Consider the following 57,671-nt stretch of genomic DNA (forward strand, 5'->3'; position numbering starts at 1 on the left):
CTCTCCCGCAAGGGAGGTGTTCACGGCCGCGCTGTCCGCCGCCGCCCGAGGGGAGGCGGCGGCGGTCGCGCGGGTCACCGACGGACCGGCCGAGCTCATGGGCCGAGCGCTTCTCGTACGGACCGAGGGGCCGTACGAGGGAAGCCTCGGCGGCCACCCGGAGCTGGACCGCGCGGTCGCCGACGAGGCCCGCGCGATGCTGGACGCCGGGCAGACCGCGCCCCTGGAGATCGGCGCCGACGGCAGACTGTGCGGCCGGCCGCTGACCCTGCTGGTCGAGTCGAGCGTGCCCGCCCCGCGCATGATCGTCTTCGGCGCCATCGACTTCGCCGCCGCGCTGGTGCGGGTCGGCAAGTTCCTGAACTACCACGTGACCGTGTGCGACGCCCGGCCCGTGTTCGCCACCGAGGCGCGCTTCCCGGAGGCCGACGAGATCGTCGTCGACTGGCCGCACCGCTACCTGGAGTCGACCGCCACCGACGGCCGCACCGTGCTGTGCGTACTCACCCACGACGCCAAGTTCGACGTCCCGCTCCTCGAACTGGCCCTCAAGCTTCCCGTCGCCTACATCGGCGCTATGGGCTCCCGCCGCACCCACCAGGACCGCAACAAGCGGCTGCGCGAGGTCGGCGTCACCGAGCTCGAACTGACCCGCCTGCGCTCGCCGATCGGCCTCGACCTCGGCGCCCGTACGCCGGAGGAGACCGCCCTGTCCATCGCGGCGGAGATCGTCGCAGCCCGGCGCGGCGGCACCGGAGTCTCCCTGACCGGCGCGCACACCCCCATCCACCACGAGGGCCCGCAGGAGCCGGCGGGGCGGATAGGGTCCGTCGCCTGACGGCCGACGCGGACGGGCCCCACGCCGATGGACCTCACGCGGACGGGCCTCACGCGGACGGGCCCCACGCCGACGGACTCCACGCCGACGGATCCCAGGCGTCGGCCCGCTGGTCCGGATGTGACGGGGGCACAGGCCCTAAAGTGACGGCTGTGACCGCCGTGCCCCCGAGAGCGCCATGACCGATCGCCGCTGCACTCGCCGCACCCGCCTCGCCGCAGACGGGGCCGCCGCGGTGACGCTCTGCGCCGGGCTCGGCATCAGGGCGGTCGCGGACGGAGACGTCGCCAAGTACGCGGGGGACGCGCTCTACACCCTCCTCCTGTGCACACTCGTCGTCCTGATCGCGCCGGCGGCCGTGACGCGGCGGACTGCCGCCGGTATCGGACTCGGCCTCAGCTGGGCCATCGAGCTCAGCCAACTCACGGGTGTTCCAGCCGAGTTGTCGCAGCACAGCGTCATTGCCCGGCTGATTCTCGGCTCGACCTTCAACGCGCCGGACCTGCTTTGGTACGCGGTCGGCGCGGGCCTCTTCCTTCTCATACGCACCGTGGTGCCTCGCCCGAGCGGCCTGCGCCACGCGCCCTGATGGGGATACGCGGGCCGTGGGAGCGCTGCCAACTCTCCCCCGCGACCACGGAGCGACCGCGTGCGCAGCACATCGACGAACACATCGGCCATCACATCGGCCACCACATCGACGAACACATCGACGAACGCATCGAACCGTGGGTGGATCTTCAGCAGGGTCCTTCCGGTGGGCCTCCCGCTCGCCCTCACCTCGACGCTGCTCCTCGGCTCTCCCGCCACGGCTGCGGCCACCGCCCCCGCCACGGTCCGGGACCCGGTCACCACCCCCGCCGCCACCGAGCTCTACATCCCGGCGGCCAATCCCGCGGCGTACCGCCAGGCTCTGGCACTGGTCCGCGCCGAGCAGCTGCGCGAAGCCGCCGGCATCCTGACCATGGTCCGCACCCCGCAGGCGGTCTGGCTGCCCGGCGGCGACCCCGCGTCGGCCGAGCGCGAGACGCGCCGGGTCGTCCGGGACGCCGTTCGGCGCCGCGCGCTGCCCACCCTGGTGCTCTACAACGTCCCGGGCCGTGACTGCGCCCAGTACTCGGCGGGCGGTGCGCGCGACAGTGCCCGGTACCGGCAGTGGATCGCCGCCGTTGCCCGGGGCATCGGCGGCGCCCCGGCGCTCGTCGTCCTCGAACCCGACGCGCTCGCCCTGCTGCCCGCCGACTGCCCGAAGGCCGTCGCCGCAGCCAGGACCACCGCGCGGTACGCCGACCTCGGCCACGCCGTCACCGCTCTCGGGCGCCTGGCGCACACCAAGGTCTACCTCGATGCGGGTCACCCAGCCTGGCACGCGGTGAGCAGCATCGTGCCCCGGCTGGTCAAGGGCGGCATCAAGGGGGCCACGGGCTTCACCATCAACGTGTCCAACTACAGCACCGACAGCGCCAACTCCTGGTACGGCAGGCTCATCTCGGCCTGCCTCGCCCATGTCGCGCGAGGCGGCGAGGTCACGGCCTGCGCCGAGCAGCGCTGGCCGCGCGCCCGCGCTCGGACCTGGCTCGACAAGCAACCGCGCACCGCCCCCGGCCGTATGAAGCACTTCGTCACCGACAGCAGCCGCAACGGGCGCGGCCCGTGGACCCCGCCGGCGGGCAAGTACCGCGACGCGCAGGACTGGTGCAACCCGCCGGGGCGTGGCCTCGGCGCCCGCCCCACCACGGTGACCAAGGACCCGCTGAACGACGCCAGGTTGTGGATCAAAACACCGGGGGAGTCGGACGGCCTGTGCCTGCGCGGTACGAGCGGCCCCAAGGACCCCGAGCGCCGCACGGTCGACCCCAGGGCGGGCGACTGGTTTACCCAGCAGGCCATCGAACTGGTGAGGCTCGCCCGCCCGTCGATCCTGCCGCCCGACGTGACGGCCTCGCCGGAATAACCGGTTGCCGAGGCATCGGCGCACCCGCTTTCATTGAGTTGTCCTGACCGGAAGAAAACAGCCTGACCGGAAGAAGACAGGTGGTGTTGTATGACACGGGCCCCGCGGAACCGTTCTCGCGATCGAGGAAGGTCATCCGCACCGGCGATGCCCTGACGGCTTTGCCGAACCGGTACGAACTCCCTTGGTGCGAGACGGCGTTCAGCTACGGCCACGTTCCTCCGCGCATCACTTCAGGAGTCGTTCTCACGATGTCCCGCAACACCGCCGCTCGTAATGCCGCCACCCGCGACACCGCTACCCGTAACCCGGCCACCCGCGACACCTCCGCCCGCAATACCTCCAGGAGGGCGCGCAGCGAGGCGCGCGCAGAGTCCTTCCGCTGTCTCAACTGCGGTCTCGACGTATCGATGGCCGCCGCAGGCACCACCCACCGCAATCACTGCCCGAACTGCCTGTGGAGCCGTCACCTCGACGACACCCCGGGCGACCGGGCGGCCGACTGCGGGGCCAGGATGGAGCCCCTCGCCATCTCCGTGCGCGGTGACGGCGAATGGATACTCGTCCACCGCTGCGCCGGCTGCGGCGTGCTCCATGCCAACCGCACGGCGGGCGATGACAACGTCCTGCCGCTGACCAGGCTCGCGGTCGGTCCGCTGGCCCGCCCGCCGTTCCCGCTGGAGCGGCTCGGCCTCATTTAGCGGGTGTTCGGCCGATCAGTCGACTGCCGCCCCGCATCCCGTCGTTGAACGGATGCGGGGGGCAGGCCACCGCTTACGCCGTCGACTGCCACCGACCCCTATCGCCATTGACCCGCGTGCTCCACCGGCAGCCCCGCCTTGAGCGGTTGCCCGCCCCGGCCCGCCGCCGCCTCGGCCGCGGCCCGCAGCGAGTGCAGTGCCAGGAGCAGTACGCCGATGTCGTCCAGGAGGATGGGATCGGGCAGCAGGTCGACCGGGCTGATCGTGTAGAGCAGCGCACCCCAGAAGGCGAGCTTGTTCCCCACCGGCACGCCCGCCTGCCGCAAGTGCCGCTTCGCCCGGACCAGCCGGACCAGCAGCACCGCGGTGAACACCAGCGTCGCGACCACCACTACGGTCACGGCAGCCAGAATCAGTTTGGCCTCGGTACTCATCGTCGCCTCCCCTGGGACGGCGGTCCCGTCCCAGGACGTCTACCCCGCTGCGGCGCGGCGACGCGGAGTGTGACCCGGTCGGCCCAGCGCGACACGCGTCCGTACGCCGCACGGGTCTCCCGAGGCGCCCTCGCCTCAGGGTTCCCGGGACACGTCCTCGGCGACGGCGTCCCAGATGTGGTCGGGAGGCGGGACGAGCGGCAACGAAGGGGACGCGGCGCGCGCGGCGTCCACGACCCGCCGCAGTGCGTCGAGTTCTCCCCGGCAGTGCGCGCACCTCAGCAGGTGCGCGGTCTCGGCGCACGACTCCTCGGGGTCGTTGCGGGCCAGTGCCAGCTCGGCCAGTTGGGTGTGATCAAGGTGAACTTCCACCGCCGTCCGCCTTGGATCTCGGCCGGGCCATCAGGTCGTCCTGCGACTACCACTTCCGTTCGGGGGCCCCTGCTGGATGCGGTCCGGGGCGGCTGTCACCGGTGTGTCGGACCCCGGGTGCAGGGCGGGTGCGCCAGCAGGCCGGGCGCGGCGCGCGGAATCCTCGCGCGCGGCCCGGTCGGGGTGGCGACGACGCCAGTACGGGTTGTCGTGGGGGAGGCCGCCGGTGACCCGGCCGTACATGCCGAACGTCATGATCAACAGGCCCATGACGAAGCTGAAGACGACGTTGGACATGCTGAAGTCGAGGATGTTCGCCGGTCGGTCGAGGATGAAGAGGTGGACGAATCCACTCAGCACGAACAACGCGCCCACCGCCATGTTCACGGTCGACGCGGTATTGCCGCCGACGACGGCGCCGCCGATGAGTACGAGACCTACAACGATCGAGATCAGGCTCAGCAGGCCGTTGGTGGACAGGCCTGCGACCTGGGAGCCGGTGGTGTCGAAGAAGCTGAGCCGGTCGGCGAAACCCAGGCTCCCGAAGACGATCAGGATGGCCCCGCACAGCGCGGCGCCCGCCCGGTAGACCGTAGCCAGCCGATGGTCGACCGGCAGTTCGTCCTTGAGCCGCATGACTGCCTCCTCGGTGGTGCCCGTGGGTGCCATGTGGTGCCTGGTGGTGCCTGGTGGTGCCCGGTGGGCGTGTGGGCGATACACCGCACCTTCCACAGTCGACCCGCAGTCCCATTTTCGCAGATTGCGCCGATTGCGCATCGTTCGGCTCTCGGCCCGCCCGTCGGCACTCGCGGCGGCGGCCAGGGGCGCGACCCTCCCGGTCGGGCCCGGCCGAGGCGGCTATGCCGGTACGTCGGCCTGCCCGTCGGCCCGTATGTCCGCCTGTACGTCGGCCTGCCCGTCGAGGCAGCGCCGCAGCCGGTGCAGACCTCGTCTCACATGGCTCTTGACCGTGCCCAGCGGGACACCGGTCCGCTCGGCGATCTGGGCGTGCGTGAGATCGGCGTAGAACGCGAGGCACAGCATGTGCCGCTGGATATCGGGCAGTTCCCGCATCGCCTGGGTCACAAGCACCCGGTCCAGGGCGGCCTCCGGGCCGGGACCGCGGAACGCCGGTGCGCTGTGCCCAGCGGCCGACGCCGCGGCGGTGAGTTCGCCGCGCCGGGTGCGGGCCGAGAGGGCGTCGGCCGTCTTGCGCCGGGTGATGCCCACCAGCCAGCCGACGAGCGGCCCCCGCTCGGGCCGGTAGCCGAGACGCCCGCGCCAGGCGGCGAGGAAGACCTGCTGGGTCACGTCCTCGGCCTCGCGCGGGTCCCGTAGGGCGCGCAGAGCCAGCGTGTGGACCAGCGGGCTCCACAGGCGGTAGGCGGCGGCGAAGCTGCGCTCGTCCCCGCGCACCAGGCCCGCGGCCAACTCCTCGGCCCCCAGGGTCTCTTCGGACGGCGCTCGCTCGGGGACGCGGGAAGCGGCCGGGCTTTGTGCGGTGGTTGACACCATGAGCGTCGCTCCTCCTGCCGGCCGGGGCGCGGCCGGTTGCGCTGCGGTTGGCTCAGCGTTTCCGAACCGCCACAACCGGGGCAACATGCATCGGTTGTGCGTCGTATGGTGAAGAAGTGAGTGACTCGCGGGGCCCCTCGGCCGTATCCCCACCGGTCGTCCTCGCCACGGGCCTGAGCACCGGTGCCGTGGCCAGGGGACTGGGCATCTCGCCCATGACCCTGCGCTCCTGGGACCGGCGGTACGGGATCGGACCCGCCGCCCGCGAAGGCGGCAGGCACCGGCGCTGGACGCCCCAGAACATCGCCGTCCTGGAGCGGATGTGCAGGCTCACCAGCTCCGGAGTGCCCCCTGCCGAGGCGGCCCGCGCGGCTCTCGCGGGCGCCGATGCCGCGGAGCCCGTCCGGGCCGCGGAGCGGGAGGCCACGCAGCCACGTACGGATCAGCCGCTCGGTACGGATCAGCCGCCACGTACGGATCAGCCGCCGGGTGGGGACACGCCGCCGAGTGAGGATCGGCCGCCGAGGCGCGGCCCCGGCTCACGCACCGGACTGCCGCTGGGCAACGTCCGGCAGGAGTGCCGGGGCCTGGCCCGCGCGGCCGTCCGGCTCGACGCGGACTCGATCGACGAGCTGCTGGCCGCCGCGATCGCGGAGCACGGCCTCGTCACCGCCTGGGACTCCGTCATCATGCCCGCGCTGCGGGCGGTGGGACGTAAGTGGGAGACCTCGGGCGAGCGGTACATCGAGGTCGAGCACCTGATGTCCTGGCACATCTCGACCGCACTGCGCAGGCTGGCCGCCTCGCCCGCCGGGCGCCCCGCCCGTGTCGCGCCCGCGCTCCTGGCCTGCGTACCGGGGGAGATGCATACCCTGCCGCTCGAAGCGCTCGCCGCGGGTCTGGGCGAACGCGGCGTCCTGGTGCGGATGTTCGGGGCGGCGGTGCCGGCCGAGGCGCTGGAGGAAGCGGTACGCCGTACCGGACCCGCGGCCGTGGTGCTGTGGGCCCAGTCCCGCGCAACGGCCAGCCGCCCGCTCGCCCAGCAGATCGGCTCCATCGGCTGGGGCGTACGCGGCGCACGCACGCGTCCGGCGATGATCGTCGCGGGACCGGGCTGGTCGGGCCTGCACCTCCCCGGCACGGTCCGGCCCCGCGGCCTCGAAGAGGCCATCAACACGGTGGCGGACCTCTGCGTACCGTGATGGACCGCCGCGCCCCCGGCAGCCGACGCCCCGCGCCGAAGTAGCCTGCATGGGCCCGCGCCGAAATGGCCCACGCGGGCCCGAGGCGAAGCAGTCCGCGAGGACCCGAGCAGGGCCGCACGTTCGCCCGGTCGGCGGCACCTCCTGGGACATCCGCGTGAGATCGGGCAAACGCTGGTGCATCCGTAAATGCGTTCCGGGGGGAATCAAGGGCGACCCGACGACCGTAGAGACGCGAGAAGAGGACAAGCGATGCCCCCCACCAGGGCGATGCGGCCCTTCCCCGCCGGCCACCGCACGGGGCACGGCGAACCGGGCACGGGCGGCCGTGAGCAGGCGTCCGAGCACGAAGCGCAGCGGGGTCACGCGTGCGGGGCCGCGGACCGCCAGGGCCGTGCACCGCTCTCCCGGGCGGACGCGGACATCGCCGGAGCCGTCGAGGAGGTACTCGGCGCGTACCTGGACACCCGGCTCGCGGAGGCCACCGAGGTCGACGCCGTCTTCGCGGACGATGTCGCCGAACGGGTGAAACACTTCGCCCTGCGCGGCGGCAAGCGCTGGCGGGCCGCCTTCGCCTGGTGGGGCTGGCGGGCGGGCGGCGGCGCCGACGGCGGCCCGCAGGCCGCGGCGGCCCTCAATGTGGCCGCCGCTCTCGAACTCATCCAGACCTGCGCGCTGATCCACGACGACGTCATGGACGGTTCGGCGCTGCGCCGCGGCGCCCCCGCCGTGCACATCGACTTCGCGCGGCAGCACGGGCGCCGCTCGATGCGCGGCTCCGGCGGCTCGTTCGGCCGGTCCGCCGCGATCCTCGCCGGGGACCTCGCGCTGGCCTGGGCCGACGACCTGGTGGCCGATTCGGAGCTCGACACCGACGCCCGCAGGCGCGTGCGCCACCACTGGCAGGCCATGCGTACCGAGATGGTCGCGGGCCAGTACCTCGATCTGCACGCCCAGGCCACCGGGTCGGCGTCGCTGAGCCGGGCCGTGCGCATCGCCTGCCTCAAGAGCGCGCTGTACACGGTGGAACGCCCGCTGGCCCTCGGCGCGGCGCTGGCGGGAGCCGACGACCGGACGACCGCAGCCCTGTGCTCCGCCGGGCGCTGTGCGGGCATCGCCTTCCAGCTGCGCGATGACCTGATGGGCGTGTTCGGTGACCCGGCGCTGACCGGGAAGCCGGCGGGCGACGACATCCGCGAGGGCAAGCTGACATACCTGGTGGCGGTGGCCCGCTCCAGGGCCGACGCCTCGGGGGACACGGCGGCGCTCGACGTGCTGGCCGCGGGTCTCGGCGCGGTGGACCTGACCGACGTACAACTGGGCCGTGTGCGCGCGGTGTTGGAGGAGACCGGGGCGCGAGCCGTCGTCGAGTCGAAGATCGAACGGCTGGTGCTGCACAGCCGACGCCATCTCAGGAGCGCTCCCATGGATCCGCGTGCCCACAGTCGACTGTCCGAACTCCTTGCGGTGGCCGCGGGCGTGGACGGTATCGCCGTCCCGATCTCTCCGAACTCCCTGGTGTCTGCGACGCCTTCGGACTCCCCGCTCACGGCGAACTCCCCGGAGCCGGGGAATAGGCTGATCGCGCTCGGGGCCGCCCCCGTCGCCCCCGCAGCCCGCCGCGTCGGCGCCGAGAACATGGGGCGTGGCCGATGAGGACCGTCCCCGGCCCCACGGGCCATGTCGTCGTCGTCGGCGCGGGCCTGTCGGGGCTCGCCGCCACCCTGCATCTGCTCGGCGCCGGGCGGCGGGTGACCGTCGTCGAGCGCGCGGACCTGCCCGGCGGCCGGGCGGGCCGCCTCGACCTCGGCGGGTTCACGGCGGACACCGGACCCACCGTCCTGACCATGCCGCACCTGGTCGACGAGGCATTGGCTGCAGTCGGGGACTCGCTGGCCGACCGGCTGGACCTCATCGAGCTGCACCCCGCCTACCGCGCCAGGTTCGCCGACGGCTCCGGCCTCGACGTGCACACCGGCGCCGAGGCGATGGAGGAGGAGATCCGCCGGTTCGCCGGAGCGCGCGAGGCCGCGGGCTACCGCAGGCTGCGCCGCTGGCTGCAGGACCTGTACGCCGCCCAGATGCGCCGCTTCATCGACACCAACTTCGACTCACCCCTCCAGCTCCTGCACCCCGACCTGGCCCGTCTCGCGGCGCTGCGTGGATTCAGCACCCTCGACGCCCAGATCGGCCGCTTCCTGTCCGACGAACGGCTGCGCCGCGTCTTCTCCTTCCAGGCCCTGTACGCCGGAGTGCCGCCCGCCCGCGCCCTCGCCGCGTACGCGGTGATCGCGTACATGGACACCGTGGCCGGCGTCTACTTCCCGCGCGGCGGGATGCACGCCCTGCCCCGCGCGCTGGCCGACTCCGCGCGGGACGCGGGCGCCGAGTTCCACTGGAGCAGCGAAGTCACCCGCCTTGAGCGGTCCGCGGGGCGGGTCATCGCCGTACACACCTCCACCGGCGAGCGGATCCCCTGCGACGCGGTCGTCCTCACCCCGGACCTGCCGGTCGCCCACCGGCTGCTCGGACGCGCCCCGCGCCGCCCGATCGCCCTGCGGCACTCGCCGTCCGCCGTCATCCTGCACGCCGGAACCAACCGCACCTGGGACGACCTGGCGCACCACACCATCTCCTTCGGCGGTGCCTGGAAGCAGACCTTCGACGAGATCACCCGTACCGGCCGCCTCATGAGCGACCCCTCGCTGCTCATCACCCGGCCCACGACGCACGACCCCTCGCTCGCCCCCGACGGCAAGCATCTGCACTACGTCCTCGCGCCCTGCCCCAACACCGACACCGGACCCGACGTCCGCGCCTGGCACGACCTCGCCCCGCGCTATCGCGACAGCCTGGTGGCCGAGCTGGAGCGGCGCGGCCTTGACGGGTTCGGCGACTCCATCGAGCAGGAGCACGTGGTGACCCCGGTGCACTGGACGGCCGAAGGACACGCCGCGGGTACGCCGTTCTCGGTGGCCCACACCTTCGCGCAGACCGGCCCGTTCCGGCCGCGCAACCTCGTACGGGGTGTCGACAACGTGGTGCTGGCCGGCTGCGGCACCACCCCCGGAGTCGGCGTGCCGACCGTCCTGATCTCCGGGAAGCTCGCCGCGGCCCGCATCACAGGACCCCGCACCCGCCCCCGCTCCGCCGTCTCCCGGCTGCGGTCGGCCGCGCCGCCGCCGCCCCGTCCCGCCCCCGCGAAAGGCACCCCGCGATGACCCGACGTGAACTCGACGCCGCGCGGATCACCGACCCGGCGCTGCGCGCGGCCTACACGCACTGCCGGCTGCTCAACGCGCGGCACGGCAAGACGTACTTCCTGGCCACCCGCCTGCTGCCGCCGGACCGGCGCCCCGCCGTGCACGCCCTGTACGGCTTCGCCCGCTGGGCCGACGACATCGTCGACGACCTGGACGGGGAGGTCGGCAAGGCGGAGCGTGACACCGCGCTACGGGTGCTCCAGGAGGACCTCGACGCGGCGCTGCGGGGCGGTGCGACCCACGAGCCCGTCGTCATGGCGGTCGCCGACACCGCCACGCGTTACGGCATCGATCCACGGCACTTCGGCGACTTCATGTGGTCGATGCGCAGCGATCTGGACGTCACCGACTATCCGACGTACGACGACCTCGCCCGCTACATGCACGGCTCGGCAGCGGTGATCGGCCTCCAGATGCTGCCCGTCCTGGGCACGGTGGTCCCGACCGGGGAAGCGGCCCCGCACGCCGCCGCGCTCGGTGTCGCCTTCCAGCTCACCAACTTCCTGCGCGACGTGGGGGAGGACCTCGACCGCGGCCGGATCTATCTGCCCACGGACCTGCTCGCCGCGCACGGCGTCGACCGGCAGCTGCTGCGCTGGAGCCGCGACACGGGCTGCACCGACCCGCGCATCCGGGCCGCCCTGACCGACGCGGCCGAGCTGGCCCGGGGTGTGTACCGCGAGGCCGCGCCCGGCCTGGACATGCTCGACCCGGTGGTACGGCCCTGCATCCGGACGGCGTACACGCTCTACGGCGGCATCCTGGACGCCGTCGCCGACGACGGCTACGCCTCGTTGCACCGGCGCTCGGTGGTGCCCCGCAGACGGCGGGCGGCGGTGGCGCTCGGCGGCGTGGGACAGATCGCGGCGGCCCGGCTGTGGGACGCGTGCGTACGGCGCCCGCGTCGCCCGGTGGCCGACACCCCGGCCGTGCGGCAGCCCGGGGCGGCGCGGCAACGGGCGGACACCGGACAGCCTTTGCGCTCCGCGCAGCCTGTGCAGCCGCTTCACCCGCTTCACCCGCTCCAGCCGCTCGGCGAAGGAGACCCGGCATGACCCCCGGCATGACCCCCGGTACGCCCTCCGGACCGGGCCGGCGCGGGGCCCGCTTCCCGCTGCGGCTGCGACGGCCCGTGCCCTGGACGAGCCAGCGGCCCACCTGGCGGGACGCGAAGCCCGCGCTGATCTCGGACGCGCTCAAGCGGGCCTGCGCCCGTCCGTCGGGCAACTGGTACGTGCTCGGCGCGAGCCGCGACATCGGCCGGGGCGAACAGCCGTTCGGCCGTAACGTCGGCGGAACCGAGGTCATCGCGTGGCGGGACGCGTCCGGTCGCCTCACGGCGGGCTCCGGCATCTGCCCCCACCTGGGCGCCCCTCTGCGGGAGAGCCGGGTGCACTGCGGCACCGTCGTCTGCCACTGGCACGGACTCGCCCTGAACGGTGCGCCGTTCGCCGGCTGGGAGCCCTATCCCGCCCACGACGACGGGGTGCTGGCCTGGGTCAGACTGGACGCGCTCGGTGGCGAGGAACCGACCCCGAAGCCCATCGTCCCCGAGCGGCCGGCCGCCGGCGCGGTGGACGCGGTGTACTCCGCGGTGGGCATCTGCGAGCCCGAGGACATCGTGGCGAACCGGCTTGATCCGTGGCACGGCTCCTGGTTCCACCCGTACTCCTTCGTGGATCTGACGGTGGTCAGCACACCCGCGGACGGGGACCCCGACCAGGACGACGGCTTCGCCGTGGACGTCTCCTTCAAGCTGGCGGGCCGGGTCGTCGTGCCGGTGCGCGCGGTGTTCAGCGCGCCGGAGCCGCGCACCGTCGTCATGCACATCACCGAGGGCGAGGGCCGTACCTCGGTCGTCGAGACGCACGCCACGCCGCTCGCCCCGGACCCGCAGGGCCGCCCGCGCACCGCGGTGGTCGAAGCCGTCATCGCCATGTCGGGGCGCCCCGGATTCGCCGCGGCCCGCGCGGCGGCGCCCGCCCTGCGCCCGCTGATGCGGCTCGCGGCGGGCCGATTGTGGCGGGACGACCTCGCCTACGCGCAACGCCGCTGGCAGTTGCGCACCACAGGCCGCTTCCCCGGCTGATACCCGGCGGAATCGAAGGAGGAGCGGGGTCGGGGGCCCGGGAGTTCAGGGCCCGGGCCCCAGGGGGCTCGTACGGGAGGGGACGGTACGTACGCCGTCTCCGGTACGAGGCCCGTGCCCCGCTCCCGCAGTCGGTCAGCCCCGCCCCCGCATCACACCTCAGCCCCGCCCGCCCCCCACTCCCGCGATCGCCCGCAGCAGTCCCGAGCGCCCCTTGCGGGGTACAGTCCACAGCGTCTGGCCGCGCACGCCCCAGCGCTCCAGCAGGGCGTTGGACGCGAGGAATCCGCTGGTCGCCGCGCGCTCCATGAGCGCCACCGGGAGGCCGGTCCGCACCAGGTCCCCGGCCACCGTCACGGCCGGGTCCGGGGTGCGGACCGTGGGCCGGTCCTGGTAGCCGCCCACCGGGAACAGCGGGCAGTCCGCGCGCCACTCGTGCCGCGCGTCCACGATCTTCGCGTCCCGCGTCTCCGGATACACCCGGTACAACTCGGCCAGCAGCCGCCCCTGTTCGGCGTCACGGTCGGCCGCCGGGTCCACGGCGTAGGCGTGCAGTTCGAGCACGGAGCCACCGGTGCGCGCCGCCCACCTGGCGGCCTCGCCCTCCCAGCGCTCCAGCACGCTGACGTTGTCCAGCGGCCCGTAGCCGCTGGTCCCCAGGAACCCGGCGCGCTCCGCCCGCACGGGGCGGTCCAGCCACAGCCGTGAGACGAGGAAGGGCGGCGCGTTCCGCAGCCCGCCGATCCGGGCGCGCCACGACGCGTCGCACAACCGGGGCGACCGCTCGACGACGCCGCGCAGCCCGCCGGTGTCCAGGGCCAGGACCACCGCGTCGTAGCGCTCGGGCGGCGCCCCGTCCGTCCTCACCTCCAGGTCACCGCCGGGCAGCGGCTCGACCCGGCCGACGGGCGTACCGGTCAGCAACCGGGCGCCGTGGCCGGTCAGATAGCGCCCCAGCGGTTCCCACAGGGCCTGCGGGAACGGCTCGTCGGGGACATCGAAGAGCAGCCCCTCCGACGACCCCAGGAAGTAGATGTGGAACATCAGCGCCAGCTCCGCCGCGGACAGCTCACGCGGATCGGCGAAGAAGCTCCGGGAGAACACCTCGAACGCCAGGTGGTGGGCCGCCTCCGGGAAGCGGATGGCGGCCAGGAAGTCCCAGGCGCTGGTCGAGTCGAGCCGCTCGTACACCTCGGGCACCCGCACATCGAGCAGCGGCAGCGCGGCGACGGGGTCCATCCGGGCCAGGTCCCGCCACCCGAAGGTGGGACTGAGCGCGACAAATCCCAGCGCGCTCCACGGCGGTGTGCGCGGCACCCTGGCAAAGCTGTCGCTCAGCCCGCTGCTGTGCCGAAGCGGGTAGTCGGGCAGGCCGGTGAGCGAGGTCAGGCCGCTGTCGGCCCGGCGCAACAGGCCGCGCAGGTTGTAGTACTGGCGGAAGAAGGCGTGGAAGCCGCGGCTCATGGTGGCGGTCGAGCCGTCGGCCAGCTCCACGGGCCAGCCCGCCAGTCGGCCGCCGAGTGCGGACTCCTTCTCGTACAGGGTGATGTGTACGCCGCGTTCGGCGAGCCCCGTGGCCGCGGCGAGCCCGGCGATGCCGCCGCCGACCACCGCGACGCGCGGCGCCGTGCTCGGGTCGGTGAACCGGTCCCGGCCTGGCGTGGGCAGCAGGACCTGCGCCCGGCGGTCCCGGCCCCGGCGCGCGGCCCCTGCGGGGGCACGGCCCGTGCTCATGCCCCACCCCGTCCGGAGGTGGCGGTGTCGTCCGCGACACCGACGAAGGTGTGCACAATCCCGGTCTGCCAGCCGGGCATCGGTGCGTACCTGACATGCCGGAAACCGGCCCCGGCCATCCGCTGCCGGAACGCGGGCGCCCGGTCGAAGGCCAGGACGCTGCGCCACAGGTGGTGGTAGAGCGCCCGGTCGCCGGTCAGGGTGCCCGCAGGCAACACCACTCCCCGGCACACCGCCGTCCACAGGGCCCGCGACACCCACGCGTTGCTCAGCGTGTACTCGTGCACGGCCAGCCGCCCGTCGGGCACCAGCAGATCGCGCACGGAGGCCAGGACCGAGTCGGGGTCGGAGACATTGCGGAACAGGTAGGCGGCGAACGCCGCGTCGTAGGGGCCGCCGGCGTCGATGTCGGACAGCCCCTCCACCGGGGCGTGCACAAAACGCACCTGGGACGGCCACGACTTGGCCGTCGCCCGCTCCAGCATGCCCGCGGACGCGTCGACCGCCGTGATCTGTGCGTACGGCGCCGCCTTGAGCAGCGCCCTGGTGGACGCGCCCGTGCCGCAGCCCAGGTCAAGGAGACGCATGCCCGCGCCGCCGAAGGGCAGCGCGAGCCGGCGGGCGGAGCGCCGCAGGTGGGAGTGGTAGCCGGGGTTCGCCGCGACCAGCCGGTCGTAGGTGTGCGCGGCGTGATCGAAGGCGGTGGCGAGGTCTTCGTCGCGCAGGAGACTCATGAATATGTTCCTCGGGGTGTCGGGTCCGTGGTGGGCGAGGGGGCGGGGCAGGACAGCTGTGGGGTCAGGGGCGTTGCTCCCGGCGGGGGAGCAGCGGAAGCTCGGCGACGGTGCGCAGCATGGGGCCGACGGGGGTCCGCAGCCCGATCGCGATGTCCTCCCACACCCGGGTGCGGCCGTCGAGGAAGCGCAGCATCCGTTCCATTGGCGTCCGGCCGAAGAGCCCGGTGAAGAAGTCGGCGCCGTCGACCCTCCCGGTGTCCAGGGCGCGCAGCATGACCGCGTCCATGGCGCGTGCGCGGGCCGGATGCGCGGGCGGCGGCACCGGCACCCGGCCGCGCCGGTGGGCGGCGGCGATCGCCCTGCTCTGCCGCTGCACCGCCGCGAAGGTGTACCCGGTCGCCGGGCGGGTGGCGCCGCCCGCCGTACCGATACGGAACACGGAAGCGCCGACGCGCCGGGGGAAGACCGCGTCGGTCATCGGGATCGCCCCCTGCTCGGTGGAGACGATCCGCAACGCGCCGAGCCCCAGGACGTCGCGGGTGTAGTGCCGCAGCGCCTGTTCGTACATCGGTCCGGTCAGCGGGGCGGCGGAGAACTCGGTGTACTCCACGAGCGCATCCTGTGGGCCGAGCGGCAGTACGTACCCGAACGACAGGCCGTGGGCGGGCTGTTCGGTACGAAAGTCCATCAGGTCGGCGACACTCGGGGTGAATTCGGGCCGCTCCGTGTGGACGAACCACCCCCGGAAGTGCTGCACCAGAGTGCTCCGCGCGGGCGGCAGCCGGCGCAGCGGACGCGAGTCGAAGACCCAGCGGCCGCGCAGGGTGAGCCGCTCGCCGCCCGCCGTGGTGCACAGCACTTCGGCGCCCGCCGCCACATCGCGCACCACATCGACGGTGGCCCGCACGCGGCGCACCTCGGGACAGGCCGCCAGCCGCTTGTCGACCAGCCGCTCGAAGCCGCCGGAGCGGATCATCTTGTACCGCAGCGGGCCCGCTTCGCCCTCCACCGCCCGCCCGTCGGCCGCCCGCACGCGCAGCCTGCTCCAGGAGGCGACGACGGCCTCCTTGTAGGCGCCGTCCCCCTCCTCCCAGAAGCACCAGGTGCGTTCGGGTGGCCGCAGCGGCCCGTCCGGGGCCTCCACGACGACCATGGTGGGTGTGGTCCCGCCCCGGCCGCCCGCCGCGGCGAGGTGATGGGCGAGGGACAGACCGGCGGCCCCCGCGCCGACGATGATGACGTCCGCGCCGCTCGCGCCGCTCGCACTGGTCACGAAAAGCTCCTTCACATCCAGTCATACGGCCCCCGGCCGGTCGGCGGATGCACACGGCCGGGGCGAGTCCGGGCCGATACCGCCAACCGACTGTGCCGCGCCGGTTGGCGGACCAGAATGTGCGGGGAACAACCCTCGCGGGGGGAACGACCAGATGAGCAATGAGCTACGGGAAGCGGCCCGGCGGCTGCACGAACGGATGCTTTCGGCGCCGCCACCCCGGTCGGCCGATGGCCACGTCGGCCGGTGGTCGGATCAGTCGGTGGCCAGGTCAGCCGGTGGCCTCGTCAGCCGGTGGCCACCGGCTCCTGGGTGCGGGCGAGTTCGCGTCGTACCCGCATGAAGGGACGTGGGCGGTTCACGGCGAGTACGCCGGTGACCGCGCCTTCGCGCTCGTAGAGGGTGAGGAAACTGTGCTCCGCCACGGACCCCTCGGTGATCCGCGTGGTGGCGCCGGGCAGCGACCGGCCGGCGAACTGGATGCGTACGCCGTACTGGTCGGACCAGAAGTACGGCAGCGGGCGCGCGCGGTGCACGGTGTGCCCGGCGAGCAGATTCCGCACGGCGACGGCGGGTTGCAGGGTGGCGCTGGTCCAGTGCTCGTCGCGGACGCCGCCCACCCGCGCCACATCGCCCACCGCCACCACCCGGGGCAGCGCGGTGACGCAGCCGTCGTCGCACAGCACCCCGTCGCGCACGGCCAGCGAAGACCCGTGGAGCCACCGCGTGTTGGGCGCGGCGCCGATGCCGACGACAACCACATCGGCGGGCAGCAGCCGTCCGTCGGTGAGGCCCACGCCGCTCACCGCGTCGGCGCCGTGCAGGGCCGCGACTCCCGTGCCGGTGATGAGCTCCACCCCGCTCCCGGCGTGCAGAGCGGCGCAGATCCCTGCCATGGCATCGCCGAGCTGGGGTAGGAGCGGCAGTGGCGCGGCCTCCACCACCGTGACGTGATGGCCCAGCGAGACACAGGATGAGGCGACTTCCGAGCCGATGAACCCCGCGCCGACGACCACGACCCGCACCTGGCGCCCGGCCCGCCCGGTCAGTTCGGCGCGCAGGTCACGCGCGTCGTCGAGGGTGCGCAGGGTGTGTACGCCGCGCAGTGCGGCGGCGCCCGGCAGTTGTCGCGGGGTCGCGCCGGTGGCGATGACGACGCCGTCGGCCCGGACCGTACGGCCGTTGTCCAGCTGGATCGTGCGGGTGGCCGGGTCGAGTCCGTCGGCGCGGACGCCGAGCAGCCACTCGGCCCCGAGTCCGGTCTCCTCCTCGGCGTCGCAGAGGGCCAGCTGGTCCTCTGCCATGGCTCCGGTGAGAAAGTCCTTGGACAGCGGCGGGCGGTCGTACGGGCGGTGGGCCTCATCCCCGATGATCACCAGCCTGCCGTCGAATCCCTGGTCGCGCAGCGCCCTCGCGGCGTACAGCCCGGCGAGCGAGGCACCCACGACCGCGATGGTGCCCATGGGGTCCGTGAGTGGCAGGGTGCTCATGCGGCGGTACCTTCCTCGGCGTGCCCTTCCCCGGTGGCGAGCTGGACGTGCACGCCGCCGGAGGCGTCGACCGTCACCCGGTGGGTTCGCACCGGACGGCGTGCGGGCAGACAGCTGGGCTGCCCGGTGCGCAGGTCGAACAGGGCGGCGTGCAGCGGGCATTCGACGAAGCAGCCCTCCAGCCAGCCCTCGGAGAGGGAGGCATCCTGGTGGGAGCAGGTGTCGTCGATCGCGTAGAGCGTGCCCTCGGTGTGGAAGACGGCGATCGGCGGCTCTGTGGGCAGCCGCAGGGATTCGCCTTCGGGCAGATCGTCGAGGTGGAAGACGGGATTCACCAGAGCCCCCAGGTTTCACTCTTCGGTAACATGGCGTTCCATATGGCGCATCGAAGCGCGTGATGCGCAACAGAATCCGGATCGGGAGCCGCTGCGTCAAGGGCCCCCCTGAATGTCGGCCGGGAATCGGCCGCCGGGCGGTGAGAGCGGACACATGGCGAGCAAGAGCAATGCGGAGGGGTCCGACGAGGTGAGGCGGTCCAAGGGGGCCGCGAGTGCGGTGCAGTCGGTGGACCGTGCGGTGAGTGTGCTGGAAATACTCGCCAGGCTCGGCGAGGCCGGGGTGACGGAGATCGCCGACGAGCTGGACGTACACAAGTCGACCGCGTTCCGGCTGCTCGGAGTGCTGGAGAACCGCGGTCTCGTCGGGCAGGCGAAGGACCGCGGCAAGTACTACCTGGGGGCCGGAGTGCTGCGGCTGGCCGGAGCGGCGGCGGGACGGCTGGATATCTCCCAGGAGAGCGCGCCCGTCGTCCGTGAGCTGGCCGACGACGCGGGCGAGACGGTCAATATCGCCGTCCTCGACGACGACGGCGCGGTCAATGTGATGCAGGCGCGCGGCGCGGCGTCCGTCACCGCGCAGAACTGGCTGGGCCGGCGCACGCCGCTGCACGCCACCTCCAGCGGAAAGGTGCTGCTCGCGGGGCTGTCGACCCCGATGCAGGAGATCGTCCTGGCCCGCAGACTGCCGAGATTCACCGAACGCACCGTGACGTCCGCCGCCGAGCTGCGGGCCCAGCTGGCGGACATCGCCGCCCAGGGCTACGCCGTCGTGGCCGAGGAGATGGAGGTCGGGCTGAGCGCGGTCGCGGCGCCGGTGCGGGCGCACGACGGCCAGGTCATCGGCGCGGTCAGCATCTCGGGGCCGGTGTACCGGATGGACGAGGAGCGGCTGCGCGAGCTGGCCAAGTCGGCCGTCGATGCGGCGGGTGAACTCTCGTACCGCATGGGCTACCGCACCTGACGGAGAGTCGCCGGAGCGCGGGACCGGATGGTATACGGTCCCGCGCTCCGGTGTGCCCGGGGCGTCCTGGGCGCGCCCGGACTTTTGTGAATCCATGTCTCAGCCCTCTTGACGAGTCCCTGATGGCGTTCTCAAGATGTCTCTCATAGCGCAATGGTTCTTGCACTGCGCAACAGGAGAGGGGCTCGGTCGTGCCACACGAGGTCCGTGCGGTTGTTGCCGCGAAGAGGGGTGCACCCGTCCAGGTGCAGACGATCATCGTCCCCGACCCGGGCCCGGGAGAGGTCCTGGTGGCCGTGCAGGCGTGCGGGGTCTGCCACACCGACCTGCACTACCGGGAGGGCGCGATCAACGACGACTTCCCGTTCCTGCTCGGGCACGAGGCCGCCGGAATCGTCGAGGCCGTCGGGGAGGGCGTCGCCGACCTCACCCCCGGCGACTATGTCGTCCTCGCCTGGCGTGCCCCGTGCGGCGACTGCCGGTCCTGCCGCCGGGGCCGCCCCTGGTACTGCTTCGACAGCCGCAACGCCGCCCAGTCGATGACGCTGCTCGACGGCACCGCGCTCAGCCCCGCCCTGGGCATCGGCGCCTTCGCCGAGAAGACGCTGGTCGCCGCAGGCCAGGCGGTGAAGGTCAGCCCCGCCGCCCGGCCCGAAGCGGCCGGCCTCATCGGCTGCGGCGTGATGGCCGGCTACGGAGCTGCCGTCAACACCGGCAACGTGGGCCGCGGCGACACCGTCGCCGTCATCGGCTGCGGGGGCGTCGGCAACGCCGCCATCGCCGGAGCCGCGCTGGCCGGAGCCCGCCGCGTCATCGCCGTCGACATCGACGACGCCAAGCTCGACGGCGCCACCCGCTTCGGCGCCACCCACACCGTCAACTCCCGCGGCACCGACGCGATCGAGGCCGTACGCGAACTCACCGGCGGGTTCGGGGTCGATGTGGCCATCGACGCGGTGGGCCGCCCCGAGACGTACCGCCAGGCCTTCTACATGCGGGACCACGCCGGCATCCTCGTCCAGGTCGGCGTACCGGAACCCGACATGATGCTCGACATCCCGCTGATCGACCTGTTCTCGCGCGGCGGCGCCCTCAAGTCCTCCTGGTACGGCGACTGCCTGCCCAGCAGGGACTTCCCGATCCTGATCGACCAGTACCTCAGCCGCAAGCTCGACCTGGGAGCCTTCGTCAGCGAGACGATCGCCCTGGACGACGTCGAGGAGGCCTTCGCCAAGATGCGGCGCGGCGAGGTGCTCCGCTCAGTGGTGGTGCTCTGACGCCTCGCGGCGTCGGCGGCCCGTCCAACACCGTTTCCCCGTAAGCCACTTCACCGCAAGGAGGGGCATGTCCAGCACGCCCGCAACCAGCCCCCGCGTGGTCGTCATCGGCGCCGGCATCGTCGGCTGCTCCCTGGCCGACGAGCTCACCGCCCGCGGCTGGAGTGACATCACCGTCCTCGAACAGGGCCCGCTCCCCGCCCCCGGCGGCTCCACCTCGCACGCCCCCGGCCTGGTCTACCGGACCTCCCCGTCCAAGACCCTGTCGGCCTTCGCCCAGTACACCGTGGAGAAGTTCAGCGCGCTCCGGGTCGACGGGCAGTCCTGCTTCAACGCCGTCGGCGGCCTGGAACTCGCCACCACCCCCGAGCGCTGGGCCGACCTCCACCGCAAGGCCGGACTCGCCGCGTCGTGGGGCATCGAGGGCGAGATCATCGGACCCGACGAGTGCCTCAAGCTCTGGCCGCTCCTCGACCGCGAGCGGATCCTCGGCGGATTCCACACCCCGGGCGACGGCCTGGCACGCTCACTGCCCGCCTGCCAAGCGCAGATTGAGCGGGCGGGCGCCCGCGGCGCGCGCTTCCTCGACCGGACCACCGTCACCGGCATCGAGCAGCGCGGCGGCCGCGTCACCGGTGTCACCACCGACCGCGGGTCCTTCGCGGCCGACCTGGTCGTGTCGGCGGCGGGCTTCTGGGGCCCGGTGATCGGCCGGATGGCGGGCGTCGACATCCCGCTGCTGCCCCTCGCCCACCAGTACGCGAAGACCACGCCGCTCGCCGAACTCGCGGGCGTCAACAACCCCCGCACGGAGGCCAGTAGGCCGATCCTGCGCCACCAGGACCGCGACCTGTACTTCCGGGAACACACCGACCGCATCGGCATCGGCTCGTACGCCCACCGCCCGCTGCCCGTCGACGCGTTCACCGTGCCGCGCTACGACGAAGCCCCCGTGATGCCGTCCTCGTACCCCTTCACCGAAGAGGACTTCGCCCCCAGCTGGGAGGACTGCAAGACCCTGCTGCCCGCCCTCGCCCACACCCGCGTCGACGAGGGTTTCAACGGCGTCTTCTCCTTCACCCCCGACGGCATGCCCGTCCTCGGCGAGAGCAGCGCGCTGCGCGGCTTCTGGCTCGCCGAAGCCGTCTGGGTCACCCACTCCGCCGGTGTCGCCAAGGCCGTCGCCGAGTGGATGACCGAGGGCCGCGCATCCCTTGACCTGCACGAATGCGAGGTGTCCCGGTTCGAGAGCGCGCAGAGCTCACCCGCGTACGTCGAGGAGCGGGCCGCACGGCAGTTCATCGAGGTGTACGACGTCATCCACCCCCTCCAGAGCATGGAGCAGCCCCGCCCCTTGCGCGTCAGCCCCTTCTACGCCCGCCAACTCCAGCTCGGCGCACACTTCCTGGAGGGCGGCGGCTGGGAACGCCCGCACTGGTACGAAGCCAACGCCGAACTCGCCACAGCCGAGCAACTCCCCACCCGTGAACCCTGGTCGGCCCGCCACTGGTCACCGATCGCCGCCGCCGAGTCGAGGGCGACCCGCGAGCAGGTCGCGATGTACGACATGACGCCGCTGCGACGGCTGGAGGTCACCGGAACCGGCGCCCTCGACTTCCTCCAGCACATGACCACCAACAACCTTGCCAAGAAGCCCGGTTCGGTCACCTACACGCTCCTCCTCGACGAGACGGGCGGTGTCCTGTCCGACCTCACTGTCGCCCGGCTCGCCGAGCAGCACTTCCAGCTCGGCGCCAACACCCCCGCCGACCTCGACCGGTTGCTGCGCCACGCCCCCGACGACGTACACATCAGGGACATCACCGCGGGCACCTGCTGCATCGGCGTCTGGGGCCCACTGGCCCGCGACCTCGTCCAGCCGCTCACCCGCGACGACCTCTCCCACCAGGGCCTCGGCTACTTCAAAGCCATCCAAACCCACATCGGCCACGTCCCCGTCACCGCCATGCGGCTGAGCTACGTCGGCGAGCTCGGCTGGGAGCTCTACACCACCGCCGACCTGGGACTCCACCTCTGGGACACCCTCTGGGAGGCGGGCCGGCCGCACGGTGTGATCGCCGCCGGGCGCTCCGCCTTCAACAGCCTGCGACTGGAGAAGGGCTACCGCGCCTGGGGCCACGACATGACCGCCGAGCACAACCCGTACGAGGCCGGCCTCGGCTTCGCCGTCCGCATGAACAAGGGCGACTTCATCGGCCGCGACGCCCTCGCGGCCTTCGGTGAACCGGCCCGCAAACTCACCGCGCTCACCCTCGACGACCCGGCGGCCGTCGTCCTCGGCAAGGAACCCGTGTACATCGACCCGGCCGGGCCCGCCGCCGGTTACGTCACCAGCGCCGGATACGGCTACACACTCGGCCGCTGCGTCGCCTACGCCTGGCTCCCGCCGCTGGCGCCGGGCACCCCCGTACACATCGAGTACTTCGGCGAGAAGACCGCCGCCACCGTGGTCGAAGAGCCCCTCTTCGACCCGAAGATGACCCACATCCTGAAGTGAGCGAGGCCCCCGATGCCACCACCCACCCATGACGTGATCGTCGTCGGCCTCGGCGGCATGGGCAGCGCCGCCGCCCACCACCTGGCGGCCCGCGGCGCCCGTGTACTCGGCCTGGAGAAGTTCGGCCCGGTCCACAACAGGGGCTCCAGCCACGGAGGTTCACGCATCACCCGGCAGTCCTACTTCGAGGACCCGGCGTACGTACCGCTGCTGCTGCGCAGTTACGAGCTGTACGAACGCCTCGGCCGCGACACCGGCCGCGAGGTCGCCACCCTGTGCGGCGGCGTCATGATCGGCCGCCCCGACTCCCGTACCGTCTCCGGCTCGCTGCTCTCCGCCCGGCAGTGGGACCTGCCGCACGAGATGCTCGACGCCCCCGAGATCAGGCGCCGCTTCCCCACCCTCACCCCCGGCGACGACGAGGTCGCGCTCTACGAGGCCAGGGCCGGCCTGGTCAGGCCCGAGCACACCGTCGCCGCCCACCTCCAACTCGCCACCGGGCACGGCGCCGACCTGTACTTCAACGAGCCCATGACCCGCTGGGAGGCGCTCGGCGGCGGCCGCGGTGTGCGGGTGCACACCGCGGAGAACACGTACACGGCAGGCCATCTGGTCATCTGCCCCGGCGCCTGGGCGCCGCAGCTGCTCACCGACATCGGCGTGCCCTTCACCATCGAACGCCAGGTCATGTACTGGTTCGAGCCCACCGGCGGTACCCGGCCCTTCCTCCCCGCGCAGCACCCCATCTACATCTGGGAGGATGCGGCGGGAGTGCAGGTCTACGGCTTCCCGGCGATCGACGGCCCGGACAAGGGCGCCAAGGTCGCCTTCTTCCGCAGGGGCACCGTCTGCACCCCGGAGACCATCGACCGGACGGTGTACGACGACGAGGTCGCCGCCATGGCCGCCCAGATGGCCCCGCGTATCCCCACCCTCCCAGGCCGCTTCCTCAAGGCCGCGACCTGCATGTACTCCAACACCCCCGACGAGCACTTCGTGATCGCCGGCCATCCGGCGCACCCCGATTCCGTCACTGTCGCCTGCGGTTTCTCCGGGCACGGCTTCAAGTTCGTCCCGGTGGTCGGCGAGATCCTCGCGGACCTGGCCGTCGACGGCGCCACCCGGCACCCCATCGAGCTGTTCGACCCCCGCCGGCTCGCCGCCGCGTCCGCCTGAGAGGCAGCCCCATGACGACGAGCCCTCCCACCGCCGGCAGCCTGATCTCCACGCTCCCCGGCCACTTCTACACCGACCCGGCGATCTTCCGGCAGGAACAGGAGCGGATCTTCGAGGCCCTCTGGTACTGCGCCGTACGCTCCGCCGACCTGGAGCGGCCCGGCGCCTTCCGGACCGTGCAGGTCGGCCGCGAGAACGTACTGGTCACCCGCACCCGCACCGGCGAACTGCGCGCCTTCCTCAACGTGTGCCGCCACCGCGGCGCCCGGCTGTGCACCGAGGAGGCGGGCGAGGTCCGCCGCAACCTCCAGTGCCCGTACCACGCCTGGACGTACGGCCTCGACGGCAAACTGGTCGCCGCACCCAACCTGGTGAAGATGCCGGACGTCGACCGCGACCAGTACGGCCTGGTGAAGGTGGCGGTCCGCGAGTGGCTCGGCTACGCCTGGGTCTGCCTGGCCGACGAGCCGCCGTCCTTCGACGAGACGGTGATCGGCGAGGTCGTGGAGCGGCTGGGCGACACAGAGTCCATCGAGGCGTACGAGACCGAGGGCCTGGCCCTCGGCAGGCGCATCCGCTACGACGTACGGGCCAACTGGAAGCTGATCGTCGAGAACTTCATGGAGTGCTACCACTGCGCCACGATTCACCCCGAACTCACCGATGTACTACCGGAGTTCGCGGACGGTCTGGCCGCGCAGTACTACGTGGGACACGGCGCCGAGTTCAGCGCGGACGCCCATGGCTTCACCGTCGACGGCAGCGCCGGGTTCGAGCGGCTGGCCGGGATCGCGGACGAGCAGGACCGCCGCTACTACGCGATCACCGTCAAGCCGCAGGTGTTCGTCAATCTGGTCCCCGACCACGTGATCTTCCACCGGATGTTCCCGCTGGCCGAGGACCGCACGATCGTCGAGTGCGACTGGCTGTACGCCCCGGGGGTCGTCGCGTCGGGCGCGGACCTCGACAAGTCCGTCGAGCTGTTCCACCGTGTGAACGCCCAGGACTTCGACGCCTGCGAGCGCACCCAGCCCGCGATGGCCTCCCGGGCGTACCGCGACGGCGGTGTCCTCGTCCCGGCCGAGCACCACATCGGGGCGTTCCACACCTGGGTCGCCGACCGGCTCGGTGCCACCGGCTGAGCGCACGGTCGGATCACTAGCTCAGATCGGACACCTTGAAGACGGCTCGCGCGGTCTCACGGTCGATACGGGCCGACAACTGCCGCATTCCGATCGCACCGCACAGGAGCGACCCGCGGGCGTGGCAGGCGCGAGCGTCCTCGTCGAGCAGCCGCCAGAGCGGCGGGTTGGTGACGAGGACCTCCGGGTCGATCTCGACGCGGCCCCCGTCCGCGTCCCGCAGGATCAGCCGCCGCGCCACACCGTCGGTCCAGCGCACCGACACCAGGCGGTCCGTGCGCACGACGCGCTCGCGCAGCAGACCTCGCGACGCCAGCCGGCCCGGGCACGCGGAGACTCTCGGGGGGAGAAGCACGACGAACAGCAGGACGGCGAGCGCGGCCCACAGCACGGCGCGCGACCCCGTCAGACTGGCCGCGCCCGCGTCGATCAGCAGTAACAGTCCGAGGAGCAGCAACGCGCAGGCGACCGCGAACTTCGCGTTCGCGGCCCAGCCGCTGTCCCGCACCGCTGATGCACCAGGCGTGACGCGCCCGACGTCATGGATACGTCTCATGGCAGCGACCGTAGAGCCGAAGGCAGCCCGGCTCTGCTGAGATTGACGCGATCTTGACGGTGCGCGAGCGGGTCCTTGACGGCCGTCCCGTAGTCCCGTCAGAGATGCGTGAAGAAGACACTGATTCGCGCCAAGAACACGCCAGTGCTGATCCCTGGCGCCCGCACGCGCCCGCACGCTGATCCGTATGACCATCTTGACCTCGGAGAACGACGCGAAGTCCGGCGTCGAGGAGCCTCCAGATACAGACGCGCGGCACAAGCTCACGGCCGTCACCGGGCTTGCCGCCCTGTCCCTCGACGCGATGGCTTCCGTCGCCTATGGGCCGGAAGCGATCGTCCTCGTCCTCGCTGTGGCGGGTGGCCACGGCCTCGGATTCACCGTCCCCGTCACCCTCCTCATCGCCGCCCTCCTGGCCCTGTTGGTCGCCTCCTACCGTCAGGTGATCGCCGCTTTCCCCGACGGCGGGGGCAGTTACGCCGTGGCCCGGACGTACCTGGGGCGTCGTACGAGCCTGGTGGCGGCCGCCTCACTGGTCCTGGACTACGTGCTGAATGTCGCCGTGGCTGTCACCGCCGGTGTCGCCGCTCTGACGTCCGCTTTTCCTTCGCTGTACGACGACCGGCTGCCGATCTGCCTGGCCGTGCTCGTACTGATCACAGCCATCAATCTGCGCGGGATCGTCGAATCCGCGCGGGCCTTCATCGTGCCGACCGCTGTATTCATCGGCGCGATCTTCGTCGTCATCGTGGTGGGGCTCTTCCGGGACGCGCCCGCCTCCACCGAAGCGGCTGCCGGCCACGCGTCCGTCCTCGGTGACAACGCCACCACCGTCGGCGTGCTGCTCCTGCTCAAGGCGTTCGCGTCGGGCTGTTCGGCACTGACCGGTGTCGAGGCGATCGCCAACGCCGTGCCCGCGTTCCGCGCCCCGGCAGTCCGCCGCGCCCAGCACGCGGAAGTCGCCCTCGGCTCACTGCTCGGCGTGATGCTGATCGGCCTGTCCGTCCTCATCTCGCGCTTCGAGCTCCAGCCGGTCGAAGGTGTCACCGTGCTCGCGCAGCTGGCGGACGCGTCCATCGGTCACCACACCGGCTTCTACGTCGTCCAGTTCGCCACCGTGGCCCTGCTGGCGCTGTCCGCGAACACCTCCTTCGGCGGCTTGCCCGTCCTGCTCAAGCTGCTCGCCCGGGACAACTACCTGCCCCATGTCTTCGGCCTGAGGGCCGACCGCCAGGTCCACCGTTACGGCGTCCTGGCGCTGGCACTCGTCTCCGCGCTGCTCCTGGTCTTCTCCGGCGGGGACACCAACACCCTCGTGCCGCTCTTCGCGATCGGTGTCTTCGTCGGCTTCACCATCGCCCAGACCGGCATGGTCATCCACTGGCGCCGGGTACGTGGCCCGAGGTGGACCGGCAAGGCGTGGCTGAACGGCCTGGGCGCCCTGCTCACCGGTGTCAGTGCGATCGTCGTCACCCTCACCAAGTTCCACGACGGGGCCTGGCTCGTGGTGGTGACCCTTCCGCTGCTGGTGGCGGCCTTCGAAGCGGTCCACCGCGCGTACACCCGTATCGGAGAACGCCTCGGAGTCGGCCGCATCCCCGAGCCCCCGCAGCGGGACCGCTCCGTGGTCGTCGTGCCGGTGTCCTCCCTGACCCGGCTGACCCGTGAGGCACTGACCGCCGCCGTGTCGCTGGGGGACGAGGTGTTCGCGGTCACCGTCTGCCACCCCGACCCCGAGGACCGCGCCCAGACAGAGGCCCTGGAACGGGACTGGGCCCGGTGGAATCCCGGCGTACCGCTGGTCCGGCTCACCTCGCAACGCCGCACACTGGGCCGCCCCGTGGCCGCGTACGTACGGCAGCTGTCCGCTACTCCCGGCACGCGGATCACCGTCCTGGTGGCCGAAGTCGAACCGGCCCACTGGTGGCAGCGAGTGCTGCAGAACCAGCGGGGGGCAGTCGTCGCGCACGCCGTACGCCGCGACACGGACGCCGTGATCTGCCGCCTGCGCTTCCGCCTCACCTAGGGCCTGTTGCGAAAGTGGATCTTGACTGTGAAACGATCACGGTGTGGCGCGTGGAGATCTGACAGACGAACAGTGGGTACGGCTGGGACCGCTCTTGCCGAAGGGCAGTAAGTCCGGCCGGCCGCCGATATGGCCCAGGCGGCAGCTGATCAACGGCATCCGGTGGCGGACCCGGGCCGGCACGCCGTGGCGGGATGTGCCCGAGCGGTACGGGCCGTGGGACCGGGTCTACGATCTGTTCCGGCGCTGGCAGCGGGACGGCACCTGGAAGCGGATCTTCACCGAACTGCAGGCCCAGGCCGACGCGAAGGACCTGATCACCTGGGATGTGAGTGTCGACTCAACGGTGTGCCGAGCCCATCAGCACGCCGCCGGTGCGGTGAAAAGGGGGATCTCCAGAAGGAGCCGCCCGGAGGTGTCGAGACCGAGCCGGACGACCACGGGCTCGGGCGCTCACGCGGTGGGCTGACCACCAAGATTCACCTCGCTGTCGAGCAGGGGCAAAAACCCATGTCCATCGTGATCACGGCCGGGCAGCGCGGCGATTCCCCGCAGTTCGAACCGGTACTTGAGCGCATCCGGGTACCCCGTAAGGGGCTGGGGCGTCCCCGCAAACGGCCCGCCAAAGTCCGCGCCGACAAGGCGTACGGCTCCCGGAAGAATCGCGCCTACCTGCGCAGACGCGGGATCCGCTGCACGATCCCGGAGAAGAAGGACCAGATCCGCAACCGCAGGAAGCTTGGTTCCCGTGGCGGCCGACCGCCGAAGTTCGACAAGGCCGACTACCGCGAACGCCACGCAGTCGAGTGCGGGATCAACCGCCTCAAACGTCACCGGGCCGTCGCCACGAGATACGACAAACTCGCCGTCCGCTACGAAGCCACCATCCTCGTCGCAGCCATCAATGAGTGGCTGTGACCAGCACTTTCGCAACAGGCCCTAGGAGGCGGTCAACGGCGTACGCGCAGCACTGCTGATGCACCGGGTGTGAGTTGGGGACGGCCCTGATGGTGCCGTCCCCAACCCGGCGTTCACCCCCGGCCCGCCGTGCTGGACAGGTCCTTCAGGCGGCCTTGGCCAGCGCGTCGGCCAGCTTGACGAGGCGGCGCACCGTGCGGTCCTCGGTGGCGACGGGCGCGGCCGGGGAGAGCGCGGTGCGGTCGTAGTAGGCGCCCGGTTCGACCTCGGTGGCCGGGTCGCACAGCCGCGCCACGCGGGCGGCGCCCTGAGCGGGCGAGTCGCCTGCATGCGCGTACAGCGGGAGCAGTGAGGTCTCGCAGATGCCCGGGTGCATGCTCACCACTGTGCAGCCCTGCGGTGCCTCGGCTCGGGCGAAGACCGTCAGTGCGAGCTGGGACTGGGCGTAGGCGGCCAGCCTGGAGTAGCGGCGGGTGCGGTTGATGTCGTTCCAGGAAATGGATGCGGTGCGGTGCATCGACGACGACACGTTGACCACACGGCTGCCGGCTCGTGCGGTGAGCGGGCCTTTCAGGGCGCGGGTGAGGACGTAGGCGGCGAGGAAGTTGACCTGGAAGGACAGCTCCACGCCGTCGGCGGTGATGGTGTGGCGCTCCGGGGCGGCGACGGCCGCATTGTTGATCAGGATGTCGATGGCGGGGTGGTGGCGGGCCACCGACTGCGCCATGGAGCGGACTTCGTCCAGACGTGAGAAGTCGGCGACGGCCAGGTCGAGTTGGTCGGCGGCAACGCCCGCAGCCACGAGCCGGGTGATGGCCTCCTCGCCGGAGCTGTAGTCGCGTGCGTGGACCACGACATGGCAACCCTGCTTCCCGAGGAGCCGGGCGGTCTCCCAGCCGATGCCGGAGGTGGCTCCGGTTACGAGAGCGGTACGGCGGTCCGGCGATGCTGAAGGCATGAGGTGTCCTGGGGTGAGAGCAGGCACGGTCGACGGCGTCGATGTGCGGGGTGTGAAGGTGAACGCGGCTGAGGCCGTACGCGCGAAGAGCCGTACGCGCGAAGAGCCGTATGTGCGAAGAGCCGTGCGTGCGAAGACAGGAATCGGCCTTCGTCAGGAGGGCGTCAGCGCGTGAGTTGCGCGCGAGGCCGACGGACCACCGCATGAGGTGGCCGGTCGTCGTGGCGCAGACGGGTGTTCACGCCCTCCATCCAACCCGGGCCGCATAACGGCTTCAAGAGGGACGAGCTGTCCTTGACGAAGCCCTGATGACGGGTCCGGCCGCGTACTCAGCCGAGGCCCGGCACTCGGGAGACCAGGAGGTCGATCAGCTTGATGCCGACGAAGGGCAGAACGAGGCCGCCGAGGCCGTAGAGCGTGAGGTTGCGCCGTAGCAGGTCGTGGGCGGAGGCGGGGGTGTAGCGCACGCCGCGCAGGGCCAGCGGGATGAGCGCGATGATGATCAGCGCGTTGAAGATGATCGCGGAAGTGATCGCCGAGGTGGGGCTGTGCAGCCCCATGATGTTCAGGGCTTCCAGCCCGGGATGGGCGCCGGTGAACATGGCGGGGACGATCGCGAAGTACTTCGCGACATCGTTGGTGATGGAGAACGTGGTCAACGCCCCCCGGGTTATCAGGAGTTGCTTGCCGATCTCGATGATCTCGATGAGCTTGGTCGGGTTGGAGTCCAGGTCCACCATGTTCCCGGCCTCCTTCGCGGCTGAGGTGCCGGTGTTCATGGCCACGCCGACGTCCGCTTGCGCCAGCGCGGGGGCGTCGTTCGTACCGTCGCCCGTCATCGCCACCAGCTTGCCGCCGGCCTGCTCGCGCTTGATCAAGGCGAGTTTGTCCTCGGGCGTGGCCTCGGCGAGGTAGTCGTCGACACCAGCTTCCCGGGCGATGGCTTTGGCGGTGAGCGGGTTGTCACCTGTGATCATCACCGTACGGATGCCCATGCGACGCAGCTCGCCGAACCGCTCGCTGATGCCGTCCTTGACCACGTCCTTGAGATGGATGACTCCCATCACCCTCGGGCCGTTCCAGTCGTGCACCGCCACCAGCAGCGGTGTGCCGCCGGAAGCGGCGATGGCATCGGCGAACCAGCGAGCCTCGGCGGGGACCGTGCCGCCGCGCAGCTCCACCCAGTTGATGACCTCGGCCGTCGCGCCCTTACGGATGGCGCAGCCGGCCCCGTTGTCCCAGCGCAGGGTCACTCCACTCATCCTGGTCTGCGCGCTGAACTCCATGAACGTCGCATGGCTCAGCTCACCCTCGGCCGGCTCGCACAGCCCGTACCGCTGCTTGGCGAGCACGACCACCGAGCGGCCTTCCGGGGTCTCGTCAGCCAGCGACGAGAGCTGGGCGGCGTCGGCGAGATGCAGCTCATCGACGCCGGGCAGCGGGACGAAGCTCGCGGCTTCGCGATTGCCGAGGGTGATGGTGCCGGTCTTGTCCAGGAGCAGGGTGTTGACGTCCCCCGCGGCCTCGATCGCCCGGCCCGACATGGCCAGCACATTGCGCTGCACGAGCCGGTCCATGCCCGCGATGCCGATGGCGGACAGCAGGGCCCCGATGGTGGTGGGGATGAGCGTGACCAGGAGGGCGACCAGCACGGTGGTGGACTGTGCGGCGCCGGCGTAGGCGGCCATGGGCTGGAGCGTCACCACGACGAGCAGAAAGACGATGGTGAGCGCGGCCAGCAGGATGTTGAGGGCGATCTCGTTCGGGGTCTTCTGCCGGGTCGCGCCTTCCACCAGCGCGATCATCCGGTCCAGGAAGGAGTGGCCGGGGCGCGAGGTGACGCGTACGACGATCCGGTCGGACAGCACGGTCGTCCCGCCCGTCACACCGCTGCGGTCGCCGCCCGACTCACGGATGACCGGCGCCGATTCGCCGGTGACCGCCGACTCGTCCACGGCCGCGATGCCGTCTACGACATCGCCGTCCGCCGGGATGAGCTCGCCCGCGCAGACGAGGATGAAGTCGAAGGGCTGGAGAGCGCTGGCGGCGACGGCCTCGGTCTCGGCGCGGTCGAGGTCCAGCCCCATCCGCCAGTTGTTGCGCAGCCGCAGCGCCACCGTGTCCGTACGCGTCCTGCGCAAGGAGTCCGCCTGCGCGCGGCCCCGGCCTTCGGCGACGGCTTCCGCGAGGTTGGCGAAGACGACGGTCAACCACAGCCAGCAGCTGATCACCCACGTGAATACCGACGGATGAATCACCGCGGAGAGCGTGGTGAGCACGGAGCCGGTGGCCACCACGAACAGCACAGGGTTTCTGGCGAGGTCGCGCGGATGCAGCTTGCGCAGCGCTTCGGGGAGGCCTTTCACCAACTGCGCGGGCTCGAAGAGGCCACCAGATGCGCGCCGATGCCCGGACGGCTGGGGGCCAGGGCCGGTTCGGGGCATACGTCCCTGCGGTGACGTAGGGGCGGACGATGGAGCGGCGGGAAGCATGGCTGACGGCCTTCTGACGGGGTCGGCAAGGAATGAGTGGCTCCGCCCGCCCGCCTGAAACCGTGCACTGGCCCTGGCCCTGGCCCATGAGGAAGGGCTGCCGGGACGCGGCGACGTGATGACGGGCATGCCAACGCGTACTCATCCGCCGGGGAGGCGGGTGCAGTCGAACCTAAGCCCCCGCGGCGGTCCAAATGGCCCGGCTGAGCCGGTATTTGCGGCTCTCTTACGGACCGCAGGATGTGACCGTCAAGGCTGTATCAGGAGGTGTCGAAAGATCGTCAGTGGAGCATCAAGAGGGGGCGTTGGTGATCGCGAGCGGTTGCAGACTTGCCGACGTGAGAGGGGGCGGGCGACCACCCGTGACGGGGAGTCGTAGCGCCCGGTGTGCAGTCGGACAGGCGCGACCGTATGCCGCGTACCGGTTGCTCACGACACGAGGGTTGAACGGGTCCGCGACCAACGAGGGGGGTCGCGGACCCGTCCGGCGTTTCGGCCGGGATCGGCCGGGATCGGTCGGGCCAATGGCCTTCGGCCGCGTGTTTCACCCCGGGGCAAGCTCTGCGGATCGTGGCGGGGGAGCGGCTCACCGCCGCGTAGGTCCGGCTCACGGTGCGGCAGTCGTCTGCTCGGCGGTCCTCGCCCACCAGCTCTCGGCGCGCGCTGCGCCAAAGCTGATCAGGCCGGCAGCCGCGGCGAGCGCGATACCGGACCAGGGCGGCGGCGAGGTGTGCAAGAGGTCCGCCAGGAAGGGGACGTACAGTGCGGCGGCGCCAAGGCCGGCGGCGGCGAGCACGGCTGCGGGCAGGGACAGATTCTGGCGCGTGAACAGTCGCTCCCGCAGCCCCAGAGCCACGCCGAGCTGGGCGGCCAGCAGAGCGATGAACAGGACGGTCTGCCAGGGGCCGCCGGTGTGCCGTACCCAGAGGCCGGCAGCGAGGCTGGCGGCCGTGACCAGCACCGCCAGTCGCAGCACCCGCTGCCACAGCCCGTCACCGAGTACGTGCTGCTGCGGCGGGCGCGGTGCGCGGCGCATGGCGTGGGCCGAGACCGGTTCGGCGCCCATGGCTACGCCGGTCAGACCGTGAGTGAGCAGGTTGATCCACAGAATCTGGCCCGCGCGCAGAGGCAACGCCAGCCCGAGCATGGGGCCAATGAGCATCACCAGGATTTCCGCAGCACCGCCGGCCAGGGCGTAGATGAGGAAGCGGCGAATGTTGGCGTAGACGCGGCGGCCCTCTTCCACGGCCGAGATCACCGAGGTCAGTTCATCGTCGGTGAGGACCAGATCGGCAGCTTGGCGGGCGACTTCGGTTCCCCGTCGCCCCATTGCCACGCCGATGTCGGCCTGCCGCAGCGCGGGACCGTCGTTGACGCCGTCACCCGTCATCGCGGTGACTTCCCCACGGGCACGCCACGCCTGGACGATGTCCAGTTTCTGCTGGGGCGTGGTCCGGGCGAATACCCTGACCTGAGTGAGGTCCGGGACCTGTCCGGCGGCCAACTCCTTGCCGGTGGCCACAGAGTTCGCCATGGTGGCGGCTTCGCCGGTGAGGATACCGACCCTCAGCGCGATCGCGCGAGCAGTCGCCGGGTGGTCGCCGGTGATGAGAACAGGGGTGATTCCGGCCAGCCGACAGGCTTGCACGGTCGCTTTGGCTGCCTCCTTGGGCGGGTCGCTGATGGCCGTCAGCCCCAGCAGCCGCAAGCCGCGTTCCGACTCCTCGATCGGAACAGGAATACGGTCGGACGAACCTGCCGCCACGGCCAGGACGCGGTAGCCCTCGGCTGAAAGAGCAGCGGCCTTCTCTCGCGCACACTCCAGCGCCGCGGGGCTCTCGTCCAACAGCGCTGAGTCCAGCACCATTTCAGGCGCGCCCTTGAGGTAGATCTTCATCGTCCCGGAGGGCGCGCGGTGGATGGTGGTCATACGCTTGCGCAGGCTGTCGAACGGCACCTCGTCGACGCGGGGGTATGCGCGCGCCAATTCGTCGCGGCCGGAGCCCACCTTGGCGACGGCGGCCAGCAGCGCGGCCTCTGTCGGATCGCCGAGCGGAGCCCATGGTGCGTCTGCTTCCCCGGGCGGAAGCAGCGACGCGTCGTTGCACAACGCCGCTGCGACGAGCACTTCTCGTACGGCGCCTTCGGCGGCGGGTTCCGGAGGGCGACCGGCCACCAGAATCTCCCCGACGGGTTCGTACCCCGCGCCCGTCAAGGTCACCGTGCCATGAGCGGGGGTCCACACGCGTTCGACGACCATGCGGCCTTCAGTGAGGGTGCCTGTCTTGTCCGTCGCCAATACGGTGACCGACCCCAGGGTCTCCACTGCGGACAGGCGGCGCACCACGGCGTTGCGGGCGGCCATCCGACGCGCGCCCAGCGCCAGGCCGAGCGTGACGACGGCCGGCAGTGACTCCGGGACGGCAGCCACGACGAGGCTGATGGCCGTCACCGCCATGATCTCCAAGGACTGGCCGCGCACCAGCCCCAGAACGAGCACGAGGAGACACAGCCCTACGGTGACCAGGGCCAGGACCCGGCCGAGACCGGCCAGGCGCTTTTGGAGCGGAGTCTGTTGCTGCCGGGGATGCAGCGAGGCGGCGATCACGCCGAGAGCGCTGCGCGGCCCGGTGGCGGTGACGGTGGCGACCGCTCGGCCACGCAGTACGACGGTTCCCGCCTGCAGTTGACCCGTGTGCGGATCCGTTCCGTCGACATCCTTGTCGACCGGTACGGATTCGCCGGTCAGCGCGGACTCGTCGATCAGCAGGGCGGCGGCCTGCATGAGCGTGGCGTCAGCGGGGACGATGTCGCCCTCGCCGAGTAGCAGGACGTCACCCGGTACCACGGCTGACGAGCTCACCTCGTGTCCCGTCCCGCCGCGCAGTACGCGCGTGGTGGGCGCGGTCATGGCGGAGAGGGCCGCGACCGCGTGATCGGCGCGCACCTCCTGCACCACCCCGACGGTGGTGTTGAAGAGCACGACCACACAGATGACGACCGCATCGGCATAATCCTGGGTTGCCACGGTGAGTGCCACTGCTGCCAGCAGCACAATGATCAGCGGGTCGCGAAGCTGCACGAGAATACGTGAGTGAAGCGATACTTTGCGCTGTTCGCCGAGCTCGTTGGGACCGTACTTCGCCAGCAGCTGGGAAACCTGCTCCTGGCTGAGGCCCGTCGCCCGGGCAGCGGCACCCGAAAGGGGGGCGGACGTGAGGGGCATGGTGACTCCGGTTGTTTCAGGCCCTCATGGTCTTGCGGGCCCGGGGTGGTGAGCGCGGTGTGTGATGGTCGCGCAATTCCGGGTTGGGCGGCATCGGCCGCCTGCTTGGCTCATCTCTCAACGGGGTGGGGTGAGAGGCCGCGCGGGAGAGCAGTGCTGAACCTGGCAGCACGACGACGTAGGAGACGGTGGTGGCCTGTTGTGTCCCGCGATCCGGCAATGGGCGTGGTGCGGTGGTAGAAGATTCGCTTGCCTCCCTCGATCAGAGCGAGGTAACAGACCACCATGGCGACCAGCGCGACGAAGAAGCCCAGCGGAAGCGGCTGGAACCCGAGCCTGCCGGCCAGCGGTGTAGCGGGAAGAAGGGCTCCTACGCTGACAACGCCGAGAGCAGCCAGGGTCAATGGCAGGCTGGGGTGACTTCGCCAGAACGGGATACGGCGCGTGCGGATCGCGAAGATCACCAAGGTCTGGGTGGCGAGCGACTCGACAAACCATCCGGTCCGGAACTGCGCGGGTCCGGAATGGAAGACCCACAGCATGACGCCGAAGGTCGCAAAGTCGAACACTGAACTGAGTGGACCAAAGAAGATCATGAAACGGCGGATGAACCGGATGTCCCAATGCGAAGGGCGTCGCAGTTGTGCCTCGTCCACGCGGTCCGTGGAAATCGCGAGCTGGCTGGTGTCGTAGAGCAGGTTGTTGAGCAGGATCTGCGAAGGCAGCATCGGCAGGAAGCCGAGGAACAGGGAGGCCCCCGCGGCGCTGAACATGTTGCCGAAGTTGCTGGACGTTCCCATGAGCACGTACTTGATGGTGTTGGCGAAGATCCGTCGGCCGCCGACGACTCCGTCCGCCAAGACATCAAGATTCTTTTCGAGCAGGATGACATCGGCTGCGTCTTTGGCGACGTCGGTGGCCGAGTCGACGGAAATGCCCACGTCTGCCGCGTGCAGCGCGAGCGCGTCGTTGACACCGTCGCCGAGGAAGGCGACATCGTGACCGGTAGTGCGCTGCACGCGCACGATGCGGGCCTTGTGCTCCGGATTGACGCGGGCGAACACCGTGGTGTGTGCGATCGCCGCGGTGAGCCGGGCGTCGTCCATGGCGTCGAGGTCGGTGCCGGTGAGCGCGCCGGAGCTGGTGAGGCCGAGCTCCTGACAGACGCTGAGGGCGACGGCCGGGTTGTCTCCGGTGACGATTTTGACCGTGATGCCGAGCTCCGCCAGCCGGAGCAGCGCCGCCGCGGCGTCGGGTTTGGGCGGGTCGAGGAAGACCAGCAGTCCGACCAGTTCCAGGCCGTGTTCGTCGGCAGCGGTGGGCCGGACCAGTCCTGGGGCGTTTCGGGTGGCCACGGCGACCACCCGGTTGCCGGCCGCGAACTCCTTGGCCAGCAGCGTGCGCGCCTTCGCGGGTACGTTCTCGCAACGCTCCAGGACGCCCTCCGGAGCGCCCTTGGTGATCAGGACGGTGTCACCCGTCGGGGCGCGGACCACGGTGGAGATCATGCGTCGCTCGTGGTCGAACGGCAGCATCCCGACTCGCTGGTACTCGGTCGCGTCCGTGTCCGTGTCCTTCGGCCGCGCGGCGGCAGCCTCCCACAGCGCTGTGTCCAGTGGATTGCCGCCCAGGACCTGGCTGCCGTCGGCGTTGACATCGGTGCACAGCAGTCCCCACCGCAGCACCTCCTCAGGACTTCGGCTGCCTGCGGGCAGCGCCCTCATGAAGTCGATACGGCCTTGCGTCAGCGTCCCGGTCTTGTCGGTGAACAGCACGTCGACGTCGCCCAGGTCCTCGATGCACACCAGTCGTTTGACGAGGACCTTCTGACGGCTCATCCGCCGCGAGCCGGCCGCCAGACTGCTGGAGACCACGGCGGGCAGCAGCTGCGGAGTGATTCCGACAGCGATGGCCAGCGAGAACAGCAGTGAGTCGATGAGCGGCTTGTGCAGCACCAGGTTGATCACGAATATCGACGTCGTCAGCGTGCCGGCGACGTACACCAGCAGCATGGAAAATCGACGCAGTCCCCGCTGGAACTCGGTCTCCAGCTGATGACTGCTCAGTCCGGCTGCGATCTTCCCGAACTCGGTTGCCGCACCGGTGGTGACCACCACACCCAGGGCGCTTCCCGCGTGCACCACCGTGCCCATCAGCGCGCAGCTGGACAGCTCCGCGAGCACCGCGCCGGATGAGACTGCGGCGGTTTCCTTGGGGACGGGCAGCGACTCGCCGGTCAGCACCGACTCGCCGCACTCCAGGCCGGTGACCTCCAGCAGCCGTAGATCGGCCGGCACGATGTCGCCCAGCCTGATTCTCACCACATCGCCCCGCACCAGGGAGGAGACCTCCACCGCGTTGGCACGTCCGTCGCGCATCACCACGGCCTGATGGCTGATCTGTCCGTGCAGGGCTTCGGCGGCCTTCTCCGCGCGGTACTCGTTCACAAAGCCGAGGCCGACCGAGAGTGCCAAGATCACACCGATGATCACCGCATCGCTGTGCTGGCCGACGACATAGGAGACGGCCGAGGCGACGAACAGGAGGCCCAGCAGCGGCGATCGCATCTGCCGCCACAGCACGGGCAGCACCCGAGCCTTGTGTGAGGCGACCGCGTTCGGTCCCCATCGCTTCAACCGCTCGGCGGATTCTTCCGCGGAGAGGCCTTCCCTGGTCGACACCAGCTCGCGCAGGACTTCGTCGACGGCCACGCAAGCCGACGAGCCAATGTCCTGGACGCCGGTGGTGCGCGTTGTCGCGGAGGAAGATCTCACCATGATCGACCACTGTCGATACGTGTCCGGGACGCGTGCCGCCCGTACGGCGTGACGATGATGGACACGAATCCCTGCCCTACGGTGTTGATCCTCGCGGCGGCCATGCACCATGACTTCAGCGGGTGAGGGCTCACGGGCGTGGTCCTGCCCGCCGCCCCAGCATGTGTCGTGTGCGGGTCCAGTGGCGGGGGCCGAACGGCCCTTCCGCGGGGCCCACCGGCCCTGTCGGAGCGGCTCAGCACCCCGTGGCGGCAGGCGGGGGCACGCGGGCCGTGGGGACCGGGCAGGTGGGGACCGGTCGGCCCTGCCGTCAGCCTTCGTGCAACGCCATCCTGGAGTTCCTACTTCGGCCTTCGTAACGTCCTCATGCCTCACTGGGCGCGGTGTCGAAGCACTCCGGGACCTCGGGCAGGCACGACGTGGTCCTCTCTCTGAGGAGCAACGCGATGCAGATTCTGATCCCCCTCATCGTCATCATCGGCCTTCTGGCTCTGTTGGCACTCGCCCTGGCAATGAAGATCGTCAAGCAGTACGAGCAAGGAGTGCTGTTCCGGTTCGGCCGGCTGATCGGTACACGGTCGCCCGGTCTCCGATTCATTATTCCGTTCGTCGACGTACTGCACCGAGTGTCCCTGCGGATTGTGACCATGCCGATCCAGTCACAGGGCATCATCACCCGCGACAACGTCAGCGTCGACGTGTCTGCTGTTGCCTATTTCCGCGTCGTCGACGCGACCAAATCAGTGGTCGCTATCGAGAACGTGCACGCGGCCATCGACCAGATCGCCCAGACCACTCTGCGCAAGGTCGTCGGACAGCACACGCTCGACGAGACGCTCTCGGAGACCGATCGCATCAACCTGGACATACGCGAGATCCTCGACGTCACCACTGCCGAATGGGGAGTGGAGGTAACCCTGGTCGAGCTCAAGGACATTCAGCTTCCCGACAGCATGAAACGCGCGATGGCACGGCAGGCCGAGGCCGAGCGCGAGAAGCGAGCCAAGATCATCAACGCTGAGGGGGAGTCCCTCGCAGCAGCGGCACTGGGCGATGCCTCGGACACGATGATGGCTCACCCCCTGGCGCTCCAACTGCGCAATCTGCAGAGCCTGGTGGAGATCGGCGTGGACAAGAACACTACGGTCGTGTTCCCCGCCCCCCTCATGAGCACCATCGGCGAACTCGGCTCCTTCCTCGCGAGGGAAACGGCCGCCGCCGCCTCGTCCGCACTGCCGGTCGACTCCACCAAGACGATCCCCGGCCCCGTGCAGCACACGGTGCAGAACGGATCCCCCGACCCCGTGTGAGTCACGCTCCCACCGCTGGTCCGGCCGCGCCCCCGGTCTGGACGCGAAAGGTGCCCTTGCGGCGATGGACCGACTCGTACCGGCCCCCAGGCCGGGCGTGCACGCGAGAGCTACGGTGGTAGGCAGGCGGTTCCGACGGCCAGGGGCGTCTTGACGGAGGGGGGTCGGATGGGCCACTGGCACACAGGCGGCGCTGGTCCGGCCTCCCGGGCTGATCGCGCATCGGCTCGCGCGAAGGCCGATTCGCCCGGTGCCGCACGGAAGGACGGTGCCATGGACACCGCTGTCAGTACGGAGTCCGGTATGCAAGGTCACCCACAGTAGTCGTACGGGCGCAGGCTCCGCGGCGCCTCCCAGAGGGGGTCCTGTCGGCACGCGATGGGGACCACTGGCCTCTTCCCAGAGCGTCGGGGGTTCCACAATGCTGGCACGACCTACCCCAGCGCGGCACGCTGTCCGCCGCCGCGATCGTGCGTCACCGAGCAACGTTCGCAGCAGCGTCGACAAGGCAGTTCACCCGAGTCACCAGGGAGACCCGATGCCGAAATCGCCCATGGACAGGGAGACCATCACCGCACTCGTCTCGGACGCGGCAGCGGCCCCTTCCATGCACAACGCCCAGCCGTGGAGGTTCCGTTTCGCCACGGCAAGCGCGACGTTCTCTTTGCGCCCCGACCTGGAACGCGCCATGGACCTGACCGATCCCGCACACCGTGCGCTGTACATCGGTTGTGGCGCGGCGTTGTTCAACCTACGGGTCGCAGCCGCGCGTGCCGGTTGGGAGCCCGCCACCACGCTGCTGCCCGATCCCGCCGATCCGGAGCTGCTGGCGGAGGTGCGACTCGTGGAATCGGACAAGTCCCAGGCTGATCTGGCCCGGCTGTACCCCGCGATCCGCCTACGGCACACGAGCCGCCAGCCGTTCACGGACGAGGCGATTTCGGAGACGGTCCGCAACAGGCTCCGCAGCGCGGCGGCCGACGAGGGCGCACAGCTGGTCTTCCCGGATCCGTGGCATGCGCAGTCGGTTCTGGATCTGGTCGACGATGCCGAGGAGCGGGAGCGCGCCGCCTCGCCCGTACGAGATGAGACAGCGCAGTGGTCGGGTGCCGGGGCCGGAGACGGCGCCTCGCGGACGCAGGGCGTCCCCGATCACGCATTGGGGCCGCGCAGGTGGGACGGCCGAGCCCCCGTGCGGGACTTCGCGACCGGACGAACCGTGCCGGGCCGTGGGACTGCTGTCTTCGAGCAGTCACCCCAGCTGGCTCTGCTCGGGACGCCCGACGACCACGAACTGGACTGGCTGCACGCGGGGCAGGCCATGGAGCATGTGCTGCTTGAGGCCACGCTCCGAGGACTGTCCACCTCACTCACCTCTCATGCCCTGGAATGGCCCGAACTGCGCTGGGCCGTGCGGGACCCGCAGTCAGCCATGGGATACGTACAGATGGCGCTGCGCCTGGGCTTCGGCCCTCTCACATCCGCGACCCCGCGTCGCCCGGTGGAGGAGATCCTCGACATCGTGTGAGGCCGGCACAGCGCAGCAGTGGTCGGGGCCCGCCTCTGGCGAGGGCCGAAAGGTCTCTGCGCCGGGTCTCTGCGCCTGGTCCCTGTCGGCACTGCCTTCCCGTGCCTGTCGGACGGGAAGGCAGTGCCGCACTCGCACCCGAGGCCGGCGGCTGGAGCGGTGCGCCGACGGGCACCGGGCCGTCAGCCTGAACCGGTCGCGAGCCTCAGGTCCGCGTGCGCGTTGTCACTCGTGCCCGGGGTCTCCGGCCTCGGGCGGAGCGTGCGTCGGCCGCACCGAGATCCGACGCCCGGTGACACGGACCGGTGTGACTCTGACCCACAGGGCGCGGTCTCCGCCGGCCCAGGGTGTGGTGCGTGCCAGCTCATCCAGAACGTGTGCGGCATCGGGGTCGGTGACCATCCGGGCGTCGCCGACGACCAGGACGCTCCACCCCTGACTCATCGCATCGTCGATGTGATCCACCTCGAACGCGACCTCGGTCCCTGCCGCAGCCGCCGGGACCGCACCGGGGGCCGTTCGGAACGCAACGTCACCTTCAGCGACGAGGTAGTTGACAGGAACGATGGCGGGTCCTTCCGGCGAGGTCACCGCCACCCTGCCCACGCCGTGGGTTCCCAGCAGGGCACGGCATTCGTCGCCGCTCAGCTCCAGCAGTTCGGGGTGGTAGGCGGCGCGCCCGGTACCGGGCGGCAGATCAACGGATTCGCCGCTCAGTTGGGCGACCGTCGTCTCCAGCGCATTGGCCAGCCTCAGGAGGAACCCGATGCCAGGATTCGCCGACCGCTCCTCCACGTACTGGAGATATCCGGGTGCGGATCCCGCGCGCTCGGCCACATCCTCGCGGGAAAGCCCGAGCTGCTCACGACGAGCGGACACCCGTCGGCCGATGTCACTCCCCGCGGAAGCCGGGCCGGGATCAGCGGCGCCGCGCAGCGGATTCTCCGACATGAGCAAGCACGTCCTTTCATTGACGGCGACGCAGGGGGAGGACGGCTGCCCAGGGGCATGGAACGACCGTCCGGGTCGTGATCCCTGCCCGGTTGTGATCACCCGTCGTACCGGCGAACGTACAGGGAGCACAGGCCGGGCGCTCGACGGCAAAAGGGTGAGAGACGGCCCTGGCCGGTACCGCGCCCACAGCCGGCCCAGGGCCCCGTGCGGGCGCGAGCGCCATCGGTGCGGCTCCGGGGGAGACCCTTGACCGGTCTGTGGCCTCAGGAGTGGGGCACGACGGCCACCGGGCAGGCTGCGTGGTGCATCACGCCGTGTGCCACGGACCCCAGATGCATTCCGAGGGGAGAGGTCCGCTCGCGTCGCCCGATGACCAGGAGCGGTGCGTCGGCACCCGCTTCGACCAGATGGGCGACGGCCTGCCCCGAAACGCTGCTTGCGCGGACTACGACGTCCGGGCTCTTCTCGCGCCACGGTTCCAGGACCGTGCTCAGGGCGTACTCGCGCTCCCTGACCAGCCCTGAATCGTCGATCAGCATGCCTCCACCGGCTGCGATCATGTAGGAAGCTGGCAGGGCGTAGCCATGCATGACGTGCAGGCCCACACCGCGTACCAGGGCCGCTTCGAAGGCGAATTCGATGACTTCGTCGCAGGAATGAGCGAGGTCGATGCCGACCACAACGTCCGAGCCGCCGGGAGCACCGGCCGGCCGGAGTTCGTCACCGGGCGACCGGGGCCCGGTGTGCCTCTCGGCTCGTACGAGAACTACCGGCCGCGGGGAGTGGGCGACCACTCCGAGTGCTACCGAGCCGGTGACGAAGCCGGTCAATCCACTGAGGCCGCGTGAGCCGAGGACAAGTACTTCGGCGTTCTCGGCCGCGGCCAGGAGGGCAGCGGCGGGCGAGTCCGATATCTGCTCATGGGTGAGCTGAAGGCCGGGGTGACTCTCCTGGAGATGTTCGATGGCCGTACGCAGAATGCGACCGGCCCAATGACGCTGGGTCTCACTGCTCGGCACGGAGGCGGAGGGAGACCATTTCCAGGCGTGCACGAGGTGGAGCGGAACGCTGCGGAGAACGGACTCTGCGGCTGCCCAACGAGCGGCAGCCAGGCTCTCCGGAGAGCCGTCGATCCCGACGATAACGGCACGAGCCATGAGAAGAACCTCCTGCTTGGTCTGTTGTGTACCTGGTAACCAGCCTCATCTGCGCCGGGCCATGGGAACAGGGGCCGCCCAGACCCCCTCCGTGGTCCGATAGGCCCCCTGCCCACGGGGGACGCCCGCGACCAGAGGGGACGGGGGCGAAGGCCCTGGGCGTCCTCCCGCCGTAGCGATGGCCCGGGTCACTGCCCGGGGAGAGTCAGGAGGTACGTTCCTCCAGGCTTCACCGAAACTGTGCGGTCGGTGAGTTCGATGTCGATCGGCGACAGGTCCGAATCGGGGACCCTGATCTCCAGCTGTCCGGGGCGCATCCGGAAGTGCACTCCCCAGTGCTCTCGATATCGGAGGGTGAAGGCGTAGGTGGAGAGTTCCGGCAAGGGGACGGGGTCAAGCCCGAGCGCGCCGTCGAGTGGCCGCAGTCCCGACAGGCCGCGTTGCACCAGGTCGAGGGTTCCGGCCATGGCCCCGAGATGGATCCCTTCGCCCGTGGTTCCGCCCTGGAGGTCGGCGATGTCTCCTTCGAGGGCCTCCTTGCAAAATGCCCAGGCCTGCTCGGGCCGGACCCGGGCCAGGACCCAGCCGTGGACGAGCCCGCTGAGGGTGGAGCCGTGGCTGGTACGGGACAGGTAGTAGTCGACGGTCCGCGGCCACAAGGCGTCGTCCATGTCGTGTCCCAGCCGGCTGAAGAGGGAGCGGAGCTCGTCCGGCGGGAAAAGGTAGCCGAGCATGAGCACATCGGCCTGCTTCGAAGCCCGATACCGGTTGACCGTGTCGCCTTCGGCCTCCAGGATCCGGTCGAGCCGGCGGATGTCCCCGTACCGGACCCGGTAGGCGTCCCAGTCGAGTTCCGCGAGCTTGCCGTACCCCTCGAACTGGCTGATGACACCGTCGTGAAAGGGCACATGGAGCCGACGCGAGATGTCCTCCCAGCGGGTGAGCTCCCGGTCTTCCAGACAGGTGCGCTCGGACAGCTCGCGACGGAGCGGTTCCGGCAGCGACTCCAGGACGTCGAGAGTGCGAGCGAGTACCCAGGCGGCGGTGAGGTTGGTGTACGCGTTGTCGTCCAGGCCCGGCGCGGCAGCACCGGGATAGGCGTCGTGGTACTCGTCGGGCCCCACCACTCCGCGGATCCGGTAGCGGCCCAGAGCCGCGTCGTAGGTCGCGGCATCCGACCAGAAGCGTGAGATCTGCAGCATCATCTCCGCTCCCTTGGTGTGCAGGAACTGGGTGTCGCCGCTCGCCCGCCAGTACTGCCATACGTTGTAGGCGATGGCGGACCCGACATGGTGCTGCAGCCGCGAATGATCGGGCAACCATCGCCCGGAGCGCGGGTTGAGGTGCAGTTCCTGGGTCTCCTCGCGGCCGTCACTGCCGCTCTGCCAGGGGTACATGGCGCCCTCTCGTCCCGCGTCGCGCGCCCCCTGGCACGCCTGATCGAGTCGACGGTGGCGGTAGGTGAGCAGGGCGCGGGAGACCTCGGGGAAGTGCAGGTTCAGGTAGGGAAGAACGAACAGCTCGTCCCAGAAGACATGGCCGCGGTAGGCCTCGCCGTGCAGACCTCGGGCCGGAACACCGACATCAAGGTCCGCGGTGTGCGGTGACAGCGTCTGCAGCACGTGGAAGAGATGGAGCCGCAGAATACGGCCCGCCTCACCGGGCACCTGAAGATCGGCCCTGTCCCACAGCTGCTCCCACGCCGCTTGATGGGAGAGCAGCAGCTCATCGAAGCCGGGGGCGATGGTGACCCGGTCGACCGCGGCCCCCCGCGGGTCACTGATTGCCGGATCCCGCGAGGTGTGCACGGCAACCGTCTTGTCGACCGCCACTGTGCGATCAGCGGTGAGTGTCAGACGCAGCACCAGAGCGGCGCGCGCCGGCTCGTGGTCGGTGCGGACCGGGCGCATGGGCTCAGCGACGGTGGTGCGGGCCGCCATGGCGATACCGATGTCCGAGGTGTTGGTACGGCAGTCCAGCCACACGGTGTCGGCACCGGAGTCACCCCGGCTGATGTGGGACAGATGCTGTCCGTCGAGTTCCCGGTAGCGGGCGACCCCCGTGTTGGTGACCGTCGCATCGATGGCGGACTCGACGTCGAGCTCACCGCTCCAGCCCTGTGCGGTGAACTCCGTTCGCAGGGCCGCCAGATGACGGTCCGCCATATGAACAAGCCGCACCTGGTGGACGGAGAGCCGACGCCCCCTTCGGTCCTCGTACGTCACGGTGCGTGCCAGCGTGCCGGTGCGCAGGTCCAGCGCCTGGTGGTGGTCGACCAGCGCGGTGCTGTCAGGGGTGAACCAGTCCTGCACAGCGTCGCTGCCGGCGTCGTCGTCGCGGATGCGAAATCGCAGGGGCAGCCAGTTGGGCAGGTTGACCATGTCCTCGTTCTCGACCTGCCGTCCGGCCACGGTCGATGTCAGCCGGTTGTAGCAGCCCGCCGCGTAGGTCCCCGGGTAGTGCACGACGTCCGCCGGGCATTCCGGAGCGGCGCCGCGGGTGGCGAAGTAGCCGTTGCCGAGGGCGCAGAGAGACTCTCTGAGACGTTCCTCGGCGGGATCGTAGCCGTCGTAACTCCAGGTCCACTCCGGCATGATCAGTCCTCAGTTCCGGGCAACAGCAGGTCGGCGAGGTCGCGCACCACCAAGTCCGCTCCGTGTCGCAGCAGGTCGGCCCCAGTGTCCGGGCCGCCCGCCCGGTCCACTCCGATGACCAGGCCGAATCCGCCACGTCGGCCCGCCTCGACTCCTGCCAGAGCATCCTCGACGACCGCGGTACGGGCGACCGCGACGTGCAGCCGGCGGGCGGCCTCCACGAACAGAGCCGGGTCCGGTTTGCCCGGCAGGCGCAGACGGGCGGCCTCTCCGCCGTCCACCAGCTCGGCGAAGAAATGCAGGACCCCCGCGCGCGTCAGGAGCTCCCGGGCATGGTGGGACGCAGAGGCCGCAGCGAGCGGGATGCCCTCGCTGCGCAGGGCGTTCAGCAGCCGCACCGACCCCGGATAGGCGTCGATGCCCGGTCCGCGCAGCCGTTCACTGTAGAGCTGCTCTTTCAGGGCTGCGACCGCGACGACCGTGCCGGTCCCCGGAGGGTCCCCGGGGGCGCCCGCCGGTACGGGCACCCCGCGAGCCATCAGGAAGGACGTGGCGCCGTCCAGCCGGGACTTGCCGTCGACATAGCGCAGATAGTCCCGCTGGAGGTCGAATGGGGCGCGTTGCCGCCGGTCTTCGGGCGGGTGCTCACGCAGACAGGCGTCGAAGGCTGTTTTCCAGGTGGCCGCGTGTACCCGGGCGGAGTCGGTGATCACCCCGTCGGTGTCGAGGACCACGGCCTGGACGGCCCGCAGCTCGGGCACCAGGCCGCTGCGGGCCGTTCCATGGCGTGGGACGGGCGCGATGCCCGGCGGGGCGTGGCCGTCTTTGGCGGCGCCGGTGGCGGCGCCGTCGTCCTTGTCCGGTGTGGCTCGCGGATAGGTGCGGCCGACCAGGCCGAACCCGTTGATTCCCGCGTCTGCGGTCATGTGCGATCCACTCCCTACAGCTGTGCAGCACGTCCCGTTGGTGCGGGCACCCTGAGGTTCCTCTTCACACTGTCCCGGCTGAACCTCAGATCAGCCAGCGGTTGCGGCGTACGAACGGGAACTCCTGATCGTCCCGGCTCGGCGCCACGACGGCATGCGGATACTGGTATGCCGACGCGGAGGAAGGTGAACGCATGTCTGTCCGTACCTCTCATAAAGAACGCGATGAGTGGTGTACGAGCTCAATGTCCCGCAGCGGACAGTCAGTGCGCTGAGGCCGAGCGGCCTCTCTTCGCCGCCGAACGGCACTGTGGCGGCAGACCTGTTGGCGCAACCCGGCTGGGCCGCCGCCGGTCCCGGCTGACCAATCGGGCCGCGACGATGGACGCACGACTGAGCAGGGACCCCGAAGCGAGGCGCAGGGACGGCTCGCGGCCCCGCCGGCTGTCGGTACGGCGAGGAGCAGGGCCGAGAGGACCCGAGTCAGGGACGGTCGGCCCAAGCACCACCGGGCGCCTCCCTGGAATCATCTCCCTCAAGAGGACAACAAGTCCGTTGCGAGCACTGACCACTGCGGCACCATCGGAGGCAACCAATGCCCGGCACCATCACCGTAGGACTGGACGGAACAGACCATGCCCTCGCCGCCGCGGAATGGGCGGCGCACGAGGCGGCGCGCCGGGGGACGGCCCTGCGCCTCGTGCACGCCTGGGTGTGGCGCACCACCGACACGGTGTACGTCGGGGACCGTGCTGTGGAGGAGCGCTGGGTGCGCAACATGCTGCATGAGGCGAAAGCACGCGTGGCCAAGGTGCACCCGGACCTCGATGTCACTACCGAGCTGCTGGTCGACGACCCCGTGCCGACGCTCGTCGACGAAGCCTCGCGGGCCGAGATGCTGGTGCTGGGTTCGCGCGGCTACGGCACGCTGACCGGCTATCTGGTCGGTTCTGTGTCTCTGCAGGTGCTGCGCCGGGCGGCCGGGCCGGTCGTCATGGTGCGCGGGCCGCGGCACACCACAGTGCGAGAGAGCACCGACGAGATGGGCGAGATAGTCGTCGGCGTCCAGGACGCGGGGGAAGCCGCCGGACCGGTCCTCGAATTCGCCTTTGCGGCCGCAGCCGAACGCGGAGCGACGCTTCGAGCCGTACGGGCCTGGAGCATCCCCTCAGTCCTTGTCTGGAGTCCCGGCTCGATGTGGCTGGCTGATCAGGCGGGTGGCTTGGAGCCGCTGCAGAAGGAGATCCTGGCCGACGCACTGAGGCCCTGGCGGCAGAAGTATCCCGATGTGGACGTCATCGAGCATGTCGAGATCGGCGCGGCCTCCGAGGTCCTGCTGTCCAACAGCCGCCGCGCGAGTCTCGTGGTTGTCGGGCGCCGCACCCACGACACGGGGCTGCGCCGTGTCGGCTCGGTCGCCCATGCCGTTCTCCACCACGCGCCCGCCGCGGTCGCGGTCGTACCGCACCCCTGACACCTTTGGACGGGGCCCACCGTCCAAAGTGACTGTTGTCGTAATGAATGGAGAGAGCCAAAATGTCGACGACCCCCGCCCCTCATCCCCACGGACCCAAGCCCGTAGTGGTCGGAGTCAGCAAATCCGCCGCGAGCAGGATCGGCCTTGCCTGGGCCTCGGACGAAGCCGTGCTGAGACATCTGCCGCTGCGACTGGTACACGCGCTGGAGTGGCCGCCGGGGGCAGACCCCGCCCCCCACGTTCCCCACCCGGAGCGCACCTGGAGCGCACATTTCCGGTCAGGCGGGGACGCTGTGTTGCGTGAGGCTGTGGAATTCGTCCACGCACGCCATCCGGCCTTGCATGTCGAAGCGCGTGCCGCTGACGGACCACGCGCTCGGGTGCTGGTGGAACAGGGCGCGGAGGCTGCTCTGTTGGTGGTGGGGGCAAAGCATCTGAACGTGGCGGAGCAGCTGTTCACCGTCTCACCCCTGGGTGTCACCCTCACTGCCCACGCCGGGTGCCCGGTGGTGGTGGTCCGCGAAGCCGAGCATGCTGCCGGAGAGCCGCCCTTGGTCGTCGTGGGAGTCGACGGGTCCGCGAATTCCCGTGACGCCATGGCGTTCGCCTTCGAAGAGGCCGCAATGTCCGGAGCTCGACTGCGGGCCGTCGTCGTGCGTTACCTGCATGCCGAGCAAGCGGCGGGCGGTGAGCGGGACGATGTCGAGAATCGGTCCAGAATCGAGCTGTCGGAAGCAACAGCAGGCTGGCGGGAGAAATACCCGGACGTCGAGGTGGAGTATCAGGTGAGGTACGGCCACCCGGCACGGGCCTTGGCCCACACGGCCGCACATGCGCGGTGCCTGGTGGTCGGGTCCCGCGGGCTCGGCGGCTTTCGCGGCATGCTGCTCGGCTCGGTGAGCCATGTGCTCCTCCACCAGGCGACGTGCCCGCTGATCGTGGTGCCGCCGCGCGACGGCACAGCCGCGTACTGATCGCCTTCCGTCGGGGCACGGCAACGGCGCCACCCTCGAGTACCTGCAGTTCGATCGCCGTCCGATTCCGCCGGGTGATGCGCAGGCCGGGCATCCCCTGCACTTCGTGGTCCGAGACGTACGACGGCAGGAGGTTGAAGAGAATCTCAGCTGCCCGTTCCTCGCTCTCAACAGCCAGGGCGATGCCGTTGGGCCCGGGGCGAACCATTCCTTCGTCGGCTGCTCAGAGCCAACCCCGCCGCTTGAAGATGACATGCAAACCGGTGCATACAAGAGCCATGAGGACGATGGCGAAGGGGTAGCCGAACGCCCAGTGCAAATCCGGCATGTGGTCGAAGTTCCAGATTCTCCCCAGCGCCGACAGCCCGATCACCGGCACTGCGTACACCCGCAGATGCGGGCTGAACACCGGCGAGTACCACCTGGCACAGGTGATAGGGACTGTCCAGGGGCGTCCGGCCCATCCAGGGGCAGACCCACAAATCCAGCTCAGGGCCTCATAGTCGGGGGGTGTGGAACTCCACGTAATTCCCCACCAACGGCCCCACCTTCCCCGCCCAACCGTTCGACAGGGTGCACAGGTCACACGTCACAGGTGCGTACGGCTGGGTGCAGAAGTGGTGGCTACACGGACTCCGACCCATACCGCCAGACGGCATGCTCCAGGCCGCCCTGATCGTGCCCAAGAAGTGCGGCGGCTTCCTCGTACACGGCTCGCAGTTGCTCGTAGCGGAGGCCCGGGACACCGGCATCCGCAGCGAAGGTGCGCAGATGTACGTCGACGGCCACCTGCGAGCGGCCAACGAGGTTGCCGATGTAGTCGATGCTCTTCGGTCCCACCCCCTTCACAGAGCGTAGAGCGGCGCGATTGGCCTGGTGGTCGAGCCATGCGTGGAGAGCGTCGCGGTTATCGACCCTCTCGGCAGCCAGCACGTCGGTGATGGCGTGGGCCGTCGCGACCTTCTGCGAGCTGTTGAAATTCATGGCGACGGCAAGGTCTTCTGTGGCGAGCCGCCCGTGGAAGCCGCGGACGGTTGTCGCATCGGGCCAATCTGTTTGAAGCCGGAGAAGCCGCGGCCGGAGGGTCACTTCGTACCTACAGCGGGCGTGGAAGCTGGCGTCGCAGATGACAGCGCCCATGTGGGTCCATCCGCCGGGCTGGGTAAACGGGCCGTCGCCAAGGAGGTGCTGAACGTGGCCGGCGAGTCGCTGGGCAAGGCTGAGTGCGGTCATAGATCAATGATGACGCTCTGGTCTGATGATCCGGGTGGAGAGCGCAAAACCCCTCGGAGGGTTGGGCGGGGAAGGCGGCGCTGCTGATGGGGAATTACGCCCGGAGCGCCGTAGAGGGAACCCCCAGCGGCGAAGGGGGCTTCACCTGAGTGGCGTAGTCCGCGAGGGTCTGTTTCGCTGGATTACAGGGGTGCTCGAAAGGAGACACCGTGATTCCGTACTCGCCAGAAGAGCTCTGTGTCATGCCTCCGTCCCCCGAGCTCGGCGACCAGCTCAAAGACCGCTTCCAGGCCCTGCGCGCCCAAGCCGACGCGTTCCTCGCACCCCGCCTCCGCTTCGGCGAGACCGACCGTATCGGTTTCAACGACGGCCTGGTCCGACCAGGGACCGAGCTGCCGCTGGGCACATCCGCCCGGGCCGCGCGCCGCGCCGCAACCGAGGCCCGAGCCCTGGCTCCGCTACGCGGGACGATCCGGGTTCTGGTGGTGCTGGTCGAATTCGACGACAAGGCATTGCCCGCCCACGCCGATACCCGCTTCCGCGATCTGTTCTTCTCCACCGGCACTGTCCAGCACGGCAGCGTGAAGGAATACTTCAGCGAGGTCAGCAACGGCCTGGTCAACCTCGCCGGCGAAGTCGTCGGTCCCTACCGGATGCCACAACCGCTGGCCGCCTACGCAGGCACCGAGAACGGTACCCAGGCGGCCGAGCCGAATGCGCGGACCCTCGCCGACGACGCCCTGACCGCCGCTGCCGCTGCCCACGTCGACTTCGCTCCGTACGACAACGATGACAACGGATACGTCGACGCCTTCCTCGTCGTCCACGCCGGGCAAGGCGCCGAGGCGACAGGCGCAATGGCAGACATCTGGTCCCACAAATGGATCCTTCCAGCGGAGCGCACCGTCGCGGGGGCCAAGGTCTTCGCCTACCTCACCATCCCGCAGGACGCGAAGATCGGCGTCTGCGCCCATGAACTGGGCCATCTGCTCTTCAGCTGGCCCGACCTGTACGACACCGACGGAACGTCCGAGGGCATCGGGAACTGGTGCCTCATGGCCGGCGGTTCGTGGGGACTGGGCGGAGACCGGCCGGTCCACCCGTCAGCCTGGTGCAAGGCCGCCCAGGGCTGGGTCAAAACCCGCGAAGCGAGGACCAACGGCAAGGTGACCGTCCGCGATGTGAAGGAGAGCCGGATCGTGCACCGGCTGTGGCGGAACGGCGAGCGCAGCGACGAGTACTTCCTCGTGGAAAATCGGATGCGCAAGGACTACGACGCCGAACTGCCCGGGGAGGGACTGTTGATCTGGCACATCGACGACGCCGCCACCACCAACCGCGACGAGCGGCACTACAAAGTGGCCCTGGTGCAGGCGGACGCCCGGCGGGACATGGAGAACAACGTCAACCGCGGCGACGAGGGCGACGCTTACCCGGGGTCGGCCACCAATATCGCCTTCACCGGTAGTTCGACGCCCAACAGCAAGTCGTACGCGGGCCTGCCCACGGGCGTGGCGGTCACCGAGATTCCCCCGCCCGATCCCAGAATGACCGTCCGCTTCCAAGTCCGGCCCGGCACCCAGCCGCACGAGGTCGCGCAACAGGACGACCTGTCGGCACGGGTGGCAGCTCTGGAGGCACTGCTGGGCGTGCTCGGCGACGGAGCCGGACCGCGACGGCCAGATGGTCTCCCCAACGACAACGGGCGCTCCGGCCGGGCAGACGCCCAGAACACGGCTGTTCAGGCTGCGGTGACGGCGGCGATCACCGTCTACGACACGCTGTCGACGCGGCAGGCGCCACATGGTCAGCGCGAGGGATAACCGCGCCGAAGTCCTCCTGGAGGTCGTGGGCGAGCCCAGCCCTGGCCCCCGGGAGGGCTGGACGGCGTGCCAGGCCCGTGTCGCGCAGGCAAGCCCGGTGGGAGAGTGGCCGTTCCTCCTCGCCGACGTCCCGGGCAGCACTGTCACCGCTCTGTTTCCCCCCGGCGTCCTGCCGCCGGAAGGGAGCTGGCGCGTCACGGCGGAGCTTGTCCGGCCAGGGGTGATCAAGATTCGGGTTGCTGGGCGGGCGGTCGGATCGTAGGCCCGCGTACGGCATCCAGGACGGTCTGGCCCTGCTTGTCGACGAACTTGGTGAACAGTTCCTGCGAGTAGCCGAAGATGATGGCCCAGGCGATGATCTGGGCCGACGTGTCGAGCGCGCTGAGCCCCGGCACGAATCCACCGCGCATGAGCAGCAGCCCGAACACGGCGGTGAGAGCACCGGTCGGCAGCTTCAGCAGGGCCAGAGCGACCGGGATCGGATAAGCGGTGGCGGTGCCTCTGCTCTTCCGCAGGGCCAAGGCCGCGGCGATGCCGGCGGCTACGAGTCCGACAGCTTCGATAACGATGTAGTCCCCCCACGTCACGACATCCTTGTAGTCATCATCAATGTCTTCTTTCTCGGGAAACTCCTTGCTGCCCAACGGGCAGACGACGCTGTACCCGACTTTTGCTGCCTTTTCGGCCTGCTCCGGCTCCAACAGCGGCTGGAAGCACAGTGGCACCGCCATGCTGAAGATCGCGGTGAACACAGCGACAAGGACTACTAGCAGGGTCAAGCCACAGGTCACCCGCCGGACGATGCGCACGAAGCTGCCGACGCGCAGCTTCTCGCGGAGGGCTGCCCCTCGGGCGGCGTCCACGGCCTCGATGATCGCCACACAGTCGGTTTCGTTCAACGCGCGACCAGGAGTCTCGATTTTCTTGACGATATCCTCGACTCTGATCCTGTGCGTGTCCCCCTCAGCGAGGTGCTCTCTGACGACCGCCAGCAGACCGGGCAGATAGGGCACAACTTCAACCGGCGAAGTCATCCGCAGCCAGAGCGAGCGGGCAGTGTTGAGGTGGATCTGTGCGACGGCCACATGTGATCCGTTCCGGCACCTGCGGTGGCCCTTGTAACTGACTGCGTCCTCTGCCGCCGTCAACTCGTCGAGCGCCTTCTCCAGCCTGGGCTCGGGGGTGGCCTGCTCCGTTAGATCCCGCTTTGCTTCCAGGAGGGACCTCAGTTCGCCCGCTTTCGCGCGGATTTCTTCCCGGAGCTCCCAAGGGCCCCGTTCGCGCTTCCATTCGCTGCGGCGCTTGCTCCACCAAAGGTCGCTCATAGTCCCGACTATCGCCGCCGAGCACCGGCCCCGCCCGCCCACGTTGCTCCGTGTGGCGCATCGAAAGCAGTCTGATCGGGGTAGCAGCAGGCACATTGTCAGCGGTCGCGGTTGTGACTACGCGCGACCGCCCGGCCGGATCCTGCGCTGTGTGTGGGTGGGTGGCGTGGACCGTATCTTCCATGTCATGGAAGTCCTGGTCCGCGAAGCCCAACTCGCCTCTTCTGTAAGAAAGAAGACAACGACCCTTGGCTACGGCGGCCGCATAGACGAAGTAGGAGGGGCGCAGCAGTGCTGCTCCCCTCCTTGGCGTCTGTTGCCCAACCGGTTGAGCGCTCTCCGTGTCGGTCAACGCTCCCGGTGGGCAATGGCGCGGAAGGAACGATCCATGCGGGGTGCTCGCTACGGAGGGGAAAGCCAGCCGAAGCGGGGAGTGTTCTGGTCTCCCCAGATTCTCCTCAGCGGCTTGAACGGTGTCTGTGGGAGCCGTGCTCGTGCCGCCGAGCCTGGTGTGTGTGCGCTTGCGAGTCGACTACTCAGAGCCAACCCCGCCGCTTGAAGATGACATACAAACCGGTGCATACAAGAGCCATGAGGACAAGAGCGAAGGGGTAGCCGAACGTCCAGTGCAACTCCGGCATGTGGTCGAAGTTCATGCCGTAGATCGTGCCGACCAAGGTCGGGGCGAAGAGGATGGCCGCCCAGGAGGAGATCTTCTTGATCTCTTCGTTCTGCTCGAAGCCCGCCTCGGCGATGGCCCGCATCTCCGCGTTCTGCTGCTGCGTGACCAGCGTGGAGTTGACCGTGAGGATGTCGGCCAGGGCCTGACGGAAGCCGTCCACGCGTTCACTGGTGTGCGTGACGTGGTCGGCGACGTCACGCAGATAACGCTGAAGCTCCTCGTCGGTGCGGTACTTCGCGAAACCCGCCATCAGGCCGTGCAGCATGCCGACCAGGGGGCGGGTGGCGCGCTGGAACTCCACCATTTCGCGGGAGAGTTCATAGATGCGCCGGGAGACCTCGGGGTCACCGCGGAACACCTCGGTCTCGATCTCGTCGATGTCGTTCTGTACGCCCTCGACCACCGGCGCGTATCCGTCGACGACGGCGTCGAGGATCGCGTACAACACCGCCTCGGGCCCCAGCGCCATCAGCTCCGGAGTCTCCTCCATGCGGTTGCGTACGGCGGAGAGGTCGGGCGCGGCGCCGTGGCGGACCGTGATGACGAAGTCCCTGCCGACGAAGACATGCAGCTCACCGAAGTCGACCTCTTCGGCGGCGTCCAGGTAGCGGGCCGCTCGAAGTACGACGAAGAGCGTCTCGCCGTACCGCTCCAGCTTGGGGCGCTGATGCGCCTCCATCGCGTCCTCGACAGCGAGCGGGTGCAGGTCGAACTCGTCGGCCAGGGTGAGGAGTTCGGCCTCGGTCGGCCGGTGCAGGCCGATCCAGGCCATGCCATCGGGATCCTCGCGCAGCTGACGGAACGTCTCGGCGAGGGAGTCCGGCGTGGAGACGCGCCGGCCGTACCGGTAGAGCGCGGCATGCACGACGCTGGCCCGGTTCTGCTGCGCCGGATCGGTGGAGGCGGCGGCCGGGCGGGCAGGAGCGCGCGCGGGAGTGGGGGCGGCGGCGGGGGTCGCCGGCTGCCGCCTCCAGGAGTGCTTCATACGGGTCCCGCCTCCCATGGGTGATGCGCTGTCGTGGCCACGGTGCAGAATATACGTCCCAAATGTCGGGCGCATGGCTTGCGAGGTGCGGGAATCTCCGAGATGCGGACGGAAACTGTCCGCAAGGGTGAGTAGCGTGCGGAGCATGACCGCATCCCCGGCGAAGGCCGTGCTCAGTACCCGTGCCCTGAACCGCGCGACCCTGGCGCGCCAGCTCCTGCTGAGCCGCGCCGCGATGCCCGCCGTGGACGCCGTCGAGCACGTCGTCGGCCTGCAGGCGCAGAACACCAAGCCGCCGTACTACCAGCTCTTCGCCCGCCTCGAAGGCTTCGATCCCGAGGAGCTCTCGGGCCTGATGGCCTCGCGCGACGTCGTACGCATCGTCACCATGCGCTCCACCATCCACACGCACACCGCCGACGACTGCCTCACCCTGCGGCCCCTCGTCCAGCCGGCGCGCGACCGCGAACTGAACACGTTCCGCAAGGGGCTGGTGGGGGTGGACCTCGACCGGCTGGCCGCGCTGAGCCGCGACCTCGTCGAGGAGCGGCCCCGGACCATGACCGAACTCCGGGATGCGCTGCTGAAGGAGTGGCCGGACGCCGACCCGTTCGCCCTGGCCGTCGCGGCCCGCTGCAAGCTGCCCCTGGTCCAGGTCACCCCGCGCGGCCTGTGGGGCAGGAGTGGCCAGGTGGCGCTCACCACCGCCGAGCACTGGCTGGGCCGGCCGTCCGAGCCCGCCCCCGCGACGCCCGACGCGACCGTGCTGCGCTACCTGGCGGCGTTCGGGCCCGCCTCCGTCAAGGACATGCAGGTGTGGGCGGGGCTGACCCGGCTGCGGGAGGCGTTCGAACGGCTCCGGCCGCGGCTTCTCACCTTCAGCGACGAGAACGGCATCGAGCTCTTCGACCTCCCCGAAGCGCCCCGCCCGGCGGAGGACACCCCGGCGCCGCCCCGCTTCCTCCCCGAGTTCGACAACCTGCTGCTCTCGCACGCCGACCGCAGCCGGGTGGTGCCGCCCGCGTACCGGCTCCGTGTCTGGAACACGAACGCGTACTACCGCTCCCTCCTCGTCGACGGGTTCACGGCCGGAATCTGGCGCATGGACGAGACGAAGGACAGCGCGACGCTGACCATCGAGGCGCTCGGTACGTTCACCCGCGCCCAGCGTGCGGAGATCGCCGAGGAGGGGGAGCGGATGCTGGGCACGATGGCGTCGGCGGACCGGCACGACATCCGGTTCGCGCCGCTCGGCATCTGATCGCGCCGCTCGGCATCTGGGGTCTCGGTATCCGAGCGACATCCCGCACACCCGGGGCACGGGGCCGTGGTGGGCAGGGCAGACTGGGGGCATGTCCTCTCCCCGCCGCACCTGCCCGGTGTGCCGCCGCGAAATCGCTGTCGTGGCGAGCAGGTTCGCCCGCCACGATCCTTCCGGGGCGCGCCACATGGGCGACCTCGTGTCGTGCCCAGGGTCGCGGCGTCACGCGCCGTTGGATCCTGCGGTGCAGGCTTCGTTGGACGGGTACGACGTGCCGACGTTTCCGGGTCAGCTGCCGCTGTTCTGACGGGGGCTGACGGGGGGCTGGAGGGGGCTGAAGGGGCGGGCCGCCGCGCGGGACTTTTCGCGCCCGGTTACTCCGCCCGGCCCGTCGCCGCCACGGTCACTCCCAGGCCGATCATCGCGAAGCCACCCGCCCCGCCGATCATCGACAGCCGCCGCTCCGACCGCGCGAACCATCCGCGTGCCGCGACCGCGCCCAGACCCCACAGCGTGTCGGTGACCAGGCCGATGGTGATCGGGACCAGGCCCAGCAGGAGCATCTGGGCGGGCAGTTGCCCCGCCGAGTGGTCCACGAACTGGGGAAGGACGGCGGCGAAGAAGATGATCCCCTTGGGGTTGGTGACCCCGACGGCGACCCCGTCCATGACGGTCCGTAGATCACCTCGTGCGTGCTGCGCGCCAGGTACCGGCACGGACCCCATAGCGAAGTCCTTGCGGTGGCGGAAGGCATGCACCCCGAGGTAAATCAGATACGCCGCGCCCGCCAGCTTCACCGCCATGAAGACGGCCGCGGACTGCGCGACCAGCGTGCCGATTCCCAGCGCGACGGCCACCACCAGGAGGTAGGAGCCAAGGACGTTGCCCAGCACGGTCGCCAGCGCCGTTCGCCGGCCGTGGGCCAGCGCCCGGCCGATCACGAACAGCACACTCGGCCCCGGAATCACAATCATCAGGAGAGACATCACCGCGAAAGCCAGGATGCGATCCGTCGACACCATGTCGTCCACACTCCCCATAGTTGCCGAGGAAGCAGGGTAGCCCACCGGTGTGACGTCAGTACGTGTTGTTCTCAGGTGTTCAACCGCCGGGTGTCACTCTGCCGCGTCTGCGGGTGGAGGGGCGCATTGACCCACTTCACATGCGGCTGGGTGCTTGACGGGGCCACTGGGCACGGCCGGAGGACGCCCCGCCGACCCACAAGGTCTATGTTGCGCAGATCGACGCCGCGACCAAGGGCCGTCGCGAGCCAGTCAAGCCGCTGTTCCAGGTGGCGGAAGCGGCAAGTGCCGGATTTCCCGCCTGAAGTAGCTGTTTCGGACACAGGAGAGAGCAATGCGGATTCCGATGACCATCGCGGACTTCCTCAACCGGGCAGAGCTGGGGTTTTCCTCCGGCGCCGGTGTGGTCGACGAGCCGGATCAGCCCGGCCCACCGGTGCCCCAGTCGACGTA

Annotated in this window: 47 protein-coding genes and 1 pseudogene (2 of these 48 running past the window's edge); 25 read left to right on the forward strand and 23 right to left on the reverse strand. The window is 70.3% G+C overall.

The features are described from left to right. From ABCR94_RS19255 to ABCR94_RS19270, 4 genes are all read left to right on the forward strand, one after another. On the forward strand, positions 1-838 hold the 3' portion of the coding sequence (locus ABCR94_RS19255; protein WP_347120636.1) for an XdhC family protein. The gene continues 314 nt to the left of window position 1, outside the view; 838 of the gene's 1,152 nt are visible here — the last part of the coding sequence; its start codon lies beyond the left edge, outside the window; the stop codon is at positions 836-838. A 178-nt stretch (positions 839-1,016) separates the two neighbouring features. Continuing rightward, on the forward strand, positions 1,017-1,427 hold the full coding sequence (locus ABCR94_RS19260; RefSeq protein ID WP_347120638.1) for a ribosomal maturation YjgA family protein: 411 nt from the start codon (positions 1,017-1,019) through the stop codon (positions 1,425-1,427). Positions 1,428-1,487: 60 nt separating this feature from the next. Further along, complete coding sequence (locus ABCR94_RS19265) at positions 1,488-2,792, forward strand: glycoside hydrolase family 6 protein (RefSeq protein ID WP_347120639.1); 1,305 nt, start codon at positions 1,488-1,490, stop codon at positions 2,790-2,792. 251 nt (positions 2,793-3,043) lie between these two features. Further along, a complete protein-coding gene (locus ABCR94_RS19270) occupies positions 3,044-3,493 on the forward strand; it encodes an RNHCP domain-containing protein (RefSeq protein ID WP_347120641.1) in 450 nt (149 codons plus the stop codon). Positions 3,494-3,591: 98 nt separating this feature from the next. Here ABCR94_RS19270 and ABCR94_RS19275 read toward each other — a convergent pair whose 3' ends face one another. The 4 genes from ABCR94_RS19275 to ABCR94_RS19290 all read right to left on the reverse strand — a co-directional run bounded on the left by ABCR94_RS19275 (position 3,592) and on the right by ABCR94_RS19290 (position 5,814). After that, complete coding sequence (locus tag ABCR94_RS19275) at positions 3,592-3,927, reverse strand: YkvA family protein (RefSeq protein ID WP_347120642.1); 336 nt, start codon at positions 3,925-3,927, stop codon at positions 3,592-3,594. A 135-nt stretch (positions 3,928-4,062) separates the two neighbouring features. Further along, positions 4,063-4,299 carry a hypothetical protein gene (locus tag ABCR94_RS19280; RefSeq protein WP_347120643.1) on the reverse strand — a complete coding sequence of 79 codons (237 nt, stop codon included), beginning with the start codon at positions 4,297-4,299 and terminating at the stop codon, positions 4,063-4,065. 30 nt (positions 4,300-4,329) lie between these two features. After that, positions 4,330-4,935, reverse strand: coding sequence for a DUF4383 domain-containing protein (locus ABCR94_RS19285; RefSeq protein WP_347120757.1), 606 nt, complete (start codon positions 4,933-4,935; stop codon positions 4,330-4,332). Positions 4,936-5,157: 222 nt separating this feature from the next. After that, positions 5,158-5,814 carry an RNA polymerase sigma factor gene (locus ABCR94_RS19290; RefSeq protein ID WP_347120644.1) on the reverse strand — a complete coding sequence of 219 codons (657 nt, stop codon included), beginning with the start codon at positions 5,812-5,814 and terminating at the stop codon, positions 5,158-5,160. A gap of 116 nt (positions 5,815-5,930) precedes the next feature. Here ABCR94_RS19290 and ABCR94_RS19295 point away from each other — a divergent pair, with 116 nt between their 5' ends. The 5 genes from ABCR94_RS19295 (at position 5,931) to ABCR94_RS19315 (ending at position 12,368) form a co-directional block, all read left to right on the forward strand. Beyond that, positions 5,931-7,016 carry a B12-binding domain-containing protein gene (locus ABCR94_RS19295; RefSeq protein WP_347120646.1) on the forward strand — a complete coding sequence of 362 codons (1,086 nt, stop codon included), beginning with the start codon at positions 5,931-5,933 and terminating at the stop codon, positions 7,014-7,016. Positions 7,017-7,268: 252 nt separating this feature from the next. After that, positions 7,269-8,672, forward strand: coding sequence for a polyprenyl synthetase family protein (locus ABCR94_RS19300; RefSeq protein ID WP_347120647.1), 1,404 nt, complete (start codon positions 7,269-7,271; stop codon positions 8,670-8,672). Continuing rightward, positions 8,669-10,237, forward strand: a complete 1,569-nt coding sequence (locus tag ABCR94_RS19305; RefSeq protein WP_347120648.1) for a phytoene desaturase — start codon at positions 8,669-8,671, stop codon at positions 10,235-10,237. The genes ABCR94_RS19300 and ABCR94_RS19305 overlap by 4 nt, the downstream gene beginning before the upstream one ends. Further along, positions 10,234-11,334, forward strand: coding sequence for a phytoene/squalene synthase family protein (locus tag ABCR94_RS19310; RefSeq protein ID WP_347120650.1), 1,101 nt, complete (start codon positions 10,234-10,236; stop codon positions 11,332-11,334). Before ABCR94_RS19305 ends, ABCR94_RS19310 begins: the two co-directional genes overlap by 4 nt. A gap of 8 nt (positions 11,335-11,342) precedes the next feature. Further along, positions 11,343-12,368 carry a Rieske (2Fe-2S) protein gene (locus ABCR94_RS19315; RefSeq protein WP_347120758.1) on the forward strand — a complete coding sequence of 342 codons (1,026 nt, stop codon included), beginning with the start codon at positions 11,343-11,345 and terminating at the stop codon, positions 12,366-12,368. A 159-nt stretch (positions 12,369-12,527) separates the two neighbouring features. On the opposite strand, the gene ABCR94_RS19320 is transcribed toward ABCR94_RS19315, so the two are convergent. The 5 genes from ABCR94_RS19320 to ABCR94_RS19340 all read right to left on the reverse strand — a co-directional run bounded on the left by ABCR94_RS19320 (position 12,528) and on the right by ABCR94_RS19340 (position 17,937). Further along, complete coding sequence (locus tag ABCR94_RS19320) at positions 12,528-14,102, reverse strand: FAD-dependent oxidoreductase (RefSeq protein ID WP_347120652.1); 1,575 nt, start codon at positions 14,100-14,102, stop codon at positions 12,528-12,530. After that, positions 14,099-14,836, reverse strand: coding sequence for a class I SAM-dependent methyltransferase (locus ABCR94_RS19325; protein WP_347120653.1), 738 nt, complete (start codon positions 14,834-14,836; stop codon positions 14,099-14,101). Before ABCR94_RS19325 ends, ABCR94_RS19320 begins: the two co-directional genes overlap by 4 nt. Positions 14,837-14,900: 64 nt before the next feature. Further along, the gene (locus ABCR94_RS19330) at positions 14,901-16,112 is read right to left on the reverse strand and encodes a lycopene cyclase family protein (protein ID WP_347120655.1); all 1,212 of its coding nucleotides are present in this window, start codon (positions 16,110-16,112) and stop codon (positions 14,901-14,903) included. 287 nt (positions 16,113-16,399) lie between these two features. Further along, on the reverse strand, positions 16,400-17,575 hold the full coding sequence (locus ABCR94_RS19335; RefSeq protein ID WP_347120760.1) for an NAD(P)/FAD-dependent oxidoreductase: 1,176 nt from the start codon (positions 17,573-17,575) through the stop codon (positions 16,400-16,402). Between the two features lie 23 nt (positions 17,576-17,598). After that, complete coding sequence (locus tag ABCR94_RS19340) at positions 17,599-17,937, reverse strand: bifunctional 3-phenylpropionate/cinnamic acid dioxygenase ferredoxin subunit (RefSeq protein WP_347120656.1); 339 nt, start codon at positions 17,935-17,937, stop codon at positions 17,599-17,601. A 154-nt stretch (positions 17,938-18,091) separates the two neighbouring features. Between ABCR94_RS19340 and ABCR94_RS19345 the strand changes: the two genes are divergently transcribed. From ABCR94_RS19345 to ABCR94_RS19365, 5 genes are all read left to right on the forward strand, one after another. Continuing rightward, positions 18,092-18,901, forward strand: a complete 810-nt coding sequence (locus ABCR94_RS19345; protein ID WP_347120658.1) for an IclR family transcriptional regulator — start codon at positions 18,092-18,094, stop codon at positions 18,899-18,901. 191 nt (positions 18,902-19,092) lie between these two features. Then, on the forward strand, positions 19,093-20,178 hold the full coding sequence (locus tag ABCR94_RS19350) for an S-(hydroxymethyl)mycothiol dehydrogenase (RefSeq protein WP_347120659.1): 1,086 nt from the start codon (positions 19,093-19,095) through the stop codon (positions 20,176-20,178). Between the two features lie 67 nt (positions 20,179-20,245). Further along, the gene (locus ABCR94_RS19355) at positions 20,246-22,696 is read left to right on the forward strand and encodes a GcvT family protein (RefSeq protein WP_347120660.1); all 2,451 of its coding nucleotides are present in this window, start codon (positions 20,246-20,248) and stop codon (positions 22,694-22,696) included. A 12-nt stretch (positions 22,697-22,708) separates the two neighbouring features. Next, entirely contained in the window at positions 22,709-23,872 is a 1,164-nt protein-coding gene (gene solA / locus ABCR94_RS19360; RefSeq protein ID WP_347120661.1) for an N-methyl-L-tryptophan oxidase, read from the forward strand. Positions 23,873-23,883: 11 nt separating this feature from the next. Beyond that, positions 23,884-25,014 (forward strand): aromatic ring-hydroxylating oxygenase subunit alpha, encoded by a 1,131-nt coding sequence (locus tag ABCR94_RS19365; protein ID WP_347120663.1) that lies wholly within the window; start codon positions 23,884-23,886, stop codon positions 25,012-25,014. A gap of 16 nt (positions 25,015-25,030) precedes the next feature. Here ABCR94_RS19365 and ABCR94_RS19370 read toward each other — a convergent pair whose 3' ends face one another. Next, positions 25,031-25,570 (reverse strand): hypothetical protein, encoded by a 540-nt coding sequence (locus ABCR94_RS19370; RefSeq protein WP_347120664.1) that lies wholly within the window; start codon positions 25,568-25,570, stop codon positions 25,031-25,033. 187 nt (positions 25,571-25,757) lie between these two features. Between ABCR94_RS19370 and ABCR94_RS19375 the strand changes: the two genes are divergently transcribed. Both ABCR94_RS19375 and ABCR94_RS19380 read left to right on the forward strand, forming a co-directional pair. Next, positions 25,758-27,596: an APC family permease gene (locus ABCR94_RS19375; RefSeq protein WP_347120666.1), complete on the forward strand. Its 1,839-nt coding sequence runs from the start codon at positions 25,758-25,760 to the stop codon at positions 27,594-27,596. 43 nt (positions 27,597-27,639) lie between these two features. Then, positions 27,640-28,514, forward strand: a protein-coding gene (locus ABCR94_RS19380) for an IS5 family transposase (RefSeq protein ID WP_347119540.1) whose coding sequence is annotated in 2 segments (ribosomal slippage) — positions 27,640-27,975 and positions 27,978-28,514 — 873 coding nt in all. Because the reading frame shifts where the segments join, the coding sequence is not laid out codon by codon here. A gap of 145 nt (positions 28,515-28,659) precedes the next feature. On the opposite strand, the gene ABCR94_RS19385 is transcribed toward ABCR94_RS19380, so the two are convergent. Beyond that, positions 28,660-29,472, reverse strand: coding sequence for an SDR family NAD(P)-dependent oxidoreductase (locus ABCR94_RS19385; RefSeq protein ID WP_347120667.1), 813 nt, complete (start codon positions 29,470-29,472; stop codon positions 28,660-28,662). Positions 29,473-29,485: 13 nt separating this feature from the next. Between ABCR94_RS19385 and ABCR94_RS19390 the strand changes: the two genes are divergently transcribed. Continuing rightward, the gene (locus ABCR94_RS19390; RefSeq protein WP_347120669.1) at positions 29,486-29,647 is read left to right on the forward strand and encodes a hypothetical protein; all 162 of its coding nucleotides are present in this window, start codon (positions 29,486-29,488) and stop codon (positions 29,645-29,647) included. A 154-nt stretch (positions 29,648-29,801) separates the two neighbouring features. On the opposite strand, the gene kdpB is transcribed toward ABCR94_RS19390, so the two are convergent. From kdpB to mgtA, 3 genes are all read right to left on the reverse strand, one after another. Beyond that, positions 29,802-31,964: a potassium-transporting ATPase subunit KdpB gene (kdpB, locus tag ABCR94_RS19395; RefSeq protein WP_521977301.1), complete on the reverse strand. Its 2,163-nt coding sequence runs from the start codon at positions 31,962-31,964 to the stop codon at positions 29,802-29,804. Between the two features lie 607 nt (positions 31,965-32,571). Further along, the gene (locus tag ABCR94_RS19400; protein WP_347120672.1) at positions 32,572-35,190 is read right to left on the reverse strand and encodes a cation-translocating P-type ATPase; all 2,619 of its coding nucleotides are present in this window, start codon (positions 35,188-35,190) and stop codon (positions 32,572-32,574) included. A 110-nt stretch (positions 35,191-35,300) separates the two neighbouring features. Continuing rightward, complete coding sequence (gene mgtA / locus ABCR94_RS19405; protein WP_347120673.1) at positions 35,301-37,967, reverse strand: magnesium-translocating P-type ATPase; 2,667 nt, start codon at positions 37,965-37,967, stop codon at positions 35,301-35,303. Positions 37,968-38,413: 446 nt separating this feature from the next. Here mgtA and ABCR94_RS19410 point away from each other — a divergent pair, with 446 nt between their 5' ends. After that, positions 38,414-39,277, forward strand: a complete 864-nt coding sequence (locus ABCR94_RS19410) for a slipin family protein (protein ID WP_347120675.1) — start codon at positions 38,414-38,416, stop codon at positions 39,275-39,277. 538 nt (positions 39,278-39,815) lie between these two features. Beyond that, positions 39,816-40,805: an Acg family FMN-binding oxidoreductase gene (locus tag ABCR94_RS19415; protein WP_347120676.1), complete on the forward strand. Its 990-nt coding sequence runs from the start codon at positions 39,816-39,818 to the stop codon at positions 40,803-40,805. Between the two features lie 225 nt (positions 40,806-41,030). On the opposite strand, the gene ABCR94_RS19420 is transcribed toward ABCR94_RS19415, so the two are convergent. The 4 genes from ABCR94_RS19420 to ABCR94_RS19435 form a co-directional block, all read right to left on the reverse strand. Beyond that, on the reverse strand, positions 41,031-41,756 hold the full coding sequence (locus ABCR94_RS19420; protein ID WP_347120677.1) for a helix-turn-helix domain-containing protein: 726 nt from the start codon (positions 41,754-41,756) through the stop codon (positions 41,031-41,033). Positions 41,757-42,022: 266 nt separating this feature from the next. Further along, the gene (locus ABCR94_RS19425; protein ID WP_347120679.1) at positions 42,023-42,916 is read right to left on the reverse strand and encodes a universal stress protein; all 894 of its coding nucleotides are present in this window, start codon (positions 42,914-42,916) and stop codon (positions 42,023-42,025) included. A 188-nt stretch (positions 42,917-43,104) separates the two neighbouring features. Further along, complete coding sequence (locus ABCR94_RS19430; protein ID WP_347120680.1) at positions 43,105-45,510, reverse strand: glycoside hydrolase family 65 protein; 2,406 nt, start codon at positions 45,508-45,510, stop codon at positions 43,105-43,107. Between the two features lie 2 nt (positions 45,511-45,512). After that, positions 45,513-46,436, reverse strand: a complete 924-nt coding sequence (locus ABCR94_RS19435) for an HAD family hydrolase (RefSeq protein WP_347120682.1) — start codon at positions 46,434-46,436, stop codon at positions 45,513-45,515. A 595-nt stretch (positions 46,437-47,031) separates the two neighbouring features. Between ABCR94_RS19435 and ABCR94_RS19440 the strand changes: the two genes are divergently transcribed. Beyond that, entirely contained in the window at positions 47,032-47,910 is an 879-nt protein-coding gene (locus ABCR94_RS19440) for a universal stress protein (protein WP_347120683.1), read from the forward strand. Between the two features lie 62 nt (positions 47,911-47,972). Beyond that, on the forward strand, positions 47,973-48,887 hold the full coding sequence (locus ABCR94_RS19445) for a universal stress protein (RefSeq protein WP_347120685.1): 915 nt from the start codon (positions 47,973-47,975) through the stop codon (positions 48,885-48,887). A 223-nt stretch (positions 48,888-49,110) separates the two neighbouring features. Here ABCR94_RS19445 and ABCR94_RS19450 read toward each other — a convergent pair. Further along, positions 49,111-49,227 (reverse strand): annotated as a pseudogene (locus ABCR94_RS19450) (CorA family divalent cation transporter); the annotation flags it as partial. 284 nt (positions 49,228-49,511) lie between these two features. Continuing rightward, entirely contained in the window at positions 49,512-50,120 is a 609-nt protein-coding gene (locus tag ABCR94_RS19455; protein ID WP_347120687.1) for an HhH-GDP family DNA glycosylase, read from the reverse strand. 242 nt (positions 50,121-50,362) lie between these two features. Here ABCR94_RS19455 and ABCR94_RS19460 point away from each other — a divergent pair, with 242 nt between their 5' ends. After that, the gene (locus tag ABCR94_RS19460; protein ID WP_347120689.1) at positions 50,363-51,943 is read left to right on the forward strand and encodes a M6 family metalloprotease domain-containing protein; all 1,581 of its coding nucleotides are present in this window, start codon (positions 50,363-50,365) and stop codon (positions 51,941-51,943) included. A 224-nt stretch (positions 51,944-52,167) separates the two neighbouring features. Here ABCR94_RS19460 and ABCR94_RS19465 read toward each other — a convergent pair whose 3' ends face one another. After that, positions 52,168-53,268 carry a hypothetical protein gene (locus ABCR94_RS19465; protein WP_347120691.1) on the reverse strand — a complete coding sequence of 367 codons (1,101 nt, stop codon included), beginning with the start codon at positions 53,266-53,268 and terminating at the stop codon, positions 52,168-52,170. Between the two features lie 536 nt (positions 53,269-53,804). Beyond that, entirely contained in the window at positions 53,805-54,935 is a 1,131-nt protein-coding gene (locus tag ABCR94_RS19470; protein WP_347120692.1) for a magnesium and cobalt transport protein CorA, read from the reverse strand. Positions 54,936-55,080: 145 nt separating this feature from the next. On the opposite strand from ABCR94_RS19470, the gene ABCR94_RS19475 reads away from it, so the two are divergent. Together ABCR94_RS19475 and ABCR94_RS19480 are read left to right on the forward strand one after the other, a co-directional pair. Beyond that, positions 55,081-56,196 carry a winged helix DNA-binding domain-containing protein gene (locus ABCR94_RS19475; RefSeq protein ID WP_347120694.1) on the forward strand — a complete coding sequence of 372 codons (1,116 nt, stop codon included), beginning with the start codon at positions 55,081-55,083 and terminating at the stop codon, positions 56,194-56,196. Between the two features lie 91 nt (positions 56,197-56,287). Continuing rightward, complete coding sequence (locus ABCR94_RS19480) at positions 56,288-56,503, forward strand: hypothetical protein (protein WP_347120695.1); 216 nt, start codon at positions 56,288-56,290, stop codon at positions 56,501-56,503. A 67-nt stretch (positions 56,504-56,570) separates the two neighbouring features. On the opposite strand, the gene ABCR94_RS19485 is transcribed toward ABCR94_RS19480, so the two are convergent. Next, a complete protein-coding gene (locus ABCR94_RS19485; protein ID WP_347120697.1) occupies positions 56,571-57,218 on the reverse strand; it encodes a LysE family translocator in 648 nt (215 codons plus the stop codon). 334 nt (positions 57,219-57,552) lie between these two features. Between ABCR94_RS19485 and ABCR94_RS19490 the strand changes: the two genes are divergently transcribed. Next, positions 57,553-57,671, forward strand: the beginning of a protein-coding gene (locus ABCR94_RS19490) for an AMP-binding protein (protein ID WP_347120699.1). Its footprint extends 1,423 nt past the window's final position; 119 of the gene's 1,542 nt are visible here — the first part of the coding sequence; its start codon is at positions 57,553-57,555; its stop codon lies beyond the right edge, outside the window.

Origin of the sequence: Streptomyces changchenzhani, from assembly GCF_039766235.1 — a bacterium.
Classification (GTDB): domain Bacteria; phylum Actinomycetota; class Actinomycetes; order Streptomycetales; family Streptomycetaceae; genus Streptomyces.

Bases quoted from the DNA above. Each gene is read 5' to 3' on its own strand.
- ABCR94_RS19260 (WP_347120638.1), top strand. From the start codon at position 1,017: ATGACCGATCGCCGCTGCACTCGCCGCACCCGCCTCGCCGCAGACGGG.
- ABCR94_RS19270 (WP_347120641.1), top strand. From the start codon at position 3,044: ATGTCCCGCAACACCGCCGCTCGTAATGCCGCCACCCGCGACACCGCT.
- ABCR94_RS19275 (WP_347120642.1), bottom strand. From the start codon at position 3,927: ATGAGTACCGAGGCCAAACTGATTCTGGCTGCCGTGACCGTAGTGGTG.
- ABCR94_RS19285 (WP_347120757.1), bottom strand. From the start codon at position 4,935: ATGCGGCTCAAGGACGAACTGCCGGTCGACCATCGGCTGGCTACGGTC.
- ABCR94_RS19290 (WP_347120644.1), bottom strand. From the start codon at position 5,814: ATGGTGTCAACCACCGCACAAAGCCCGGCCGCTTCCCGCGTCCCCGAG.
- ABCR94_RS19300 (WP_347120647.1), top strand. From the start codon at position 7,269: ATGCCCCCCACCAGGGCGATGCGGCCCTTCCCCGCCGGCCACCGCACG.
- ABCR94_RS19305 (WP_347120648.1), top strand. From the start codon at position 8,669: ATGAGGACCGTCCCCGGCCCCACGGGCCATGTCGTCGTCGTCGGCGCG.
- ABCR94_RS19310 (WP_347120650.1), top strand. From the start codon at position 10,234: ATGACCCGACGTGAACTCGACGCCGCGCGGATCACCGACCCGGCGCTG.
- ABCR94_RS19315 (WP_347120758.1), top strand. From the start codon at position 11,343: ATGACCCCCGGTACGCCCTCCGGACCGGGCCGGCGCGGGGCCCGCTTC.
- ABCR94_RS19320 (WP_347120652.1), bottom strand. From the start codon at position 14,102: ATGAGCACGGGCCGTGCCCCCGCAGGGGCCGCGCGCCGGGGCCGGGAC.
- ABCR94_RS19325 (WP_347120653.1), bottom strand. From the start codon at position 14,836: ATGAGTCTCCTGCGCGACGAAGACCTCGCCACCGCCTTCGATCACGCC.
- ABCR94_RS19335 (WP_347120760.1), bottom strand. From the start codon at position 17,575: ATGGGCACCATCGCGGTCGTGGGTGCCTCGCTCGCCGGGCTGTACGCC.
- ABCR94_RS19345 (WP_347120658.1), top strand. From the start codon at position 18,092: ATGGCGAGCAAGAGCAATGCGGAGGGGTCCGACGAGGTGAGGCGGTCC.
- ABCR94_RS19355 (WP_347120660.1), top strand. From the start codon at position 20,246: ATGTCCAGCACGCCCGCAACCAGCCCCCGCGTGGTCGTCATCGGCGCC.
- solA (WP_347120661.1), top strand. From the start codon at position 22,709: ATGCCACCACCCACCCATGACGTGATCGTCGTCGGCCTCGGCGGCATG.
- ABCR94_RS19365 (WP_347120663.1), top strand. From the start codon at position 23,884: ATGACGACGAGCCCTCCCACCGCCGGCAGCCTGATCTCCACGCTCCCC.
- ABCR94_RS19370 (WP_347120664.1), bottom strand. From the start codon at position 25,570: ATGAGACGTATCCATGACGTCGGGCGCGTCACGCCTGGTGCATCAGCG.
- ABCR94_RS19375 (WP_347120666.1), top strand. From the start codon at position 25,758: ATGACCATCTTGACCTCGGAGAACGACGCGAAGTCCGGCGTCGAGGAG.
- ABCR94_RS19385 (WP_347120667.1), bottom strand. From the start codon at position 29,472: ATGCCTTCAGCATCGCCGGACCGCCGTACCGCTCTCGTAACCGGAGCC.
- kdpB (WP_521977301.1), bottom strand. From the start codon at position 31,964: ATGCTTCCCGCCGCTCCATCGTCCGCCCCTACGTCACCGCAGGGACGT.
- ABCR94_RS19400 (WP_347120672.1), bottom strand. From the start codon at position 35,190: ATGCCCCTCACGTCCGCCCCCCTTTCGGGTGCCGCTGCCCGGGCGACG.
- mgtA (WP_347120673.1), bottom strand. From the start codon at position 37,967: ATGGTGAGATCTTCCTCCGCGACAACGCGCACCACCGGCGTCCAGGAC.
- ABCR94_RS19410 (WP_347120675.1), top strand. From the start codon at position 38,414: ATGCAGATTCTGATCCCCCTCATCGTCATCATCGGCCTTCTGGCTCTG.
- ABCR94_RS19415 (WP_347120676.1), top strand. From the start codon at position 39,816: ATGCCGAAATCGCCCATGGACAGGGAGACCATCACCGCACTCGTCTCG.
- ABCR94_RS19420 (WP_347120677.1), bottom strand. From the start codon at position 41,756: ATGTCGGAGAATCCGCTGCGCGGCGCCGCTGATCCCGGCCCGGCTTCC.
- ABCR94_RS19425 (WP_347120679.1), bottom strand. From the start codon at position 42,916: ATGGCTCGTGCCGTTATCGTCGGGATCGACGGCTCTCCGGAGAGCCTG.
- ABCR94_RS19430 (WP_347120680.1), bottom strand. From the start codon at position 45,510: ATGCCGGAGTGGACCTGGAGTTACGACGGCTACGATCCCGCCGAGGAA.
- ABCR94_RS19435 (WP_347120682.1), bottom strand. From the start codon at position 46,436: ATGACCGCAGACGCGGGAATCAACGGGTTCGGCCTGGTCGGCCGCACC.
- ABCR94_RS19440 (WP_347120683.1), top strand. From the start codon at position 47,032: ATGCCCGGCACCATCACCGTAGGACTGGACGGAACAGACCATGCCCTC.
- ABCR94_RS19445 (WP_347120685.1), top strand. From the start codon at position 47,973: ATGTCGACGACCCCCGCCCCTCATCCCCACGGACCCAAGCCCGTAGTG.
- ABCR94_RS19455 (WP_347120687.1), bottom strand. From the start codon at position 50,120: ATGACCGCACTCAGCCTTGCCCAGCGACTCGCCGGCCACGTTCAGCAC.
- ABCR94_RS19460 (WP_347120689.1), top strand. From the start codon at position 50,363: ATGCCTCCGTCCCCCGAGCTCGGCGACCAGCTCAAAGACCGCTTCCAG.
- ABCR94_RS19465 (WP_347120691.1), bottom strand. From the start codon at position 53,268: ATGAGCGACCTTTGGTGGAGCAAGCGCCGCAGCGAATGGAAGCGCGAA.
- ABCR94_RS19470 (WP_347120692.1), bottom strand. From the start codon at position 54,935: ATGAAGCACTCCTGGAGGCGGCAGCCGGCGACCCCCGCCGCCGCCCCC.
- ABCR94_RS19475 (WP_347120694.1), top strand. From the start codon at position 55,081: ATGACCGCATCCCCGGCGAAGGCCGTGCTCAGTACCCGTGCCCTGAAC.
- ABCR94_RS19480 (WP_347120695.1), top strand. From the start codon at position 56,288: ATGTCCTCTCCCCGCCGCACCTGCCCGGTGTGCCGCCGCGAAATCGCT.
- ABCR94_RS19485 (WP_347120697.1), bottom strand. From the start codon at position 57,218: ATGGTGTCGACGGATCGCATCCTGGCTTTCGCGGTGATGTCTCTCCTG.